This window comes from Bacillus sp. MSP13 (assembly GCF_000815295.1).
GTDB classification, from domain to species: domain Bacteria; phylum Bacillota; class Bacilli; order Bacillales; family Bacillaceae; genus Bacillus; species Bacillus vallismortis.
In genome coordinates, this window is sequence record NZ_JXAQ01000006.1 from 1 (window position 1) to 57,671 (window position 57,671).

Annotated in this window: 57 protein-coding genes and 3 pseudogenes (1 of these 60 running past the window's edge); 21 read left to right on the forward strand and 39 right to left on the reverse strand. The window is 42.7% G+C overall.

Going from position 1 to position 57,671, the window contains the following annotated elements; translation table 11 throughout:
• Nucleotides 1-17 precede the first annotated feature (17 nt).
• Nucleotides 18-911 carry a phosphogluconate dehydrogenase (NAD(+)-dependent, decarboxylating) gene (gene gnd / locus SC79_RS07680; protein ID WP_039074562.1) on the reverse strand — a complete coding sequence of 298 codons (894 nt, stop codon included), beginning with the start codon at nucleotides 909-911 and terminating at the stop codon, nucleotides 18-20.
• Nucleotides 912-1,246: 335 nt separating this feature from the next.
• Here gnd and SC79_RS07685 point away from each other — a divergent pair, with 335 nt between their 5' ends.
• Entirely contained in the window at nucleotides 1,247-1,969 is a 723-nt protein-coding gene (locus SC79_RS07685) for a YqeB family protein (protein ID WP_039074563.1), read from the forward strand.
• Nucleotides 1,970-2,004: 35 nt separating this feature from the next.
• Here SC79_RS07685 and nucB read toward each other — a convergent pair whose 3' ends face one another.
• On the reverse strand, nucleotides 2,005-2,415 hold the full coding sequence (gene nucB / locus SC79_RS07690) for a sporulation-specific Dnase NucB (protein WP_039074564.1): 411 nt from the start codon (nucleotides 2,413-2,415) through the stop codon (nucleotides 2,005-2,007).
• Between the two features lie 201 nt (nucleotides 2,416-2,616).
• Between nucB and sigK the strand changes: the two are divergent.
• Nucleotides 2,617-3,344, forward strand: a pseudogene (gene sigK / locus SC79_RS21505) (RNA polymerase sporulation sigma factor SigK).
• Nucleotides 3,345-3,479: 135 nt separating this feature from the next.
• Here sigK and SC79_RS07700 read toward each other — a convergent pair.
• The 8 genes from SC79_RS07700 to SC79_RS07735 form a co-directional block, all read right to left on the reverse strand.
• Nucleotides 3,480-4,688: a serine-tRNA(Ala) deacylase AlaX gene (locus SC79_RS07700; protein ID WP_039074565.1), complete on the reverse strand. Its 1,209-nt coding sequence runs from the start codon at nucleotides 4,686-4,688 to the stop codon at nucleotides 3,480-3,482.
• Between the two features lie 80 nt (nucleotides 4,689-4,768).
• Nucleotides 4,769-5,875 (reverse strand): D-TA family PLP-dependent enzyme, encoded by a 1,107-nt coding sequence (locus SC79_RS07705; RefSeq protein WP_039074566.1) that lies wholly within the window; start codon nucleotides 5,873-5,875, stop codon nucleotides 4,769-4,771.
• Nucleotides 5,872-6,261, reverse strand: coding sequence for a RidA family protein (locus SC79_RS07710; protein ID WP_019715056.1), 390 nt, complete (start codon nucleotides 6,259-6,261; stop codon nucleotides 5,872-5,874). The genes SC79_RS07705 and SC79_RS07710 overlap by 4 nt, the downstream gene beginning before the upstream one ends.
• Nucleotides 6,262-6,282: 21 nt before the next feature.
• Entirely contained in the window at nucleotides 6,283-7,257 is a 975-nt protein-coding gene (locus SC79_RS07715) for an asparaginase (protein WP_039074567.1), read from the reverse strand.
• Nucleotides 7,258-7,300: 43 nt separating this feature from the next.
• Nucleotides 7,301-8,407: a threonine synthase gene (locus SC79_RS07720; protein ID WP_039074568.1), complete on the reverse strand. Its 1,107-nt coding sequence runs from the start codon at nucleotides 8,405-8,407 to the stop codon at nucleotides 7,301-7,303.
• Between the two features lie 76 nt (nucleotides 8,408-8,483).
• Nucleotides 8,484-8,858 (reverse strand): RidA family protein, encoded by a 375-nt coding sequence (locus SC79_RS07725; protein ID WP_039074569.1) that lies wholly within the window; start codon nucleotides 8,856-8,858, stop codon nucleotides 8,484-8,486.
• A gap of 11 nt (nucleotides 8,859-8,869) precedes the next feature.
• Nucleotides 8,870-9,529: a helix-turn-helix transcriptional regulator gene (locus tag SC79_RS07730; protein ID WP_039074570.1), complete on the reverse strand. Its 660-nt coding sequence runs from the start codon at nucleotides 9,527-9,529 to the stop codon at nucleotides 8,870-8,872.
• 229 nt (nucleotides 9,530-9,758) lie between these two features.
• Complete coding sequence (locus SC79_RS07735) at nucleotides 9,759-10,670, reverse strand: AraC family transcriptional regulator (RefSeq protein WP_039074571.1); 912 nt, start codon at nucleotides 10,668-10,670, stop codon at nucleotides 9,759-9,761.
• A gap of 183 nt (nucleotides 10,671-10,853) precedes the next feature.
• Here SC79_RS07735 and SC79_RS20485 point away from each other — a divergent pair, with 183 nt between their 5' ends.
• The 8 genes from SC79_RS20485 to SC79_RS21510 all read left to right on the forward strand — a co-directional run bounded on the left by SC79_RS20485 (nucleotide 10,854) and on the right by SC79_RS21510 (nucleotide 18,122).
• Nucleotides 10,854-11,048 carry an Atu4866 domain-containing protein gene (locus tag SC79_RS20485; RefSeq protein ID WP_231559184.1) on the forward strand — a complete coding sequence of 65 codons (195 nt, stop codon included), beginning with the start codon at nucleotides 10,854-10,856 and terminating at the stop codon, nucleotides 11,046-11,048.
• 43 nt (nucleotides 11,049-11,091) lie between these two features.
• A complete protein-coding gene (locus SC79_RS07745; protein ID WP_039074626.1) occupies nucleotides 11,092-11,823 on the forward strand; it encodes an SDR family oxidoreductase in 732 nt (243 codons plus the stop codon).
• A 949-nt stretch (nucleotides 11,824-12,772) separates the two neighbouring features.
• Entirely contained in the window at nucleotides 12,773-14,392 is a 1,620-nt protein-coding gene (gene nikA / locus SC79_RS07750) for a nickel ABC transporter substrate-binding protein (protein ID WP_039074573.1), read from the forward strand.
• Nucleotides 14,393-14,401: 9 nt separating this feature from the next.
• Entirely contained in the window at nucleotides 14,402-15,346 is a 945-nt protein-coding gene (gene nikB, locus SC79_RS07755) for a nickel ABC transporter permease subunit NikB (protein WP_039074574.1), read from the forward strand.
• Nucleotides 15,343-16,173, forward strand: coding sequence for a nickel ABC transporter permease subunit NikC (nikC, locus tag SC79_RS07760; RefSeq protein ID WP_039074575.1), 831 nt, complete (start codon nucleotides 15,343-15,345; stop codon nucleotides 16,171-16,173). Before nikB ends, nikC begins: the two co-directional genes overlap by 4 nt.
• Before the next feature lie 17 nt (nucleotides 16,174-16,190).
• Entirely contained in the window at nucleotides 16,191-17,018 is an 828-nt protein-coding gene (gene nikD, locus SC79_RS07765) for a nickel import ATP-binding protein NikD (protein ID WP_039074627.1), read from the forward strand.
• 30 nt (nucleotides 17,019-17,048) lie between these two features.
• Complete coding sequence (nikE, locus tag SC79_RS07770; RefSeq protein ID WP_039074576.1) at nucleotides 17,049-17,867, forward strand: nickel import ATP-binding protein NikE; 819 nt, start codon at nucleotides 17,049-17,051, stop codon at nucleotides 17,865-17,867.
• A 132-nt stretch (nucleotides 17,868-17,999) separates the two neighbouring features.
• On the forward strand, nucleotides 18,000-18,122 hold the full coding sequence (locus tag SC79_RS21510) for a hypothetical protein (RefSeq protein WP_257392362.1): 123 nt from the start codon (nucleotides 18,000-18,002) through the stop codon (nucleotides 18,120-18,122).
• Here the strand turns inward: SC79_RS21510 and SC79_RS07775 are convergent.
• Together SC79_RS07775 and SC79_RS07780 are read right to left on the reverse strand one after the other, a co-directional pair.
• A complete protein-coding gene (locus tag SC79_RS07775) occupies nucleotides 18,105-19,880 on the reverse strand; it encodes a phosphatase PAP2 family protein (protein ID WP_039074577.1) in 1,776 nt (591 codons plus the stop codon). The genes SC79_RS21510 and SC79_RS07775 overlap by 18 nt on opposite strands.
• 387 nt (nucleotides 19,881-20,267) lie before the next feature.
• A complete protein-coding gene (locus tag SC79_RS07780) occupies nucleotides 20,268-21,023 on the reverse strand; it encodes a ZinT family metal-binding protein (protein ID WP_039074578.1) in 756 nt (251 codons plus the stop codon).
• Nucleotides 21,024-21,347: 324 nt separating this feature from the next.
• Here SC79_RS07780 and SC79_RS07785 point away from each other — a divergent pair, with 324 nt between their 5' ends.
• From SC79_RS07785 to SC79_RS07805, 5 genes are read left to right on the forward strand one after another with little or no spacing between them, the layout of a single operon-like run.
• Complete coding sequence (locus SC79_RS07785; protein WP_010327827.1) at nucleotides 21,348-21,593, forward strand: hypothetical protein; 246 nt, start codon at nucleotides 21,348-21,350, stop codon at nucleotides 21,591-21,593.
• Nucleotides 21,594-21,610: 17 nt separating this feature from the next.
• The gene (locus SC79_RS07790) at nucleotides 21,611-21,979 is read left to right on the forward strand and encodes a spore coat protein (RefSeq protein WP_010327828.1); all 369 of its coding nucleotides are present in this window, start codon (nucleotides 21,611-21,613) and stop codon (nucleotides 21,977-21,979) included.
• A gap of 18 nt (nucleotides 21,980-21,997) precedes the next feature.
• A complete protein-coding gene (locus SC79_RS07795) occupies nucleotides 21,998-23,134 on the forward strand; it encodes a zinc-dependent alcohol dehydrogenase (protein ID WP_010327829.1) in 1,137 nt (378 codons plus the stop codon).
• 18 nt (nucleotides 23,135-23,152) lie between these two features.
• Nucleotides 23,153-23,350 carry a hypothetical protein gene (locus tag SC79_RS07800; RefSeq protein WP_039074579.1) on the forward strand — a complete coding sequence of 66 codons (198 nt, stop codon included), beginning with the start codon at nucleotides 23,153-23,155 and terminating at the stop codon, nucleotides 23,348-23,350.
• Nucleotides 23,351-23,365: 15 nt separating this feature from the next.
• Nucleotides 23,366-23,665, forward strand: a complete 300-nt coding sequence (locus SC79_RS07805) for a spore coat protein (protein WP_010327831.1) — start codon at nucleotides 23,366-23,368, stop codon at nucleotides 23,663-23,665.
• 103 nt (nucleotides 23,666-23,768) lie between these two features.
• Here SC79_RS07805 and SC79_RS07810 read toward each other — a convergent pair whose 3' ends face one another.
• The 6 genes from SC79_RS07810 to SC79_RS07835 all read right to left on the reverse strand — a co-directional run bounded on the left by SC79_RS07810 (nucleotide 23,769) and on the right by SC79_RS07835 (nucleotide 31,560).
• The gene (locus tag SC79_RS07810; RefSeq protein WP_039074580.1) at nucleotides 23,769-25,802 is read right to left on the reverse strand and encodes a GH32 C-terminal domain-containing protein; all 2,034 of its coding nucleotides are present in this window, start codon (nucleotides 25,800-25,802) and stop codon (nucleotides 23,769-23,771) included.
• A gap of 159 nt (nucleotides 25,803-25,961) precedes the next feature.
• Nucleotides 25,962-26,789 (reverse strand): PTS fructose transporter subunit IID, encoded by an 828-nt coding sequence (levG, locus tag SC79_RS07815; protein ID WP_039074581.1) that lies wholly within the window; start codon nucleotides 26,787-26,789, stop codon nucleotides 25,962-25,964.
• A 21-nt stretch (nucleotides 26,790-26,810) separates the two neighbouring features.
• Nucleotides 26,811-27,617, reverse strand: coding sequence for a PTS fructose transporter subunit IIC (gene levF / locus SC79_RS07820; protein ID WP_010327834.1), 807 nt, complete (start codon nucleotides 27,615-27,617; stop codon nucleotides 26,811-26,813).
• A 16-nt stretch (nucleotides 27,618-27,633) separates the two neighbouring features.
• Complete coding sequence (gene levE, locus SC79_RS07825; protein WP_039074582.1) at nucleotides 27,634-28,122, reverse strand: PTS fructose transporter subunit IIB; 489 nt, start codon at nucleotides 28,120-28,122, stop codon at nucleotides 27,634-27,636.
• Nucleotides 28,122-28,562, reverse strand: a complete 441-nt coding sequence (gene levD, locus SC79_RS07830; protein ID WP_039074583.1) for a PTS fructose transporter subunit IIA — start codon at nucleotides 28,560-28,562, stop codon at nucleotides 28,122-28,124. The genes levE and levD overlap by 1 nt, the downstream gene beginning before the upstream one ends.
• 190 nt (nucleotides 28,563-28,752) lie before the next feature.
• Nucleotides 28,753-31,560: a sigma 54-interacting transcriptional regulator gene (locus SC79_RS07835; protein ID WP_039074584.1), complete on the reverse strand. Its 2,808-nt coding sequence runs from the start codon at nucleotides 31,558-31,560 to the stop codon at nucleotides 28,753-28,755.
• A 1,089-nt stretch (nucleotides 31,561-32,649) separates the two neighbouring features.
• Between SC79_RS07835 and SC79_RS07845 the strand changes: the two genes are divergently transcribed.
• Nucleotides 32,650-34,038 carry an amino acid permease gene (locus SC79_RS07845; RefSeq protein ID WP_039074585.1) on the forward strand — a complete coding sequence of 463 codons (1,389 nt, stop codon included), beginning with the start codon at nucleotides 32,650-32,652 and terminating at the stop codon, nucleotides 34,036-34,038.
• Nucleotides 34,039-34,169: 131 nt separating this feature from the next.
• On the opposite strand, the gene SC79_RS07850 is transcribed toward SC79_RS07845, so the two are convergent.
• Nucleotides 34,170-34,802, reverse strand: a complete 633-nt coding sequence (locus SC79_RS07850) for a LysE family transporter (protein WP_039074586.1) — start codon at nucleotides 34,800-34,802, stop codon at nucleotides 34,170-34,172.
• A gap of 150 nt (nucleotides 34,803-34,952) precedes the next feature.
• Between SC79_RS07850 and SC79_RS07855 the strand changes: the two genes are divergently transcribed.
• Both SC79_RS07855 and SC79_RS07860 read left to right on the forward strand, forming a co-directional pair.
• The gene (locus SC79_RS07855) at nucleotides 34,953-35,780 is read left to right on the forward strand and encodes a TrmB family transcriptional regulator (protein ID WP_039074587.1); all 828 of its coding nucleotides are present in this window, start codon (nucleotides 34,953-34,955) and stop codon (nucleotides 35,778-35,780) included.
• 345 nt (nucleotides 35,781-36,125) lie between these two features.
• Entirely contained in the window at nucleotides 36,126-36,422 is a 297-nt protein-coding gene (locus SC79_RS07860) for a YrhK family protein (protein ID WP_039074588.1), read from the forward strand.
• Between the two features lie 233 nt (nucleotides 36,423-36,655).
• Here SC79_RS07860 and cypB read toward each other — a convergent pair whose 3' ends face one another.
• The 7 genes from cypB to SC79_RS07890 form a co-directional block, all read right to left on the reverse strand.
• Nucleotides 36,656-39,820 (reverse strand): bifunctional cytochrome P450/NADPH--P450 reductase CypB, encoded by a 3,165-nt coding sequence (gene cypB, locus SC79_RS07865; protein WP_039074589.1) that lies wholly within the window; start codon nucleotides 39,818-39,820, stop codon nucleotides 36,656-36,658.
• 20 nt (nucleotides 39,821-39,840) lie between these two features.
• The gene (locus SC79_RS07870; protein ID WP_039074590.1) at nucleotides 39,841-40,425 is read right to left on the reverse strand and encodes a TetR/AcrR family transcriptional regulator; all 585 of its coding nucleotides are present in this window, start codon (nucleotides 40,423-40,425) and stop codon (nucleotides 39,841-39,843) included.
• Between the two features lie 219 nt (nucleotides 40,426-40,644).
• On the reverse strand, nucleotides 40,645-41,187 hold the full coding sequence (locus SC79_RS07875) for a class I SAM-dependent methyltransferase (RefSeq protein ID WP_039074591.1): 543 nt from the start codon (nucleotides 41,185-41,187) through the stop codon (nucleotides 40,645-40,647).
• Nucleotides 41,188-41,375: 188 nt separating this feature from the next.
• Nucleotides 41,376-41,534: a hypothetical protein gene (locus SC79_RS20935; RefSeq protein WP_156122663.1), complete on the reverse strand. Its 159-nt coding sequence runs from the start codon at nucleotides 41,532-41,534 to the stop codon at nucleotides 41,376-41,378.
• A gap of 156 nt (nucleotides 41,535-41,690) precedes the next feature.
• Nucleotides 41,691-41,840 (reverse strand): YrzI family small protein, encoded by a 150-nt coding sequence (locus SC79_RS19955; RefSeq protein WP_010327846.1) that lies wholly within the window; start codon nucleotides 41,838-41,840, stop codon nucleotides 41,691-41,693.
• Between the two features lie 387 nt (nucleotides 41,841-42,227).
• Entirely contained in the window at nucleotides 42,228-43,028 is an 801-nt protein-coding gene (locus tag SC79_RS07880; protein ID WP_039074592.1) for a formate/nitrite transporter family protein, read from the reverse strand.
• A gap of 256 nt (nucleotides 43,029-43,284) precedes the next feature.
• A complete protein-coding gene (locus tag SC79_RS07890) occupies nucleotides 43,285-43,653 on the reverse strand; it encodes a DUF2294 domain-containing protein (protein WP_010327850.1) in 369 nt (122 codons plus the stop codon).
• A 314-nt stretch (nucleotides 43,654-43,967) separates the two neighbouring features.
• Here SC79_RS07890 and fdhF point away from each other — a divergent pair, with 314 nt between their 5' ends.
• Together fdhF and SC79_RS07900 are read left to right on the forward strand one after the other, a co-directional pair.
• Nucleotides 43,968-46,910 carry a formate dehydrogenase subunit alpha gene (gene fdhF, locus SC79_RS07895; RefSeq protein WP_082022612.1) on the forward strand — a complete coding sequence of 981 codons (2,943 nt, stop codon included), beginning with the start codon at nucleotides 43,968-43,970 and terminating at the stop codon, nucleotides 46,908-46,910.
• An 18-nt stretch (nucleotides 46,911-46,928) separates the two neighbouring features.
• Nucleotides 46,929-47,410 (forward strand): annotated as a pseudogene (locus SC79_RS07900) (DUF1641 domain-containing protein).
• Nucleotides 47,411-47,620: 210 nt separating this feature from the next.
• Here SC79_RS07900 and SC79_RS07905 read toward each other — a convergent pair.
• The 8 genes and pseudogenes from SC79_RS07905 to SC79_RS07935 form a co-directional block, all read right to left on the reverse strand.
• Complete coding sequence (locus tag SC79_RS07905; protein WP_039074594.1) at nucleotides 47,621-48,244, reverse strand: FMN-binding negative transcriptional regulator; 624 nt, start codon at nucleotides 48,242-48,244, stop codon at nucleotides 47,621-47,623.
• 24 nt (nucleotides 48,245-48,268) lie between these two features.
• Nucleotides 48,269-48,787 carry a GNAT family N-acetyltransferase gene (locus tag SC79_RS07910; protein WP_039074595.1) on the reverse strand — a complete coding sequence of 173 codons (519 nt, stop codon included), beginning with the start codon at nucleotides 48,785-48,787 and terminating at the stop codon, nucleotides 48,269-48,271.
• A 156-nt stretch (nucleotides 48,788-48,943) separates the two neighbouring features.
• Nucleotides 48,944-49,073, reverse strand: a pseudogene (locus SC79_RS20490) (MarR family transcriptional regulator); the annotation flags it as partial.
• Between the two features lie 361 nt (nucleotides 49,074-49,434).
• The gene (locus SC79_RS07915; RefSeq protein ID WP_010327855.1) at nucleotides 49,435-49,665 is read right to left on the reverse strand and encodes a YrhC family protein; all 231 of its coding nucleotides are present in this window, start codon (nucleotides 49,663-49,665) and stop codon (nucleotides 49,435-49,437) included.
• An 82-nt stretch (nucleotides 49,666-49,747) separates the two neighbouring features.
• A complete protein-coding gene (locus tag SC79_RS07920; protein WP_039074596.1) occupies nucleotides 49,748-50,887 on the reverse strand; it encodes a bifunctional cystathionine gamma-lyase/homocysteine desulfhydrase in 1,140 nt (379 codons plus the stop codon).
• Nucleotide 50,888: 1 nt separating this feature from the next.
• Nucleotides 50,889-51,812, reverse strand: coding sequence for an O-acetylserine dependent cystathionine beta-synthase (locus tag SC79_RS07925; protein WP_039074597.1), 924 nt, complete (start codon nucleotides 51,810-51,812; stop codon nucleotides 50,889-50,891).
• Nucleotides 51,813-51,875: 63 nt separating this feature from the next.
• The gene (gene mtnN / locus SC79_RS07930) at nucleotides 51,876-52,571 is read right to left on the reverse strand and encodes a 5'-methylthioadenosine/S-adenosylhomocysteine nucleosidase (protein ID WP_039074598.1); all 696 of its coding nucleotides are present in this window, start codon (nucleotides 52,569-52,571) and stop codon (nucleotides 51,876-51,878) included.
• A 20-nt stretch (nucleotides 52,572-52,591) separates the two neighbouring features.
• Nucleotides 52,592-53,233 (reverse strand): class I SAM-dependent methyltransferase, encoded by a 642-nt coding sequence (locus tag SC79_RS07935; protein WP_039074599.1) that lies wholly within the window; start codon nucleotides 53,231-53,233, stop codon nucleotides 52,592-52,594.
• 191 nt (nucleotides 53,234-53,424) lie between these two features.
• Here SC79_RS07935 and SC79_RS07940 point away from each other — a divergent pair, with 191 nt between their 5' ends.
• On the forward strand, nucleotides 53,425-53,628 hold the full coding sequence (locus SC79_RS07940; RefSeq protein ID WP_003225924.1) for a YrzA family protein: 204 nt from the start codon (nucleotides 53,425-53,427) through the stop codon (nucleotides 53,626-53,628).
• A gap of 34 nt (nucleotides 53,629-53,662) precedes the next feature.
• On the opposite strand, the gene SC79_RS07945 is transcribed toward SC79_RS07940, so the two are convergent.
• From SC79_RS07945 to SC79_RS07965, 5 genes are all read right to left on the reverse strand, one after another.
• Nucleotides 53,663-54,358, reverse strand: a complete 696-nt coding sequence (locus SC79_RS07945) for a YrrS family protein (RefSeq protein WP_039074600.1) — start codon at nucleotides 54,356-54,358, stop codon at nucleotides 53,663-53,665.
• 64 nt (nucleotides 54,359-54,422) lie between these two features.
• Nucleotides 54,423-56,177 carry a peptidoglycan D,D-transpeptidase FtsI family protein gene (locus SC79_RS07950; RefSeq protein WP_039074601.1) on the reverse strand — a complete coding sequence of 585 codons (1,755 nt, stop codon included), beginning with the start codon at nucleotides 56,175-56,177 and terminating at the stop codon, nucleotides 54,423-54,425.
• Nucleotides 56,178-56,230: 53 nt separating this feature from the next.
• Entirely contained in the window at nucleotides 56,231-56,704 is a 474-nt protein-coding gene (gene greA / locus SC79_RS07955) for a transcription elongation factor GreA (RefSeq protein WP_010327863.1), read from the reverse strand.
• Between the two features lie 250 nt (nucleotides 56,705-56,954).
• A complete protein-coding gene (gene udk, locus SC79_RS07960) occupies nucleotides 56,955-57,590 on the reverse strand; it encodes a uridine kinase (RefSeq protein WP_039074602.1) in 636 nt (211 codons plus the stop codon).
• Between the two features lie 6 nt (nucleotides 57,591-57,596).
• Nucleotides 57,597-57,671, reverse strand: the end of a protein-coding gene (locus tag SC79_RS07965) for a peptidase U32 family protein (protein ID WP_039074603.1). The gene runs 1,194 nt beyond the window's last position; only the last 75 of its 1,269 coding nucleotides appear in the window; the start codon falls outside the window, past its right edge; its stop codon occupies nucleotides 57,597-57,599.

The window sequence follows — 57,671 nt, forward strand, 5'->3', positions numbered from 1 at the left end:
GGAGGCGTGTGCGCCCCCTACTTTTTTTCTGTCGCATGGCCTCCGAATTCATTTCGAAGCGCCGCGACAACCTTTCCTGTAAACGTATCGTCTGTTAAAGAACGGTATCTCATCAATAGCGACATGGCGATTACCGGCGTTGCTGTTTGCAGATCAAGCGCTGTTTCCACCGTCCATTTTCCTTCACCTGAGGAATGCATGATACCTTTGATCTGATCCAGCTTCGCATCTTTAGAGAAAGCCCGCTCAGTCAGCCCCATAAGCCAAGATCGAATGACAGAGCCATGATTCCACACCCTGGCGACCTTTTCATAGTCAAAATCAAATTGGCTGTTTTCAAGCACTTCGAATCCTTCACCGATCGCAGCCATCATTCCGTACTCAATGCCATTATGAATCATTTTCAGAAAATGTCCGCTGCCCGCTTCACCAGCGTAAAGATAGCCATTTTCGACGGCAGCATCCCGAAACAGCGGCTCAGCAGCCTCCCATGCTTCTGGGTCGCCTCCCACCATAAAACAGGCTCCGTGGCGTGCGCCTTCCATTCCGCCTGACGTTCCGGCGTCGAGATAATGGATACCCGCTTCTTTCAGTTGATTGTAACGGCGAATCGATTCTTTATAATGAGAATTTCCGGCTTCAATGATGATATCGCCTTGGCTTAATAAAGGTGCCACATCACGCAAAACAGCATCGACAACGCCATGCGGCACCATAACCCATAGTATACGCGGCGTATCTAATGAAGAAATCAACTCGTTTAGATTCGTTGACCCTTCAGCCCCATAGGCTTTCAATTCATCAACAGCCGATTGATTCACATCATACCCAACCGCTTGATGTTTGCGGTCAATCAATTGCTTTCCTATGTTGATGCCCATTTTTCCCAGCCCTATTAATCCGATTTTCATGTCAATTCCTCCTGGTTGTCTAAAAAGCCTTTACTTTTTATGTTCCCAGTGAACTGAATTGTGATACGCATAAACACAAATGAAGTCAAAAAGGATTTGACTGTTGCCCCTGGTTTATATGTTCTTAAGCATTAGCTTTTCTTTTTCAAAAACAGCTTAAGCGGTTTGATTTTCAGCTGCGCCATCCGAGCCGAGACGACTGCCAACTCAGGTCCATGTTTTCCCTGAACGCTATTGTTTCCGGCTGTTGCAGGAAGTTTTTTCCTTGATTTACCAAGTTTTTAAGATAAAATATAGAAAGGAGATTTTGATTTCCCTCAGAAAAAGAAGGTGACATGTTGTATAATCGGCCATACACTCTTATAGGAGTTACGAAAACCGCTGTTTACTTGTTATACGTTGCACTTGCAATCATTGGCTTTGCGATCGGGTATTTTATCCCACAGTTTGGAAAATGGGCATTGTCACTCCCATGGATTCCTTTCGAGGGACCGCTTCGTCTGGTGACCTCTTTTCAGGGATCACCAGCTGCATTCATCATTGCGCTCCTTGGGGCGTCTGCAGGGATTTGGTTCGCTTATTCTGTTATTGCCATGCTGCTGTCTGTCAAGATTACAGATGACACAGTGGAATTAACCAAGGGAAAGAAAGTGCAAACGATTGATTCCAACGACATCGCTCTTGTGTTTATCGATCAAAAACAGCTTGTCCTCTTAGGAAAAGCCGGGTATGAATTGGTGCGGGAAGAAATTGATGAAAAACCACAAAACGTCGAGAAGGCCTTTAGACAGCATCATTACGAATGGTCAGCTGATGGTGATCCGTTTAAAGGTCAATTTCGCCGGTGGATACCTGATGCACCAGACCTTTCGTCAGGCGCCCATGCATTATTAAAAGCTCGCCACCATGCACTGAAAGACGAGGATACAGACGATGTTGAAGAATTCCGTTTCGAACTGGCAGAGCTAGGCATCGTTGTTCGAGACGAAGGAACACGCCAGTATTGGCGAAAAGCACAAATCTATCCTCCGAACATTCAGCATCGCGAAGGATCATAACAACAGAGGCTCAGGAAAGAGCCTCTATTCCTCTATTACTGAACAATAAACAGCACTCTGGTGCCGTCAGGATAACCGCTCATTTGATTCCCTACCCACGAGCCGGCCCCGCGATTATCAGAAGGCGTGACATATCGGACATCTGCCCCCGCGCCACCCTCCTCACAAACCGCCATCGGCCACTCATCCCGGTCATAGCCCGGCTTCGTCGGAATTCCTTTTAATGATTCCTGCCGTCTTTTGTCCGCTCCGCCCCTGTCGATGGTGCAAATATCAGAATGTCCCTCTGCAATCGCATCTCTAATATGACCCCCTGTTTCCGGATAACGAGACAGCGGAAAACTCAACACTTTGTCGTACATAGAAGCGCCTTGGATCTGCTGCGGAACCATAAAACAAAGAAGCACTGCTGCAGCAAGAAACAGGCCTGCCATCCACTTTTTCATTCCCATCCCCCCCATACACATTTTTTGTACATTTCAATGTATGGGAGTCTGATAAAAATTATTTTAAAAATTTGAAATTCGTATGTTGCTCACAAAAGCCAAGCCCCCCTGCGAGAAATTTCCCTGTACAGACACAGACAGCCTTACGCCCACATACATTTACATATAGGCTTTTGCCTACATACTTTTGTGGAGGTGACGATGGTGACAGGTGTTTTCGCAGCGCTCGGCTTTGTTGTTAAAGAGCTTGTCTTTTTAGTATCTTACGTGAAAAACAATGCCTTTCCACAACCGCTCTCAAGCAGCGAGGAAAAAAAATACTTAGAACTTATGGCTAAAGGGGATGAACATGCCAGGAATATGCTGATAGAGCATAATCTTCGCTTGGTCGCCCATATTGTGAAAAAATTCGAAAATACAGGTGAGGATGCAGAGGACTTAATCTCCATCGGAACAATCGGGCTGATCAAAGGAATTGAAAGCTATTCCGCCGGAAAAGGGACAAAGCTGGCGACGTATGCCGCACGGTGTATTGAGAACGAAATCCTCATGCATTTGCGCGCATTGAAAAAAACAAAAAAGACGTCTCCCTTCATGATCCAATCGGGCAGGATAAAGAAGGGAATGAAATAAGCCTAATCGACGTTTTAAAATCAGAAAATGAAGACGTGATTGATACGATCCAGCTCAACATGGAGCTTGAAAAAGTGAAGCAATACATTGACATCTTAGATGATCGTGAGAAGGAAGTGATTGTCGGGCGGTTTGGGCTTGATTTGAAGAAGGAAAAAACGCAACGGGAGATTGCTAAAGAGCTTGGTATTTCGCGCAGCTATGTGTCGCGGATCGAAAAGCGGGCGCTGATGAAGATGTTTCATGAGTTTTACCGGGCGGAGAAGGAGAAGCGGAAGAAAGCAAAGGGAAAATAATGGAGAAGAAGCCGGATCTCATATTCCGGCTTTCTTTATGCAGGCCTCGATATGGCTGTCGATGCTCGATTCCTGGATCTCATTTAATAAATGAACATAAGGAGTTACCACTTAATTGACTGTCGTATTTTCTTCTCACTTTAATAGTTTAGCTATAATGCTAATGACGCGCCTTAGAAATTCCTCTACTTTTAATGACGCAATCCCTCCACCTTGAGCGAACGTTTGATTTCCTCCACCTTTTCCATCAATAAGACAAAGGCTTTCTTGCATAAGGACTCTCATGTCCATTTTATTTGTTGATCCTCGTCCACAAACCAGTTGGAAGCGATTATTGTTTTCTGATAAGAGAAAAATAAGGGCTCTTTTTTCTCGGTCGGCAATCATTTTTGCTAGCTTTTGAAGTTCTTGGATCGATCGATCTGAAAAGGTTTCTATAATGACTACAGCATCATTTTGAATGGTGCTTTTGGCTAATAAATCATTGGCTTCATACTGAAGGTTTTTTTCATTAGATTCTAGAAGCTCTTTCTCTAGCCTCTTTACATTTTCAAGCAAGCGTTTGACAGCTTCACTTAATTCCCCTTCAGGACGATTAAGCAATCCCGTCAATTCAACCATTACCTTTTGTTTTTGATCGAATTGGGTTATGACCCGATTACCACAAACAAAAGACAAACGAATTTTTTTCCTTTGTCTTTCCCAATTCAATACTTTAATTGCTCCGACTTCCCCTGTAGCGCTCGGGTGTGTTCCACCGCATCCGTTATAATCAAAATCATCAATCATGACAAGACGAATATTTTCTTTTACAGATGGGGTTTTGCGAATTGGATAATTGACTAAGTCATCATATTCCACCCACTTTGTGACGATGGCTCTGTTTTCCATTATTATGTCGTTTGCAAGCTTCTCTGCTTTGCCTACCATTTCCTCTGTTAATTCTGATATGTCAAGGTCAATGGTAACCGTATCATTTCCAAGATGGAATCCAACTGTATGAAGATCGTACAACTGCGCGAATGCCGCCGACAAAATATGCTGCCCGGTGTGCTGTTGCATGTGATCAAAACGCCGTTCCCAGTCAATAACCCCAACGACCTTATCATCTGAGTGAGGTAAAGCCCTTTCTATATAATGACGAATTTCTCCATCTACTTCTTCAACGTTTAAAACTTTGACTCCATTCACAGTCCCTATATCATGTGGCTGGCCCCCGCCGGTTGGATAAAAGGCTGTTTTCTCTAAAATAATATACGTATCACCTTTTTTGTCCTGAAATTGTTTCAAGAGTTTCGTTTCAAACGCTTTTAGATAGGGATCTTTGTAAAATAGCTTTGTCATGATTCATGGCATCCTCCTATATATATTTACATTTAACACATCAGGTAAGGATATTATTAATTAGACATGATTTTCCTCGATTATTGAAGTCTCCCTCTAGCTTCAATATCTAATTCCTCTATCACCTCTCCATCAGAGACTAAGTAGGCTTTTTCATGTAAATTAACAACCGGGCAAATATGATTAGGAATAATTTGAACCTTGTCTCCTATACTCACTTGGTTGCGAAAGTCTTCATTATAAATGATAGCATGTTCATCGAATACGCCATGAATATAAACGCCCTCGTATTCTTTGATACGGCCAAGCCCTTTGGTTGCAGTGAGCCCTTCACTTCGTGTTTGGGCAGTAATACCCTTTGCCCCTACATCTGTAATGACTCGTTCTTTTGTTGGTTTACTAATCACGGTTGTGAGGACAGAAGCTGCACAGCGATCATACGTGCCAATCACATTTGCTTGTGAGGCATCCATAAAAATGTAAGTGCCAGGTCTAATTTCTGTCACCCCTTCTGGAATATCAAACTTAAACATGAAGGGAGGTGTAGAGCCAATACTAATTACTTTCGGCTTAAGATTCATTTCTTCCGCTATTCGGGCGAAATCTAATGTTCGTTCTACACTTTCATTATAGAGTTCTTTACAATGTGCTATACTTTTCGCTTTATAAGAATGCCCGTCATGTGAGAAGATTCCTTTAAACTCGACATTTTTACACGTTTTGATGAATTCTAATAAAGTACGAAAATCATGTTCCTCAATAATCCCAGAGCGTTGTTCTCCTACTTCAATTTCCACTAACACCTGGGCTTTCTTTGTGGCTCCTTCAAATACTTCTTCAATCTCATGCACTTGATGCGCACTATCAATACCAAAGGAGATATCAATTGTTTCAGATAGTTTTTTAATACGTTCAAGCTTTGATTTCCCAACAATCTCATTTGCAATAAAAATATCCTTCAAACCATTTCTCGCCATCACTTCAGCTTCTCCTACTTTCGCTACAGCGATTCCTTTAGCCCCCACTTCTTCTTGTCGTTTCGCTAATGTAGGCATTTTATGTGTTTTTGTATGAGGTCGTAAGTTTACTTTCTGCTCATTAGCGTAATTTTGCATATCCTTCATATTGCTTAGCATCACGTCTTTATCGATTAAAAGAGCTGGTGTATCTAATTCTAAATACTTCATTGCACCTCTTCCTTTATCGCTGCAATGGCTTCAACTTCAACAAGACATCCGGCATATAAATGATTTGATGGAACAACTACTCTTGCCGGTTTATGATTGCCGAAAAAATGAGCATACACTTCATTGATATCCGGCCAATACTTTACATCTGGGGTATAAAGTCGGCATAATATCACATCTTCCTTCGCTAATCCCCGTTCCTTGAGGACAAGCTCCATATTTGCCAATGCCTGTTTTGCTTCTTCTTTTATGCCCCCAGCCGGGATTTTCCCCGTTTCCGGATTCATCGACAACTGCCCTGAAATATAGAGAACATCATTGTGTTCCATAGCTGGCACGTAATGGCCCCCATCCCGTGTTGAATACTTCGTGTGTACAGGCTTCAATATAATCTCCCCCTACTATTCTTAATATTTAAAGCTAGCCTCATCAATTTTCTGTCCAGCAGCCAGCAAAACAGCCAGTTTGATCCTTGCTTTCTTACTGTCATAGCTGCCGCCAAGTATGATTCCGGCATCTGCATATGTTGAAGCACTTCCTTTGAATCCATATACTCCCTTGACTTCACCTTCGTCAGCACTTGTTGTCAAAACGACAGTAATCCCTTTCTGTACAGCTTTCTTTGCACTTTCTAATATGGCTGGAGCGGTATGGCCTCTTCCCGGCGCCTCAATAATGATGCCGGCACTTCCGCACTCAACTGCATAATCTATAAACTTTCCATCTGATCCAAGTGCACACTTAATAAGTTCTACATTTGGCAAAGGTTGAATCAGCTGATACGTCTCACGCTTGATTAATCTTTGATGAATCGCGATCTCATCTTGATCAGCCGTTCCCAAATAACCGAATCCCGGCGAGAAAAAACCATCAACATTTGACGCATGCTGTTTTTTCACATATCGAGCAGCAAAGACCCTCTCATTAAACAACACTGTTACCCCTAAGCCTGGCGCATCAGGATGTGCTGCTAATAAAAAAGCTTGTCTTAAGTTCACAAATGCATCTGTACCTTCAAGTGTCGGTCCTCTTTGTGACCCCGTTAACACGACCGGCCTTTCATCAGAAATAACCAGATCAAGGAAATATGAGGTCTCTTCAAGGGTATCTGTCCCATGCGATATCACAATTCCAGCAACATCCTTACTCCGGAAGAAACTTTCTATATTTTCTTTTAGAACGTCAAGGTGATGAAAAGTCATATGACTGCTTGACATTTGAAAGACTGACTTGATTTCGACCTCTATATGAGAAGGCAGCTGACACATTTCAGAAAGCTCTTCGCCTGTCATAGCACCTGCTTCTAATAGACCTGTTTCAGGATCAGGCTTACTTGCAATTGTACCGCCGGTGCTCAGCAAAATGATTTTCTTGTTTTCCATGTTAACTCCCCCATTTTCATATGAAAGGTTTCTCTCTGAGTTCCTAATTAGACTTAATCCCGGCACCGCATAATGGAATCACGATTTTTTCATCTGAAGAATGTTCGTATTTTAAATAACCTGCATAGTTTGCTGCTGTTGTGGGTTCAACATAGAAGCCTTTACCAGCTAATGCTGTACGGGCTTTTAAAATCTCTTCCTCATTGGTTGTAATGATTTGGCCGTTTGAGGCACGGATGGCTTCTAAGATTTGGGCAGATCTTGCCGGTTTGGCAATCGCGATGCCCTCTGCAAGTGTGCCGCTGTTTTCGATAGGTTCAGCTGATTGTTGATTGCTGACAAATGCTTTCGCTAACGGTGCACAATTCTCGGCCTGTATCGCAACGAGTTTTGGCATTTTTTCGATACATTTGTTCTCTAATAATTCTTTAAATCCATAGTAGGCCCCGAGCAATAACGTGCCATTTCCAACTGGAATCATAAGCGTATCAGGCGCTCCGTTCATTTGTTCCCAAATTTCATAGGCATATGTTTTTGTTCCTTCATAGAAAAATGGATGATACACATGGCTGGCATAGAATTTTTTCTCTTCATTCACAGCCTTTTGCGCTGCTTCAGCTACATCTTCTCTTGTGCCTTCAATTTCGCGAACGTTGGCCCCATGGGCTTTGACCTGCGCGATTTTCTTAGGCGATGTACCCTTCCGAAGAAAGATGTCACATGCGATGTCAGCCCGCTTGGCGTAAGCTGCAATAGATGTCCCTGCATTTCCGCTGCTGTCGGCTATCACATGCTTCACTCCCAGCTCCTTTGCCTTAGCTATTAATACAGCAGCACCGCGATCTTTAAAAGACAAAGTAGGCATCATATAATCCACTTTCACAAAAGTATTCGGCTCTTCGCTGTCTAACATGATGAGAGGTGTGTTTCCTTCACCCATAGTAATCGCACTCCAACTTCCAGAGTCGCGCCCAAATGGCATGGCTTCAATATATCTCCACATTGAAGGGGTGTTTTTATTTACTTTTAGATCATCAAATTCTATCTTTTCTTTCAGAAGATCTAATACGCCGCCACACTGGCATTTCCATATCTGTTCAGACACATTGTATTTCGCACCGCAAGAATGACATTGATATTGCTCCTTCATGTTTAGATCCTCCCTCTATTTGTATATTTTTTTATCTTTTATAGATTTTTTTATATGACATAGACAAAAAAATATATTACAGACTGGCAATTGCTTCAATCTCAATTTGAAAACCGTAATGCAGTTCGTTCGTCGGAACAATTGAACATGCTGGACGAAAATCGGCAAAGAAACCCTGACAGACATTATCAACACGGTCTAATAAATTGATATCGTGAAGATATAAGGTCAGCTTTAATATTCGGCCTTTATGACTGCCGGCTTCTTCTAAAATACGTTCTATATTTGACAATGCCTGTAAAGTCTCTTCTTCAATTGTGCCAAATTTCTTTTCCTGCGTGATTGGATCAATGGCAAATTGCCCTGATACATAGACCGTGTTTTGATGAATCACAGCTAAGGCATAATGACCGTTCGATTTTAAATTCCCTGCCTCAAAAATACTCTCCACTCTACTCACTCCTATTGTCTTTTTTTCACTTCATCCAAATAACTATAGACAGTTACCTTTGAAATACCTAATTGTTCTGCCACTTTATCAACGGCACCTTTCATGAGGAATATTCCCTTTTCATCCATAAATCTGATCAGCTCAATTTTTTCCCGGCGCTTCATAAGAGAGTGTTTGTGATTCGCCACGATTTGTTCGATTAACTGATTTGTGATCTCTTCTACATTCTGAATGGAAGTTTCCTGTTCCGTCGTATTCGGGGTTTGTAAGTGATGTTTCTTTTCAGTGGCAGGCATAAATGCATCTACTATTTTTTTCATTTGAATCATGACATTCATGTCATAGTTGATGCAAAACGCTCCAATTACCTGCTGGCAATCATCTCTAATAAGGGTAGTCGATGATTTTATTGTTCGCTGATCTTCTGTTTCGATTTCATACCCTGCTAAATAATCTTCTTTAAATTCGTCTGATAAAAGTACCTTTTTCACCAAGTGATCAAAGGATTGACCAACCTCTCTTCCTGTCACATGATTGTTCATTGTAAAAAAGACGGAAGACTGAGGCGTTGTCAAATCGTGAATGACAACCTCACAATTCGGCCCAAACATTTCTCCTATCGTTTTTGCAAATGGGATATAACTTTCTAAAATCTGTTTTGCTCCAGCCAAAGCCTAAACACCTAACTTTCATTCAACTCTAGAAATTCAATTCTTGAATTAATTATATAATTTTTTATACGAAAATGGAACAAAAATATATTTTTTTATACAACACCCAGATCCTTAATTTTGCTTTTTATCAAATCCCATCTTAAATTCCAAAAGGGGAAATAAGGTCAACAGTTAGCTCATTCGTTAAATGGATAGAAGTCGCATCGTATGCGACTTCTTGATTTGATTACACATTATATAAATTCAGATTCTCTTTACGATCTTTCCCTGGAGGCTTGCCGAACATCTTTCTATACTCTCTATTAAAATAAGAAGGACTTTCATAGCCAACTAGAAAGGCAGCGTCAGCAACCCTCATATTTTTCCCGATAATCAACCGCCTTGCTTCATGAAGACGTAAAGCTCTCTGGTATTGGACCGGAGTCATGGTTGTAACTTGTTTAAAATGGTGATATAAAGCCGATGGGCTAAGGTTTACTTTTTTAGCTAGTCCATCTATCTTGATTTCATGAGAAAAATGATTTCTTAAATAATCCAGAGCAGCAGCCACTTCAGATAATTTACTCCCCTTGGCAACAAGGCTTTTTACTGTATGACCATGCTTTCCCTGCATAATGCGGTATAGAATTTCCTTGATGATTAAAGGTGCAAGTATTTCTGTATCATCAGGGGAATGAAGTAGTTTCACAAGTCGGATAAATGCATCCAGAATGACCTCATCTGTCTGATCAACAAATATTCCTCGCCCTGTAGCATGATGATTAGTGCTATGTTGCTTATACTCTTTTGAGACCTCTGCAATTTGCATCAAGTTAAAATTCAATCGAAGACATAAATAAGGTTCCATCTCACTTGCTTGTAAAATTTCTCCGATAACAGGAAGATCGACTGCCACGACTAAGTATTCCCCTTTACCGTAAAAGAAGTCTTCTCCAATTATAGAAACCACTTTTCTTCCTTGCAGAACAATACACAAAGCAGGTTCATGCATAATATGTACAGGCACGAGCGGCTTGGCAGATCGAATAAATTCCAACCCAGAGATTGACGTTACGTTCGTACCCTCCTTGGCAGCAAAGGATGACACTAGATTTGTAAGCTCCTCTTCTTTCAATTGCAATTGCTCTTCTAGAGACATGAAATCCCTCCTTTTACAAACCTTATCGACTTTGGAGGATAGGGCAAGAATGAAAGAGAAACCGGCTACCACTCCATGTTATCTTTCCCTGATACTAATAGTAGAACAGAAAAGGAGCTGGATGATATGGATGGAAAAAACAATCATTCTTACGGTGGACTTTAGGTTACCAAAGATCGGTATATCAGGCATGAACTGCTGTCCGATGGTCGCTATATTGAAGCTCGCGGCAATGTCGAATGCGCCTATACAGGTCATTACCAAATAACAGGTGACCACATTGAATATCAAGATGATACAGGATTCACAGCTGATGGAGATTTTAAAAACGGAATCTTATATCACGCAGGGATGGTCCTGCATCGTGAAAGAAGCTAAAGATTTCTTAAAGAAAAATGACTTAAAAGAGGATGATACAAAGATGAGTATAAAGAATAAAGTTGTTCTTGTCACCGGTGGAAGCAGCGGCATTGGAGCAGCAACTGTTGATTTATTAGCTGAGAATGGAGCTACAGTAATAGCAGCAGCGCGGAGAACAGATAAGTTAGAAACACTCGTATCCACTCTTCTCCAAAAAGGATATCATGCAGATTACAAGCAACTGGATGTCACAGACTTTGAACAAATGCAGCATACCGTCCAAGAAATTATAAAAGCATACGGCAAAATCGATGTCATCGTAAATAATGCGGGTGTAATGCCATTATCTAAATTGGAATCTCTGAAAATCGCAGAATGGAATCGTATGATCGATGTAAATATTCGTGGAGTCCTGCATGGTATTGGCGCTGTTTTGCCTATAATGAAAGAGCAGAATAGCGGACATATCGTCAATATAGCTTCCATAGGCGCATATGAGATTACCCCCACTGCAGCTGTTTATTGCGCAACCAAGTATGCTGTCCGTGCCATCACAGAAGGCTTGCGACAGGAAGCAACGAATAATATTCGAACAACTGTAATTGCACCGGGCGTAACGGAATCAGAACTAGCCGATCATATTACGGATAAACAGGCGAGTGAAGCGATGATCGAATACCGCAGACAAGCGCTTCCTGCTTCTGCTATTGCACAGGCTATTCTATATGCAATCTCGCAGCCAGTAGAGATCGATGTAAGTGAATTAATTGTCAGACCTACTCTATCACTATAAAAAGTGTATCAGAAGTAGAATCATAAGAAGATTTAAGATAAGAATTAATTTTGATACTAATGAGAAACTGAGTTAGACGGGGCCGAGAAATTGAACTCGGCCTTTCAGGTTATAGCATTATGGTAGTGGAACTACACTGATGGTCGATTAACTAAGAGATCGGTGATGATGACTCCAGCAAGGTATGGCGAAGAAGAGGAGCACCATTTATTACCTCCATTGGATTTTGATCGATTATGGCATATGTATGTGGACATTATGTGTAGATACCAATACTATATGGAAAAGCTCGCCAGCGCCAACAGCCCTACTATCTCTGATTCACTTTGAAGAATTGGTATGCCGTGTTTTGGGTTTTATTAACAGCAGCGAACTATTACATCTATAGGCACAGCTTCAAATGGACCTTTTGTTTAGGCGCTTGCATTCATGGGCTCCCAGTACATACGGGGGGTTTCCTCCTTTCTATTGCGGCAGGAGGAACCGAAGCGTCTTATCTTCTTTATTTGTCATCTTATACGTCCTTCCTTTCAAATATTCATATGGTTGCAGGTTCGAATTAAAAACCTTACTTGAGAACCTCTTCCTCATTCGTTGTAAGGGTTTTGCCGTTTGTAGCACGGATGGTTTTCATATTTGGACAAAGCTTGCCGGTTTGGCAATCGCGACACCTGCCTTAAGTGTACCGCTGTTTTCAACGGTTGAGCTGCTTGTTGTTTGCTCATAATTGCCTGTGTCAACGGCGCATCATTCTCTGCCTGGGGTGCACTGAGCTTTGGCATTTTATCGTTTCATTTATTCTCCAATACTTGTTTTATTGTGATTTCTACAAACAGCCGTTGGCACATCACTGGATTCAACATCAATATCTATATTCTTACATTGACAAGGGGTTTTGCTCTCCTTAAAATGAAAATGATTATCAACATCATTTAGGAGGAAACCACAGATGCTTAGCGGGCCAATTCGTTTGAAAATTAACATTACTTTCTTATTCATGCTCATCTTTTCTATTTTTTTAGCAGGATGTACAAACGCAGGACATTCATCAGAGAAGAAAGATCATAACAATATGGTCACAATGGCTTGGCCTAGAGATATAGGAGAAATGAATCCACATGTCTATAACCCTTCCCAATTGATTACGCAGTCCATGGTATATGAGCCTTTGGTCTCTTATGAAGCGGGCGGAAAGCTTAAACCGCATTTAGCTGAGTCTTGGGATCTATCTAATGACGGCAAAGTGTATACGTTTCATTTGCGTAAGAATGTAACATTTTCAGACGGGACAACCTTTAATGCGAAAATCGTGAAAAAGAATTTTGATTCCATTTTAAAACATCCTGAGTTGCATAGCTGGTTAGGCTTTATGACAAAAATAGCTCAAACAAAAATAATCGATGATCATACATTTCAATTGACACTAACTGAACCCTATTATCCAACCATTCAGGAGCTGGCAGTTGTACGGCCTGTTCGGTTTTTAGGCGAGAATGGATTCCCGAAGGACGGCGATACATTAAAAGGCGTCACTAAACCTGTCGGGACGGGCCCATGGGTATTGGAAGAACATAAAACCGATGAATATGCGATTTTTAAACGAAATGAAAATTATTGGGGTGAAAAGCCTCAGGTCGAGAAAATCAAGGTGAAAGTCATCCCGGACGCAGAAACAAGAGTGCTCGCGTTTGAAAAAGGCGAACTGGATTTCATTTACGGTGAAGGCGTCATCAGTTTGGATGCATATAAGCAGCTGCAATCGACAGGCCAATATGAAACAAGCCTTTCTGAACCGGTAGCGGCGAGACAGCTTGTTATGAATACGAAAAAAGAACAGCTGTCTGATGAACGTGTTCGCCAAGCCCTTCATTATGGCTTTAATAAAGACGCCATGGTGGAAGGCATTACCTCCGGGTTAGAAGAAAAAGCAGATTATATTTTGCCGACAACTTTCCCATATACATCTGATATTCATATAAAGCCCGTGAAATATGATGCGGATAAAGCGGCAGCGTTATTAGATGCGGCAGGCTGGAAGCTCCCGAATGGAAAGACGGTGCGTGAGAAAGACGGAAAGCTGCTTGAATTTAATATGATGTATGATTCCGCGGAATCCATTCAAAAAGCAATGGCAGAAACGCTGCAAGCAGAATGGGCGGCCATTGGAGTGAAGCTGAATCTTGAGGGAGTAGAATTGGCGACTCAGGTGAAACGGTTCAAAGCGAACGAATTTGATATGAACTTCTTTAGCAACTACGGCGCGCCTTATGACCCGCATACATTTGTAAACATTGTCGCGTCAAAAGGGTTTGGATTTAATGAAGCGATTTCTGCCTATCCAAACAAAGAAGAGTTATTAAAGCAGATGGAAAAGGTTCCTCAAACAACGGATGAAAAAGAGCGCCAAAAGCTTTACTCATCTATTTTAACATCCCTTCAAGATCAGGGAGCCATCGTTCCAATCTCTTATATGAAAAAGATAGCGATCTACAAAAAGAATATAACAAACTTCACTTTCCCTGCTAATCGTGACGAACATCCATTTACAGGTATCCGCATAAAGCAGTAGGAGGCTTTTATGGGCATCTATATATTGAAACGAATCATGTCTATCATTCCAGTATTTCTTATAGCTGCACTTCTGACAACTGGAATGATACAACTCTCACCGGTTGACCCGGCTGAAGCGTATGTAGCCGCAGCGCATATCCAGCCAACCGATGACATTTTAGAACAAAAAAGACATGAGTTTGGCTTAGATCAACCATTCTTTATCCAATATGCCAATTCGATTTTGAAGATAAGCCAATTTGATTTTGGCTTATCCTATGTTTCGAATCAGCCGGTTTGGGACGAGGTTGCACTCCGAATGCCAGCAACGTTCGAGCTTGCGCTTGGGAGCTTATTGATCGCGGTGCTTGTCAGTGTGCCTCTCGGCTTCTTTGCGGGGATCAAAAGAAATCGCGCAGTTGATCATATCAGTCGCTTTATATCCTTTTTCGGGGCATCCATTCCGACTTTTTGGTTAGGGTATATGATGGTTTTTTTCTTTTCTGTTCAATTAGATCTTTTTCCAGTAGAAGGAATTGGAACATGGCAGCACCTCGTACTGCCGTCATTGACACTGGCGATTCCTTTAATCGCGATGTATACAAGGCTTTTGCGCGCCAGTGTTATAGAAAATCTGCAAGAACCGTATGTACAATACGCAAAGATCAGAGGGCTGAAGAAGAAAAGCATTATGGCTAAGCATGTATTGAAAATGGCCATTTCTCCGATGATTACAGGCCTGGGAATGAATCTTGGCAAGCTGCTCACCGGAACCATTATTGTTGAAGTGGTTTTTTCTTGGCCTGGCTTTGGCCGTTATTTTATTGAGGCCATATTCAATCGTGACATCCCAGTCATTCAATGCTATGTGTTCATCGCCGCCACCTTTTTTATAGTGAGCAGCTTAATCGTTGATCTTATTCAAATGTATATTGATCCGCGCATTTCCAGGAAAGAAGGGCAGTATCGATGATCAGAGGCATACGCAGGATATACAAAAGTCAAAAAGTGATCACAGTATGTATTATCATATTGTCCATTCTGTTTCTAATCGCTGCATGTGCCCCTTGGATTGCGCCGAACAACCCTGCTGCTGTTCATTTGGCATATAAGCTGCATCCTCCATCCTGGGAATTCCCTTTAGGAACTGATCATTTAGGAAGATGCAACTTATCCCGCCTTTTGTACGGCGCACGGATTTCTCTAGGATTTGCGGTGCTCATTTTTATTTCCTCACTCATGATCGGCCTCATTATCGGTACGATTTCGGGATATAAAGGCGGATGGATTGATCAGCTGTTAATGAGATTTTGTGATGGTGTGATGGCCTTTCCGAACTTAGTTTTAGTTCTAGGTCTAGTGGGCATATTCGGCCCTGGACTTCCTCAAGTCATTCTGGCCCTCATGCTTGTGCAATGGGTCTATTATGCAAGAATCTTCAGAGGAATGGTGCTTAGCCTGAAAGAGGAAAACTTTATTAAAGCCGCAAAAATCAATGGATCATCACAATGGAAGATTATGAAAAAACATATCATACCTAATGTCCTCCCTCCCCTCGTGGTGATGGGTACATTGGAAATGGGCTGGGCCATTATGGATATATCCGCTATGTCGTTTCTTGGGTTAGGCGTTCAGCCACCGGCTGCGGAATGGGGAGCGATGATTCATGAAGGAAAATCGTACATTCGGACGAACCCTGAGTTGATGATTTACCCAGGGATGATGATCATGCTTGTGGTTGTAACGTTCAATATATTGGGCGAGAGTCTATCAGACAAATACGGAGTCAAACGTCGATGATAAAAAGGAATGAGAAGTTGGAAACAGAACAATCACCGGTGCTGCAAGTGAAAGATCTACATGTACAGGCCAAAACGCAAAGAGGCATGTCAACCCTTGTGCAAGACATCAATTTAGAACTGAAGCGCGGTCAAATCCTTGGCCTGATTGGTGAGAGCGGATGCGGAAAAACGGTAACGGGCATGTCCATTCTTCAGATGCTCAATCAAAAAACAACCAAGGTGGACGGAAGCATTTCATTACAAGGCCGAGAATTAAACGGATTGGCAGATCAAGAAATGCGCAAGATCCGCGGCAAAGAGATCGCCTATATTATGCAAAATCCGATGAACGCTTTTACACCCGTTTTTACGATTGGTCATCAAATGATCGAAACCATTCGCTCACATACGTCTGTTAACAAAAAGCAGGCGAAGGAGCTTGCAATCGAAGCATTGCATCATGTGAACTTATCCAATCCTGTTACACTTTTAAAATCTTATCCTTTTAAATTAAGCGGCGGAATGCTTCAACGGGTGATGATTGCGGCCGCTGTATGCTTACATCCAGCCATTCTCATTGCGGATGAACCCACCACTGCACTAGACGTCAATAATCAGAAGACCGTGCTGAAACATTTAGACGACCTGCGCTCTACGTGTGGAACGGCGATTTTGCTCATCTCACATGATCTGGGCGTCATTGCTGAAATGGCGGATGAAGTTGCTGTGATGCAGAAAGGGAGAATCGCAGAAAAAGCAGACGTGTTTCAGCTGTTTGATGCACCACATCATGACTATACAAAGAAGCTATTGGATGCACGTTTGACATTGCCAATTGATGACCGTGCCATTGGGCCAGTTTGACAAAGAGCGGCATTTTAATGGGGTGAACAAATGAGTTTATTACAAGTGAAAGAAGTCTCTCATCGTTATGCGGAGCGTTCATTGTTCAAATGGAAATTCCAATCTAAACAAGTCCTATCCAGTATCAGCTTTTCGATTGAGAAGGGTACATGCTTAGGTTTGCTTGGGCCGAGCGGAGCCGGTAAAAGCACATTAGGAAAGGTGCTGCTCGGTTTGGAACGGCCGCAATCGGGCCAAATACTTTTTCAAGGACATGACATATATCAAGCAGAGCAATCAATCCGCCGGAAAATACGCCGCGATCTTCAAGCGGTTTTTCAAGATTCACACTCCGCCGTCAACCCAAGGATGACGGCGGAACAGATTATAGCAGAACCATTAGAAAACTACGAAAGGCTCACAATCGACGAGCAAAGGCGAACCATCATCGAGCTGTTGGAAAGAGTAGGCTTACGCGAAGACGATTTAACAAAATACCCACACCAATTCAGCGGCGGTCAATTGCAGCGAATCAATATCGCAAGAGCAATCTCCCTCAAACCGAAGCTGATCGTATTAGATGAATCAGTCAGCAGTCTGGACATGGTAACCCAAACACGAATATTAGATTTGTTAAAAGAGCTAAAAGACGATTTTGGGTTATCGTATTTTTTTATTACGCATGATTTAAAAGCCGCTTATCAATTGAGTGACACACTAGGTGTACTGGATAACGGAACATTAGTTGAGCTTTACGAATCCAAACATCAATTCTTTGCATCAGACCATCCAGCAGTAAAAGAAATGAAAAGCTCCATCCTTGCAGAACACCCGCGCTTTCGTTCGATAGGGAGAAAGCCGATGCTATAATAAGAAAATCGCGTCGCGGAAAAAGCATGTTAGGGTCTCCATCACGCTGAAAAAATGACAATATCCTAAAACGATAGCTGTTTTAAGATATTGTCAACAATCTAAGCACCTGTCATTGACAGGTGCTTTGTTATGGAAAAAAATCCAGACGTTAATATCATTTCTCAAGCGACGGATACACATCAAACAGTCGCTCCGCATTCCATCCGCTTTTTAATGCTGGAAGATGCTTTGGATCTATTTTGCAACTTTTAATTGAATCCGGTTGGATTTATAGATGGCCTTCACTTTGTACTTGCTTGGCAAGCCCGTGGTTTCGATTGAAGAAAAGGATCCATTACGCTTATGATAGGTGATGATCGTGGAGCCGTCTTCCGGGATATAGTTATCCGAAAAATGGAGGCGTAATGTCCCCTTTATTTTTGCCTTGCCCTTGATTTGGAACTGATCATGTTTACCGCTAAGGTTGAGTTCAAGGATACCCTTGGCTGATTGCTTGTAATCTCCGCCTATGATCAGTTTACCTGACACATCTTCCTTCAGGATGCCTCTGTTGTTTGAAACATCGCCTCTCCCAAAAGCTGTCTCTGAACCGCCCTCAAGCGTTCCCTGATCAATCCTCGTGCCGCCGGAATATGTATTGTTCCCCTCCAGCTTTAACGTGCCTGTCCCCTTTTTGGTCAGCTTTCCCTTGCCGGAGATATCGTTACGCCAACGATCAAGTGCATAAAAGCCGCCTTTGGAAGCATCCATGGCCACGGTAACGTTTTTGTCAAAAGCGCCATACCCATCGGCAGCGGAAAAGAGATCAAGCCTTCCCCACCCTTCCGCATCATCGAGAACAGGATAGCCGGAAGGAAGGCCTGTTGTAGCTAAAACCGAGCGGCGCTGCTTTTTGTCAAGGTAAGGAAAACGGGTTTCAAGCAGGACTTCAGCTCCCTTAGGAACCACCATAGGTTTAGCAATTGAATTCATTCGCCCAAATCCGTATGTCAATCGCTGGGTGTACTGATTTTTATTCATGTTATAATCACTGAATCGATCTTCAGCCGTGCCGGTTTGCGTTAACAACTTCTGATGAGCTTCATCATAAGCAGCCTTTTTCAAGCTTTGATTGGCTGGATCAGATAGAATAGCGGCCGCCAAGCCAGTTGCCATGACACGTCCTCCCATGACATCAAGCGGGGAATGCATACCGGCAACAATACGGTTATGGCCGAGCTCTGAAGCCCGGGTAAGGAGTTCCTGATAGCGCTCCGGCACGGCATAAGCCATGGCAAAAGCGCTGAGATATGCGGCATTTGTATGTCCGCTGGGAAACCCTCCATCTTTGGCCGGATCAGGATTAATTGCCGGGATAAGGGTTGGGACAAGAATAGAATTGCTTTCCCAGCGAAACGGGCGTGGATATTGAAAATATCCCTTAGCCGGGTTCGTTGAAGAATAGGGGCCTCGTAACGTATTGACTAAACTGACGATGCTGCCGAGACTGGAACTCGTGCTGCCGGAATTGGTTCCTTCATCATGATATTTTTTTATCGTGGCATCTGCAGGGATACTGTTAATTGTTGTCGTCGCGCCCGCATTTATTCGATAAATATCAGTAAGCGAACCAAGGCCGTCAATCACACTGTAGCTCTGATTCCTGCGATCATCAAAGTATGCAGCATTTTCCTCGAGCGGGGTGCGGTGTTTAGCAATGTCAGCCACTTTTTGAATATTAGCATCCAACACGCTGCTGTTTCGTTTCACTCCGCTATCCCAAGTACTTCCGGGAGACCAAAGCTTTTGAAATTCTGAAAGCACTCCGATCGCGGGATTGGAATTCACTGTCATATTAGCAGAACTGTTATTTTTGTAATGATCCACAAAGTATCCTGAAGCAGGTGGCGGCGGCGTTACTGTTTTTGCTTTAGCTGTTGCGCTCGCATCACATACACTCACAGAGCTTTGAAATAATACCAAAGCAAATAAAGCCACTATTACATGTTTCTTCATCCTTCGTAATGTCATACTTTCATACTCTCCTTTACTTTACATTCTCTCTACAACACTTTTTTGCCAACCATAAAGTTATATTGATCGTATCTTACCTTTGTTAATGAAATAGCATCGTTTTATTAATGTTTTGTTTATTTTTTCTAGACTTCAGTAAAGTTTTTATAAGTGATCGAAAAACGAGGATGTCAGGCGCAGTGCGATATATGGTCTACGATACGACGAATATAACGCGAAGCAACTCACGATCCCCTAGTATGAGAAATCAGCAGCTTAAAAACGTTTCATGAGTTGATCGGACGGAGAGGAAGAAACGAAAGAAGGAAAAAAGCTGCTGACGAGGAGTCAGCAGCTGGTGTCTAAGCACTACCTTATTCACAGGTAAAATCATATTTCATAGGATTAGTGCGCCATCATCTCATGGGCAATGTCGTGGCCGTCCATTTCTGACGGATAGTAGGTAGGCCAGTTTTTCACTTCATCAAGTAAAGCTTTACGGTCATCACCCCAATACAGATGGTAGTGACTAGCTTTAGTCGGATAGATACTATGATCACTAAATTGAATATACTGAGGAAGGCCTTCCGTTTTTTCAGCTCGTTTGAATATGTATCTTACCCCTCTATTGCCCGCATCATATGTTAAAATCTCATATCCGTCATACGTATACTTACCAGAAGATTCTTTTCCATTTTTGAAGAACGTTACTGTATCTTGCTGGATTACGATACGATCAACATCTGTTTTATACCCTTTTTTATAATATTCTTTATATTCTTCAGCTGTCTTGTCACCTTCATGCTCGGATTTATGTGAAAATACTTCGTCAAGAGTGCCATCTTGAAGAAATGGGTACACAGATTGCCAGTCTCCTTCCCAATCAGAAAGCTGGCGATCCTTTACTTGGCTGTTTTTAAAATAGCCTTCATAAATTTTTTCTGTCTCTTCATCATGTGCATGACTATGGTCGTGGCCGTGCTCGTGCTCATGATCATGAGCTTCTGATGTTTGCTCTTGCGTTTTAGATGCGTTTTCTTCAATTGCTGAGGATGATGGATTAGACTCACCTTTTGACGAACCTGATGTCTGACACCCTGCCAATACCAGTAATGAACCAATCGTTAATATGCCTAACCTCTTTACAGATAACATTCCCATTACAACACTCCTTCTCCGTAAAACGAAATAATTACGATTTGTATTATACACTACTTTGTGCAAAATACAAAGGTAAAAAGACCCAAGCCCCCAAGGTTTTAGAGGCTTTCTATTAGCCAGGTTTGTTATGTAATCTTAATGGCGTTTTGTTATATCCTTATTTGATGATGAAAGACCGGATTCTTTTGAATGAAGCGTATAGACCTCTCCAAAAAACAACTTCAATTATATGGAATGCGCCCTTTTTTACAGTGAACAGTTCTATCCGTATGCTACACCCTCATTTCGGGAAATGTAACGTTGATTAAAGGAGGTTACATCACTATGGATCATCAAACATTAGCTGCTCACGAAGCGGTAGACTTACATGAAATCGTTAATTTTAAAACACTTTGTGTAGCGAAATCAAAATTAATGCAGGGACTTGTATTTGACCAAGATCTTAAGGACTTGATGCAGAAAGATGTGCAGCAAGCCATGCAAGACCTTACTGATTTACAAGCGGTTTATGAGCGTGCGCCATTTCAGGCTCCTGTCCCTCAAAGCCGCCCAACGCCCATCATTGATTGAAAGGAAGGTGAGCACCATTGAACCAAGATCATTTAGACCCAATTAATTCGCTGAATGTGCCTGAACTTGCAGATACCACATTCGCGTTAGATTTTCTGATACGAGCAAAAGAAGGCGTGAGAAATACTGCTGTAGCTTTGACTGAAACCGCATCGCCTGATGTAAGAGCCTTGTTACGGAAACAGCTGATGCAAGGAATCGCAATGCATCAAGAAATAACGGAACTCATGATAAGCAAAAAATGGTTCCACCCGTATGAGCTGAGCGAACAATATAAACTGGACCAGCTCTCTGCAAAAAATACGATCATGGTCGGCAACATGAATCTCTTTCCTGTTGAAACAAATCGAAAAGGGATGTTTGACCGGACACCTGATGAACATTAACATTGGAGGTTTTTTAGCATGAAGGCCGTAACGTATCAAGGCATTAAAAATGTTGTTGTCAAAGATGTGCCAGATCCAAAGATTGAAAAGTCCGATGACATGATTATAAAAGTCACCAGTACAGCCATTTGCGGATCCGATTTACATTTAATCCATGGATTCATTCCTAATCTGCAAGAAGACTATGTCATCGGCCATGAACCGATGGGCATCGTTGAAGAAGTTGGGCCGGGCGTGACAAAGGTGCAAAAAGGCGATCGCGTCATTATCCCTTTTACAATCGCCTGCGGTGAATGCTTTTTTTGTAAACATCAGCTGGAAAGCCAGTGTGATCAATCTAATGACAATGGAGAAATGGGCGCCTATTTCGGTTATTCGGGACAAACAGGCGGTTATCCGGGCGGACAGGCTGAATATTTAAGAGTGCCATTTGCGAATTTTACCCATTTTAAAATTCCTGAAACCTGTGAGGAGCCCGATGAGAAGTTAAGCGTGATCTCCGATGCCATGACAACCGGTTTCTGGAGTGTTGACAATGCCGGCGTAAAAGAAGGCGATACAGTGATCGTTCTAGGCTGCGGGCCAGTCGGCCTTTTTGCTCAAAAGTTTTGTTGGCTAAAGGGCGCAAAGCGCGTTATAGCGGTTGACTATGTAAACTACCGCTTACAGCATGCCAAACGAACAAATCAAGTAGAAATCGTTAATTTTGAAGACCATGAGAATACCGGGAGTTACTTGAAGGAAATCACCAAAGGCGGAGCTGATGTTGTCATTGACGCTGTTGGGATGGATGGGAAAATGAGCGACCTCGAATTCCTTGCAAGCGGATTAAAGCTTCATGGCGGAACGATGAGTGCGTTGGTCATTGCTTCCCAAGCCGTCCGCAAAGGAGGAACCATCCAAATTACAGGCGTGTACGGCGGCAGATATAACGGTTTCCCGTTAGGAGATATCATGCAGCGAAACATCAATATACGTTCTGGACAAGCTCCGGTGATCCATTATATGCCATACATGTTTGAATTAGTGTCAACGGGCAAAATTGACCCCGGTGACGTTGTAAGCCATGTCCTGCCTCTTAGTGAAGCCAAGCATGGCTATGACATCTTTGATGCAAAAATGGATGATTGTATAAAAGTTGTGTTAAAACCTTAAAAAACGGAGGTTACAGAAATGAACTATGCCTTACATGAAGTGCTTGAGGTTCAGGAAATGACTGCATTTAAGACACTTTGTTTAACGAAATCCAAAACAATGAAGGCGCTGGTATCAGATCCGAAGCTGAAGGAAATCATGCAGCAAGACGTTGACACCACCACACGGCAGCTACAGGAATTTGTCTCGATTTTATCTAAAGCAAAGCATGAATGAGGAGATGAGTGAATAATGAATCCTATCATTGAATATCTGACCGGCATGAATGTACTGACAGACCAAATCATCGCCATGGATTTATTGATTGCCGCAAAAAACGGAGTCAGAAATTATGCGATGGCCGCAACGGAAGCTGGAACGCCTGAAGTAAAAGAGGTCCTAATCCGCCATTTAGAGGAAGCCCTCGATATGCACGAACAAATCTCAAGCTATATGATGGAAAAGGGCTGGTACCACCCTTGGAACACAGATGAACAAGTTAAGATGAATTTACAAAATATCGAAACCGCGATAAAGTTGCCAACCCTTTAACAAACATGGATTTGCTGAGGAACAGTATTGATTGACCACAACTGTCCCTCAGCTTCTGTTTGATGAAGGGCTTTATTGAGTGTCTGCTACATGAAATTCCATTTTAAGGCCCCTTGTTTACATTTTGAAAGACAGCAGTCGCATCCCACACATTCAAGCCAAATTGACCTTCTGAGAATGTGGAATCATTCGCATCAATCACAAGACGATCGTCTAAATAAATTTTAAAGTGATCGCCCTCGGCCTCAGTTTTCAAATGATACTGTTTGTTCACGTCTATCGGCGTTTTGTATTCGGCAATGACAGAAGCGGCGCCGTTCTCAAATTTAAAGAATTTCACTAGGTCATGCTTCGCATCCACGTTGGCAAGATAAGCATTTTTGGCGTCTTTGTCAGAGCGGAACATAAGCGCTCCCGCCCCTCTTCCGTTTCCATCCTTAATGGTGATATCAGATTCATAGGTGAAGTTTGATCCGGAAGCTGAAGACAACGTAAAGGAGTCACCGTCCGATCTTCCTTGTTTTCCTTCAATTGTGTCAGCCCATGTGCCATTGACCGTCGTCCAGCCAGACAAATTCGAGATAAAAGGTGACGTTCCCCACACCTTTTGTAAAGGGTATGCCGCTAATGATTTCACCTTTACACCGCCATTCGCCGCATATAACTCTAGACCATTGCTCGATCGATCCGGGAGAATGATATCGGTTATGACCTGCTGTCCGTCATTCCCAAACACTTCAACTGAAGAGCGGTCGACAAAAATGCGCATCTTTACCCTTCCATTGACCGGCTTCAGCGGAGCTGTTTGTTTTCCTGTGTTAAAGGTTGGATGAAAGGTGACATTCCCCGACTTGCTCCGGCCAACGAACAATTTGGCGTTCTTTCGATCATAGCCGACTTTTGTGAATTGATTTTTGCCTGTTCGAACTTTAAAACCAAATTCAGCTGCCGAACCTGGAGTTACTTGAAATTCTGCATGCAATTCATACGCATCACCAGATAGGCCCGCTAACACATTTTGACTTGCAGGCGATATGGTTTGATTCTTCCACTTCCTAGCGTTGCCGCGAATGGTTTGCAGCTCTTTCACCGGTGTTTGGACGACTCTGGTTCCTCCAGTAAGCGTTTTCAATTTTAACTCTCGTGGAATGGATGCCGCACTTCTCCATGGGGATGTAGGGACATCATTCGCATATTGCCAATTGCTCATCCAGCCTAACCAAAGCCGCCGGCCATCTGAGGATGGAATGTCGGACCAGGATACAGCCGCATAAAAGTCTTTGCCGTAATCCGTCCAGAGAACTTGGTTTGACGGATTTTCATTTTTAAAATGAGTTCCATCAAAGTCCCCTACAAAATATTGCATGCCCGATCCTCCCGAAACCGCACCGTTTCCGACACTGACCTGCATGACCCATTTTTTCCGATTCGGATTGCCGTCTACCGGAAGCTCAAACAAATCCGGGCATTCCCATACTCCGCCATGGCTTCCCTGCCCCTCTCCAAATTCACTTGCATATGTCCACTGCTTCAGATTTTTGGACGTATACATAAGAATTCGGTCACCGGCCGCAAGCACCATCACCCACTTGTTTTCTTTTTCATACCAAAAGACTTTTGGATCGCGAAAATCTTTTTTCCCCGGGTTTGGAATGACCGGGTTGCCTGCATATTTCGTCCACGTTCTTCCTTTGTCATTGCTATAGGCGATGCTCTGCACTTGATGGCCTTCCCGATCCTGTGTATAAACAGCCACAAGCGGCTTCTCTTTGCCTGTTTGAAAACCGCTTGTGTTATTCTTGTCTACAACTGCGCTTCCAGAAAAGATCGTGCCTTTGTCATCCGGAGCCAGTGCAACAGGAAGGTGCTTCCACGTTGTCAAATCTTTGCTCACGGCATGCCCCCAATGCATGGGGCCCCACTGAAGCCCATATGGATGGTATTGATAAAACAAGTGATATTCTCCGGCATAATATACCATCCCGTTTGGATCATTCATCCAGTTTGCCTCCGGCGTAAAATGATATTGAGGTCGATAATCCTCATCATAGTAGCTTGAATCGGCTGCCTCAGCAGGAAATGCCATCGTGAACAGCAGGGTCAACATGATGATGCCTTGAGAAAGTCTCTTTTTCATTTGTTTCTTCGCTCCTCTCTTCTTGTTTGAACACTTTCAAGAGAGACTGCTTTACAAGTTGGTGAGTTTGTAGCCATTCTCCCCTGGTTTCCGCTTTTATCCGAGTGAATGTTATATGATAGATTGCGGCAGTCTCCCTCTTCTTACATTCCACAGAGCTTATGCTAAGAATCCAGCCCAATACCCAACAATCCCGATGATAAAAATCCCGCATATAATGAGAAGAGGATTCACCCCTTTGCGCAGCATCCATGCCACTAATAACGTTAACCCTAGAGGCAGCGCGCCCGGCATAATGCTGTCTAATACATTTTGTACGGTTTGAACATCCACTTTGCCGCTTTCATCCTTAATTCTTGACACAACGATGGGAATGTTGATCGTGGTCCATTTGGAAACGAGAGCCCCCATGACAAATAACCCGAGAATCGACGCGCCCTCTGTCAGCTTTTGAATGCGATTCCCCGCTAAATCCTGCAGAATCTCCATTCCTTTTACATAGCCATACTTTAACCCGTAATATTTAGTGCTTAATCTTATGGCATTCAGCAAGAAAAAGAATAACAAGGGCCCGGCAATGTTTCCGCCTAAAGCTAGTGACGCCCCTAACGCAGCTAAGACCGGGCGAATCGTTCCCCAGAAAATCGGATCGCCTACACCCGCTATTGGGCCCATCAAACCGATTTTCATTCCGCTGATCGCTTTTCCATCAATTCCTTTATTGTTCGCCATTTCTTCTTCCATGGCTGCCGTCACGCCAAATATAGGCGCTGTCAGCCACGGATGTGTATTAAACCATTCCAAATGCCGCTGCAAGGCTTCGTTTCTTTTTGCTCCGGGACCGTACAGTTTTTTGATCGCCGGTATCATCACATAGCAATATCCCATGGCCTGCACACGTTCGAAGTTAAAGGAACCGAGCAAAAAATTTGAACGAATAAACATGCTGAAAATCTCTTTTTTCGTTAATCGTTTTTCTTTCTCCATCTTTTCGTCACCCCTCATGGTTTAGGCGTCAAGGTCGTCATCGTCATCATAAACAGCAACACGGCCGCCGTCTGAAGCAGCTGCGACCGCTCCGTGGGCGTTTTGTCTTTGCATGACCTGCTGATACAAAAGCGCCAGACAGAGACCAAGGGCCCCAAATCCCACTAAGTTGAAATCGGTAAACGCCGCTAATAAAAATCCAATATAGAAAAATGGCTTCAAATAAGGAATATTCATCATATTGATCACCATGGCATATCCGACAACCACGATAATGCCGCCGCCTATTTGCAGCCCTTTTGTAATCACGTCCGGAATATTGCCCAGAAACGCCTGAACCGCACTGACACTGATCAATGCGACAATTAATGTCGGTATCATGACGCGCAGTGCTTGAAACACCATCGCGGTAATATGCATGATTTCAATTCCTTTTATATTCCCTTCTTTTGCGTAGCGATCAGCGCGGTGAATGAAAAAGACAGTGATCGTCCGCACAAAAATGGTCAGCGCCTGACCCGCAGCTGCCAACGCAACAGCAACGGCGATGCCTTCGCCAATTCCCTGATCAGCGGTAATGACTAATATGGTTGAGATGACAGAGGCGATCGCTGTATCAGGTGCCATGGCAAGGCCGACGTTCATCCAGCCCAGCGCCATCAGCTCCAGTGTGCCGCCTAGAATAATTCCTGTTTTTAAGTCACCGAGCACCAGGCCAACCAGCGTGCAGGCCACAAGCGGCCGGTGTGTCTGACCTTCATCCAATACACTTGCGATGCCGGTGATGGCTGCAATGATTAACAACAAAATAATTTGTAATGAAGACATATTCTCATCCCCTTGATTATTTTGTTACGTTCCGTAGAATCTGTGCAAAATCCTCGCTGGCATCTGAAGGCAGCTGCCTCAATTCCAGTTTCACGCCCAGGTCACTTAATGTGTCAAATGCCTTTATGTCTTGTTCTGTAACACTGACTGATTTTGTGATTTGCCGGCGCTGATTTTCAAACCGCATTCCCCCGACGTTTACGGTTTTGATCGGCACGCCTGCTTCTATAAGGGATACAATATCGGACGGATTTTCAAACAAGAGCATCGCCGTTACTCCTTCATAGCGCGGACTATGAAACGCTTTTGCCATTTTTGAAACCGAAACGGCACTCGCTTTTACATTTGAAGGCGCAACAGACAGGATCAGCGTTTTTCTCATGTCATCCTGTGCGACATCATCGGAGACAACGATAATTCGGTCTGCCGCATGGACTTTAATCCACCTTGTCAAGATTTGGCCGTGAATAAAGCGGTCATCAATTCTGGCTAACACAATGTTCATCACAATTCATCCTCTCTTGTTTCTTGATTGGCTGTTTTCACTTTTTCTAAATGTTCACTGCACACTTGAAAGCTTTGCTGGCTCATTGTTTTTAAGTTGTTCAGCAAATCTTTGAGCGTCAGGTGTTCTCTCAAGCTTAATACCTCCAGCAGAATCGGCAGGTTTACGCCGGCTGCCATATCCATTCTTTGATCTTCAGCAATGAAAGACACTGCTGCGTTATATGGCGTTCCTCCAAAAATATCGACTAGAAAAAGCACTTCATGTTCTTCCGGAATGCCCTTGAGCGCCTGATGATATTTTCCTTGCAGCGTTTGAATGCCTTCCCCTTTCAAAAACGGCACTGCAATCAGGTTATGTTCTTCACCGAATATCATCCCCGAAGACTCTTTTAATGCGATGGGAAAATCTCCATGGCCGCTGATAATAACTGAAATCATATCCATTGCTCCTTTCCTTGTTTCGTACATCCTTTTATAATGCAAGGATCGTGCCAACAAAGTTGTGTTAAGCGTTTTCATTTAATTTTCAGCCAATGACAGCCTGTTGTTGAAACACTTAAAATGAAAAAAATAAACCTGTATTAAAATGGCGTTCCATTTAATACAGGTTTGAAGAAAAAAATCACTATTAAAACAGCTGGACAGGCACTTCTTCAGCGAATAGCGCGGCTATAAATAATTTTTCATCATCACTTATGCGAAGTCCAAGCTTTTGTTCATATGGGGCTAATGTCCGTTCTGTCACGGTTAACATTCTTTTTAGCTTTTCATTTATTTCATCTTCCTCTGAGAATGCGATCGGATTCTGCTTTAACACCCTTTCAAAAGCGAAAGCCGTATGCATGATGACTTTGATCAAAACAGCATTATTGAAAATGACTCCCAATTCACCTTGAACAGTTTGCAGCCACTCTAATAACATCTCGATCATATGGTGGGGGTTCAAGAAGACAAGATACTTTTTCAAGCTATCCTCGCAAAGCTCCCTGACAATGATATTCGCTTCGTTTAACCCATTGCTCAACGGAATGCTGCCCTTTGTAATCACCTGTTGAATCAGCCTTTCCCCCTCCCCTTCAATTAACACTTCTAATGAGACATGCGGCGCATTGATTTTAGGGTCTTTCGTTCCGACTGTCGCAAGGATGTCATACTTTTTTTCGATTTCTTTTATGCTGTTTGCCAGTTTAATGGATGAGACGGTCAATATGTGAATCGGGGTATCAGAGGCCTTGTTCACGATCGTAGTCAGGATGTCTTCCAGCTTTTTGGCCGTCCCGCTGCCTGTCGTGCAGATGGAAACCAATGCTTTCTTTTTGCCGGATACCGCTGGCTGCCGCTCCCATAACTCAATAAAATCTTTCGTGACCGATTGATAGATCGCATGCAAATTCAAATCCAAATAATTCACCTTTCTGACAGCATCCAGCACCATTGAGGTCGTCACATTGCTGATGGTTTTGATGGCAATGCCTGTCCTTTCCTCCAGCTTGCTTTCCATCATCGCAAGTGACCCCATATCCACGAGCATTAAAACACCTTCACCTTCGTCAACCTGTTTCATTTTTTCCGCTACACATTCCATAATGTCCGAAGGCGAAACCGAAAGCGGCATGTCAACTGCTGCAATGGGGGTGCTCCCTAACAGCTCTGTCGCGACTTCAACCATTGAGCTCGCGGTGCTATTTCCATGTGCAGCCACGATAATCCCGACCCTTTTGTTCTCTTTTAATGATTTGATGGAATGAATCAGCATTGTTAAGTAGATGACTTCTATTTCGGGGATGGCCACTTTAAAATATTCCTGAATTTGATCTTTAAATATCATCGCCACCCGATACTCTTGCATATGAGTGTCACGGATTTCATCCGTCTCCTGTGTATTGAAAACATCTATGTGTTTTCCGCGCTTTAAAAATGCGTCAATATGCATACTCAAGAAATAAATAAATTTACGGTCAAATGTGCAATCCAGCTCATGTTCAGCTATTTCTTTTAACTGTTTTGTCAATTGAATCACGTCATCTTCAACGAATGTCATCAGGTTGTCCTTTTGAAACGCCCGGTGATGAAAAAAACTTTTCACATGCAAATGGACATCAGTCAAGATGTACTGATTAATATCCTTTTTGGATAATCCTTCTTTTTGGAGGGTTTTTACTTTTTCCTCGATTAAATGATACAAGTTAAATGAGAGGTCTTCGTCAATTTTTGTCGTTTCATCCTCTATAATCGGAGATATGATCGTTGTAATATTGACATATTCAGAAATGGCTTTGCTTCTTTGCATGTTTTTGCTGCTGGACATCCATTCTTGCTTGATTTCATCCGGCAGATCCCGAACAGTCAGCTCAATCACCTCATGTCTGTCAAGATTGTGCAAAAACCCGTGTGCACAAACTAACTGGACATTTGATTTCAGCTGTCCCACATTGCCAAATTTAGCAGAATGAATCAGCGCATTATAGACATCAATGTGCACACTTAGATTTTTCTTGATTCGCTCTGCTTCTTTCCCTAATAAAAACGTCGTCAAATCCACTCTTTCTTTAAGCGATCGTTCTTCAAGCGAAGGGATATGAATGGTCATAGGGATTCTTCGCAAAAATGTTTTCAATAATGCAGAACTCGGATTTTCTGTAGTGGCGCAAACAAACAATACGTTTGATGTTCGTTTATGTTCAGATTCTCCAAGCCGGTTATAAGAACCGCTGTCAATAAAATAAAACAGCATTTCCTGGCCCTCAGGAGGGAGACGGTGGATTTCATCCATAAAAAGAATGCCTCCATTAGCCTGTTCGACTAAACCAGCCTTATCTTCACCGGCACCTGTAAATGAACCTTTTTTGTGTCCAAATAATTGAGATAGCAATAGTTGAGGATTGTTGTAATAATCTGCACAGTTAAATGTAATAAATGGGGCACCGGCCTTCAGAATGTCTGAGTATATGGCAAATTGGTAAATCCGGTTGGCAAAAAGTGATTTACCAGAACCAGTCGGGCCTAAGAGGAGCATATGCAGGCCATTCGGCGGATAAAAGACAGCTGCTTGTGCCTGGGAGATTGCTTTCTTCAAACTGCCTTTTGCCCCAATCATAAGCTCTAAAGGATTTGTGGCGATAGGTTGATGATTCTGTTTTGGATTCTCAGCAAACGGCTCAAGGCCTTTCACTTCCATCATCTCTGTATCCCATTTTTTGTTGCATAACCTTTCCGCTATTTCGACTGGGAGGTATCGCACTGGAAACGTTTTAATTTTTATGACCTTTTTAGATCGGACGAGATTGTTCAATTCAAAACTGACATTGGACCGCTCCATTTTCAGTTGCTCAGCAATTTCCTTTGCTGAACTCCCCTGTACCTTTAAAAGATGATCTAAACTGACATCATGAAAATGATGCATGAGCTGGTGGTATATTTTATCTATTCTTTTCACGTCTATCATCCTTTTTCCTTATTAGATAAGCCATTAACAAGAATATTCCGAATCTTTCACAACAGACAGCCTGATACTTCCAGTAAGGTCTTCAAGCAGATTGACAAACTGGCCTTCTATGTTAGGTATTGATCATTTCCATCTCATACTAGTATTTTAGAATCTCCGTTCTTCAGGACTGTGCTCCTCCCAAAGTAATAATCAGTAAACAGTTTATCATTCTTAAGGAATGTCATGATGGCAAAATTATGAATGACAAAAAATGAATCTAATAGATCAGGCCAAATGTCCTAAACTGTAAAAAAGCGGACACTCTTTGTGTCCGCCATAGTGATTTCACGATCAGAATGAGGTTTCAACAGCTCTGCTCCATCTTCTTTTCATGATCCAAAACGTCTTCATCTTTACAATGCATCTGTAAACATAAAAACTTTATCTCTATCTGCAAAAAATAAATAATAGTGATCATTTCGTGCAGCCATCTTACCCAGGCTTTCAAAATCGTCTGTATGGTCGATGCGATATCCCCTGCTGTTTTCCGCAAAAGAGAGCGAATGATCATAGAGATCGTTACGCATTAAAAAAGCCTTGCACGCTTGGTAAGCATCAGTAAACTCATCATCCTGCAAATCGCCATGGTGACATTCCCCCTCCCAATCATGATTGAAAAATGGTGTAACAACCGTTTGACTGAAAGTGGAAAGATCAGGAGATATCCAATCTTTTATTTCAAGCTTATTTTCCGAAAGGCCAATTACGATGCGATGTTTATTCTTCTCTTGGTGTTCCCAATCAAAAAACTGATACAGATAAGATTTTCAATAGCTGTACAGTTGGTACATAAAACCGTCCCAATCATGTATCACAATAATGGATTTTGCACCGGAAATTCCGTCTAAACCGACTCCCGGCGTATCCTTATACACCAGATAGATGGTGAACCAAGACCTTGATAGAGCTAGAGGCCTTCAGTAGTTTTCACTTGCAAATCAATTATTTTAAAAATTTAAAAATAAACCTTTTTATCTTTTAGATGTTATAATATCCGATAAAACTTTATTCATCTTTTATTATTGGAGGAACATAAAATTGATAGGCAATTCAAACAGAGACAATTTGGGACAACAACAAAAATTGTCTAGAGGCCTTAAAAACAGGCATATACAATTAATGGCGATTGGAGGTGCAATCGGAACAGGCTTATTCTTAGGCTCAGGAAAATCAATCCACTTTGCGGGACCATCCATTTTATTTGCTTACTTGGTCACCGGAGTCTTTTGCTTTTTTATTATGCGTTCGCTCGGAGAACTGCTATTGTCAAATACGGGGTATCACTCTTTCGTTGATTTCGTAAGAGACTATTTAGGCGACATGGCGGCATTTATCACTGGCTGGACCTACTGGTTCTGCTGGATTTCTCTCGCGATGGCTGATTTAACGGCGGTCGGGATTTATACGCAATATTGGCTTCCTGCGGTGCCTCAATGGATGCCTGGTCTATTTGCCCTGATGATCTTGCTAATCATGAACCTTGCCACCGTTAAACTGTTCGGAGAATTAGAATTCTGGTTTGCATTGATCAAAGTTATTGCCATACTGGCTCTTATCGTAACTGGTATTATTTTAATTGCCAAAGGTTTTTCCACAGCTTCCGGCTCAGCCAGCATCACGAATCTTTGGAGCCATGGCGGCATGTTTCCAAATGGATGGCATGGGTTTATCCTTTCATTCCAAATGGTTGTCTTCGCTTTTGTGGGAATTGAACTTGTTGGACTGACCGCAGGTGAGACAGATAACCCCCAAAAAGTGATCCCTAAAGCCATCAACCAAATCCCTGCCCGGATTTTACTTTTTTATGTCGGCGCACTTTTTGTCATTATGTGCATCTACCCTTGGAATGTTTTGAACCCAAGTGAAAGCCCATTTGTTCAAGTCTTTTCTGTCGTAGGCATCGTTGCCGCCGCCAGTATAATCAATTTTGTTGTCATCACATCAGCGGCATCAGCGGCCAACAGCGCTTTATTCAGCACAAGCCGCATGGTCTATTCACTTGCTAAGGATCATCACGCACCTGGATTACTGCAGAAATTGACTTCATCTAAAGTTCCAAGCAATGCGCTGTTCTTTTCAACCATCGCCATTCTGATTGGCGTTAGCCTGAATTATATCATGCCGGAACAAGTCTTTACGCTGATTACTAGTGTTTCTACTATATGCTTCATTTTCATTTGGGGCATTACGGTGATTTGCCATTTGAAATATCGAAAAACAAGGCAGGATGAAGCGAAAGCAAACACATTTAAAATGCCTTTTTACCCGTTATCCAACTACTTCACGCTCGCATTTCTCGCGTTCATTCTTGTCGTATTGGCACTGGCGAATGATACGCGCGTTGCTTTGTTTGTCACTCCGGTCTGGTTTATTTTATTGATTATCATGTATAAGGTGCAGACGAGCAGAGGACATGTGAGGAAATAACAAAAAGACAAGGGATTTACACGCCCTTGTCTTTTTTGTATAGAAAATGATACTGCCGGAACAAAAAGAAGAGCCAAACAGGCAAAACAACTGCTTTACATCTGCCATATTGATTCTTTCCTATTAGGAATTTAATTCATACCGGTTTTGATGCCAAAACCTACCAATATCATGCCCGTTCCTTTTTGAAAGGCTTTCTGGAACTTCGAATTTCTCAGCCATTTTTTCGCATAATCAATTACATAAACAAGAAAGAGAAACCATAACACCGCTAGTAAGGTAAGGATTGAAGCTAAAATAATAAGCTGTTGGTTTATATTTCCCTCTAGATTGATAAATTGGGGCATAATTGTCACATAAACCAAGACAGTTTTAGGGTTGAGAATATTACTGAGTGATCCTTGCATAAAGGAAGTTTTATAATAACGTTTCGGAGAATGTTCCTCGCTTTTTGCTTGGGATTGCATGTCATCTAAAGAAAACGTGCTTTTGGCAAAAAAACTTCTGATTCCTAAATAAATTAAGTATGCTGCGCCCAAATATTTAATTGTCGTGAAAAGAAATACTGACTTTGCGATAACGACCGATAAACCTAAAATGGCGATAACCGTCCAAAAGGAAAGTCCTGTTGCCAATCCTAGAATGTTATAACGGCCAGCTTTTGCGCCATATCTAAGCGTATTTTTCATCACAAGCATCGTATCAGCTCCCGGTATGATCACCATCATGGCCGCAATCGGTATGTATGTAAGTACGCTGTGCATTTCTTCTCCCCCTTTGATATATCCCCGCACCATATAGTGACTACGAAAGTAACTACTCATAAAATTGTATCAATGCGTTTGGAATAAATCAATATCGTTTGTTAAAATAGCGATGACAAAGGCAGCGACTGCTTTTATATTGGAGGATCTATGAAGGAAAATATGTTAGACATTTTAAAAAACCTTAATTTTACAGAGTATGAATCAAAAGCATATCTTGCTTTATTGCAAGAATCGCCTTTAACAGGCTATGCCGTCGCCAAAAATTCCGGAGTGCCCCGTTCTAAAATTTATGAAGTCTTAGAAAGCCTTGTCTTAAGAGGAGATGTTTTTGTAAGCCATGGCAATACGCCTCAGTATGTGCCTGTGCCCGCCAAGGAACTGATTAAAAACCGCCGGCTCAAAGCGGAAGAGCATTTTGATCAAGCTGAGAAATACTTTGAAAAATTCGAGCAGACCGCAAACGACCGGGAAAATATCTGGAATATCACCGGACGCAATGAAATTCTTGAAAAGGTGAAAGCTTGTATCTTATCCGCTAAAAAAAGGATTCTATTAGAAATATGGAAAGAGGATTTTGAAGAGATAGAATCAGAGCTAAGACAGGCGGCAAATCAAGGCGTCATTGTCACCATTATTGCGTACGGAGACATCACATCTGATTTTGCTTCTGTTTACCTTCATGATATGAGCAGTGAAATCACAGAAGAGTATGACGGAAGGTGGCTTGTCTATAGCGGAGATGATTCAGAAGTAGTAGCAGGCATCGTCTCCCTTGGCAACGACAGCCGTGCTGCATGGACGATGCATGTAGGTTTGGTTATGCCCATTACTGAGGTGATCATTCATGATCTGTACCTCATGGAAATCCTGAAAAAGCATAGAGGGCTTTTAGAAGAAAGCTTTGGGGAAAACCTCATCCAGCTGCGCCGCAAATTTTCTATCCATTCCGATTTCAAAAAACATTATCTGGAATAGAGCAACATAAAGCTTGTCGATTTTGGGCAAGCTTTTTTTCACGCATTATTTTCTTTATCAGTTGGTCAGTCTGGACACGGCTGCAAGATCATTTAAAGCCTGCCTCCTTTTATAAAACCCGCTTTTGTCAGTCTTTTCTTTGTGCAAAATTCTTCTTTTATATGTTCAAGCAGAGTCATGTTGAACACCTCACAGAATTCATTGTATAAAACCAGCATCCTTTTGGGCCAGCTGTTAAAATATGAAGGAATTGGCTGGAGACTTAAATATCTTCTTTTCCTTTTTCACTGTATGTTTATCTAGAATTTCTATTAGGGTAATGAATGATTGAATGGAGGGAGAATGATGGCACCTGAAGAAGAAAATGATATCAAACAAGAACTGAAACGATACGAACAATTTTTCAAAAAACGATATAAGATCCTTTATACAGTAAATGACTTTATCATTGGTGCCCTGTTTCTTGTCGGGAGCTTTTTCTTTTTTTATGAGCAGTTCAAGTCAGCAGGGACATGGCTGTTTGTAATTGGGAGCTTGCTGTTGTTAATCAGGCCGACGATTCGGCTGATTCATGACGTTCATTACCATAAACATGTGGAAAGCCAATTTAAACATCGATCTTCAACAGATGGCTCATCTTGAGGCATAAGCGAGAACAAAATGCCATAAAACGAATGAAAAAATCAAAAAACAAGACTTTTAGACTATTTAATTTTAAAAACAAGCCAAAAACCTAAACTTTTGTCCTGGTTTGACGATATGAACAATAAGGCCGGCGCGATACTCCCTATAACATCCTTTTCAGTAGATTTCATTATCGTGCCGGTTTTCTCACATGCAAAGCAATCCCGCCAATCTGATTGGCGGGATTTTTTTTACATTCCTGTCCAAACGTCTTTCACATATCGTTTTTGGTTTTGCAGTTTCTGCAGCCATTCAGCTGATTCTTCCCGGCTCGCTCCTTTTTCAGCTTCATACACCAGACGCAGCGTATTTTCTACATCAGGAGCCATTTGCGATCCATCACCGCATACGTATATGTGCGCCCCTTTTTCAATGAGTGCTATCAATTTCTGCGTATCTTGTTTGAGCAGATGCTGGACATATCCTTTTGGTTCGTTTTCGACGCGTGAGTAGCATCGGCGGATGGTGACAATACCATCCTGTTCCGCTTGATCCAGCTCTTCTCTGTATAGATCGTCATGATCAGGGCGCCGGCAGCCGAAGTATAAAAGAGCTTCACCAAGCGTGTTTCCTTCCTTCTTCAAGACAGATCTTGCCTGAATAAAGCCCCTGAATGGCGCAATTCCTGTACCCGGTCCAACCATAATCATAGGTGTTTCAGGGTCGTCCGGCATCTGAAATCCGGATTGCGGCGTACGGATGAAACAGGCTGCTGCATCACCTGTATTCAGCTCTGCTAAATAATTAGAGGCGACGCCTTTGTATTCGCCTCGCCCGCTCCATGCTGAGGCCTTAACAACACCTACTGTCACGCTTACAATATTGGAATGGGCTTTCGGTGAGCTTGAGACGGAATAATATCTTGGTTTTAATGATGGCAAAAGTTCTAAAAACCGTTCAAACGGCATGTCACAGGCAGGATAATCCTCTAAAAGATCCAGCATGGTGAGTCGTTTTGCCAACACCTGCTCTTTGTAAATGCCATCATCTGAAATGAGCTGTTCCAGCTCTTTTTTATGCGGCGGACAGACTGTATAAGAAGCAAGTTCCCTAATCTGATGCCTTGAAGCAGGGTCTTGCAGCTCCACATAGGATGCCAATACATCCGCCACTTTGATCGGCCGTTCCATCGGAAGATGAGCCATATGGGGGCTTCCGCTCATTTTTATGACATGATTGGCTTCCAAACCGAATCGGCTGAGAACCCGCTGAACAAGCTCCCGGCTGTTTTTAGGCAATATTCCGATATGATCGCCTTCTTGATAGGTTTTGGCATCAGGAATTTGCAATTCAATATGGCGGGTCGAACGCGGGCTTTCTGCTGTCTGGAGGTCCCGGTTCTCTAAGACAATCCCTTCAAACGCGCCATATGCTTTGGCAAGCGGCGTGTCTGTCGCTTCACTGAGAAAAGTAATCGATAATGAAGGCCCGTCTTCTTTCTGAGATATTTCGTTGATATCAAATGCGTCCATCGTTTCCTTCCAGAAGCGGTTTTCCCAAGACTCGCGATGGCTTTCAAAATCATCAGCGGCATCGCCTTCCCCGATCGCTGTTAAACGCGTTGCCCCCTTTGCTTTCATCATGTCATCTATCAGTCGGGGAATCCGCTGATACGTGCTGGCCCAGCTCCGGTTTCCGCAGCCGAATACCGCATAGGAAACACCTTTCAACCGCCCTTCCTCAAGCTCCTCCAGCCACTCTACAAAGCCGGCTGCATTATCTGGCGGCGTCCCATTATAAGAAGCCGTAACGATGACGACTGCGCCTTGTTCTGGCAGCTTGCCAATATAATCGTCAAGCGGAGCGGTTGCAGCTGTAAAGCCCATCTGGCGGCCGTAAGCAGCCAGTTCACCGGCTATTCCTTCCGCTGTCCCCAGATTTGAACCGTAAAGAACAAGCAAAGGTGTGCCGTGTTTAGGTTTTGCTTCTTTTGGCTTCGTTTCTGTTTTGATGTCAGCCTGTTCTTTTCTCTGTACATGGATTGCTGCTCGTTTCCTCGGTTTCACCGTGATTTTAAATTCATCCGGCTTAATCGTTAATGCCTCTTTGATCCTCAGCTCGTATCCAGCATGGTTTATCAATTCAAAATGCTTCAATACAAGACCAAGAACCATCGTCGCTTCTTGGAGAGCAAACTGCATGCCGATACAAGCGCGCTGTCCGTTTCCAAACGGCTTATACGCATGGTGAGGAATACGTGAAGAGTCTTCAAAGCGTTCCGGACGAAACTCTTCCGCATCCTCGCCCCAAGCGTTTTGATCCCTGTGCAATTTCGGAATCAAAACAGTGACGGGCTGCCCTTTGCTGATTGGATATTCTCCGCCTAGTACAGTATCGTCCTTCGCGTAGAGTGAAAAGGCCGGAGCTGTCGGATACAGTCTTAGCGTTTCATTTAAAACCATCCGAATGTATGTCAGTTGCTGGATTTGTCTATATTCCGGCGTGTCATCCGTTAACACGCGATCCGCTTCCTCTTGGGCTTTTTTCAGTTTTTCCGGATGTGTGAGCAGACAGTAGATCGCAAAGGATAGCAAACCGCTTGTTGTTTCATGGCCTGCAATCAAAAATGTGATGATCTGGTATCTAATGTTTTCATCATCCAGCGTTTCACCTGTTACTGGATCTTTGGCATAAAGCATAAGTGATAAAAGATCCTTAATGTTTTCATCCGGGTTCTCTTTTCGCTCCGCTATCATTCGATCGACAAGTGCGTTCATGACTTCTATATCCTTTTGGAACTGCAGCTTCGTTTTCACCATCATCTTATCTTGCAAACCCAGTCTTTTCGATTGGTTCATCGCCTCTTTTAAGGCACGGAGCATACTGGTGATAAACGGATGCTGAGAATCACGGTAAAAGCTGTTGAAACGATAGTTAAACCCGCATAATCCGATCGTATCAAGCGTCAGACGGGTCATGTCATCCGCTACATCTATTTCTTCATTGGGATTAAGCCGGCTCCATTTTTGAATCAGTTGGGTTGCGATATCCAGCATCATAGAATGATAGCCTTTCATCGCTTTTTGACTGAAACTCGGCAGCAAAATGCGGTGGGCTTTTTGCCAGTTCGGCTCATGCGTCCAGCTTGTAAATAAACCGTCTCCGCCAAACTCTCGCACCTTTAGCAAGCCTTTGCCAAGGTTTTTGTCAAAGCGGCTTTCATCACACACTTCAGCCACAAGACTGTGACCGGATACAAAAACACTGGAAACACCAGGGAATTCAAATCGGAAAATCGGCCCTAATTCATCAGCTAATCGCCATAAAGACTGAGATAGCTGCTCTTTTTCCAGATGCGGAAGATTTTTTAAAGGTCCGTATGTTTTGGGCTGAGGTATTGCGCTTGCCTGTTTCATCAACATCTTCCTTTCCTTTTTTATGAAGAACATGAATGAAGCTTAATGGCGTCCCAGCAGGATTGTTCCAACTCAATCATTAAATCAGTGTCCATTTTTATATCACCCGTTTGGACAAGCTGATATATCTTGAGAAACGCCCCTAACACAATCGCAATTAACACGTTTGAGGGCAGGCTGCGAATGACACCTTCCGCTTTTCCCTTATTAAAATAGTCATCAAGCATTTGAGTCAGATGTTCTATCATGGTTCTGCTTGTCGCATTTAAGTAGTGAGCGTCTTTCTTCGTATCAAGAAAAAACAGCGCATAATCACTCTCTTTCGTAAATTGAACGAGACAGCAAAATACGTGGTGAAAGCCTTCTCTGACAGGCAATTCCGAAAAATCTTGCTTCAGCTTTTCCATAAAGCGCTGGATGCTTTCTTGAAACAATACGTTAACGAGCGTTTCTTTACTGTCAAAATAGCGGTAGATCGTTCCTGTCCCCACATGAGCCCGTTCAGCTATCATAGGGATAGTGGTAGCGTTAAATCCTCTTTCCGTAAATAATGAAACCGATGCTTTCATAATCATGTCGTACTTACTGCTGGATGCGGATAACATGTAACCTTACAACCCCCGTTTTGGCGGAATGAATATTCATTCCGCATGTTCATCATAATGTCCGATCTGGCTGATATCACCTCTTTACTCTTTCTTATGTTATCAGTTTATAAGAAAAAAACTTTTTTTAATATAAAGTATATGCAAAAAATAAAAAATTAAGAAAATATACCCAAATCCCAAAATGAATGATCTGGATATATTTCCCGAGAAATGATTTTATTTAACAGCCACAATGCAAAGGCAGGAATTACGCCTAATGACAGAAAGATCCCTAAAATGCTGGTCTTTCAGCAATTGAATATACTTTTTCTCTTTTTCACCGGTAGTTGTATCAATATTGATGAACAATCGGCCGTCAATCTGAAGCACACGGTAAATTTCCCTTAATGCAAGCCTCATATCAGTGCAGCTCTGAACCGTATGTAACGAAAACACTTTATTAAAGGTACGGTCATCAAAGGGAATGTTCTCAGGATAGCCATGAATAATTTCCCCTGTCCCCATGTTCTTTCGATTCGCGCGTGATATGTTCCTTACCTTTCGCTTAGAAGCGTCAATGCTTTTTAGGCTTCCCTTTTCTAGTTTCTCGGATATGTTCTTAAAGAGAGTGCCATTTCCGGTTCCTATTTCTAAAATTCTGTCATTTTCTTGTATGTCTATAAAGTCAATCATCATATGCTCAATTGTTTTGGCCTGCTTATATTTCCGAGAAAATAATGTGAAAAGATTCGTTCGTTTATAGAGTCTATTTTCTAGCATTTTAAACACCTGCTTTTGGTTTCCTATGTTTATTTATTATATTTTAAAAATAAACATCCCCTTCATTTCCAAATGGGAATGAAGGTATCAACTAGACGGCAATGTGTTTAAAAATGTTTCAACTGAACTGAACTTTTTCATTTTTCCCCGCAAAAAAAGCAGAAAACAACATGTTTTCTGCCCTCTTTCTAGCGCCAATAATAAGGGAATACATACAACCTTTGCTGCTGCATGGCCATCAGCCTCTGCTGGCGGAATGGATTTCCATAACCATGTTTGAAGGAATGCGGCATGGACGCATAACCATGGCCTATCGACGGCAGCCTTTTTTGATAATCGCCCATCATGCCATCACCTGCCTTACCGTAACGTTGATTTATCATATGCAGGCCGGCATTTTCTTGACAGCTGTTTCGCTAAACTTGGTCCTTCTCCATTGTATAATGCATCAATAATTCCATTCTAAGCATTTGTCATCTCCCCCTTCAGTTTTTTCATTGCTTTTAGCGCCAGTTTGTTAAATAAAGATGCTTTAACTGAGACTCTTTCATTTCACCGTAAATCTGCTCAATCTGCTGTTCTCGTTCGAATTCTTCCGGGCTTTTAAACCGTTTGTTAATCGTTAACGTTAAAAAGAATAGGTTAATCGTCATATCGCTCACCCCCTTTCAAATCCGCTTCAAGCGAAATAACCCGCGGCATCATTCCTTCTGCCGCGGGCAAGTAAAAACCGCAGACAAAAGAAGACACCAATGCCTCTACTGCCTGCGGGGAGTTGCGTATGTCCGTCTATTCCGAATTTAATGCGTGCGATAAGCATCGGTTAAGGAAGGACACGAACTCTTCCACAGGCTGAATGAACCATGAACTTTTCCTTGTGTATCACGTACAGGTTGACGTCGCTGTCTCATTGTCATTTTGTTCAGCCTCCTTTGCTTTTTTCTTCCTTTGTAAGTATATCCACCAAATTCCATTTTGTAAACATCTTTTTCTAAAAATGGACGGAAATTGTGCGATTCATCAAGTGGATTTGCCCTTGTTTATGATACCTGCTTCATTTCTTTTCTGGAGCGGTCTTTCTTGTGATATCCAATAAAATAAATGAGGCCGACAAACACGGCTCCGCCGATGACATTGCCGATAAAAGCCGGAATGATGTTTCCGATAAACTGCCCCCACGTGAACGAGCCTGCAAAAATGGCTGCTGGAATCACAAACATATTGGCGACAACGTGCTGAAATCCGATTGCCACAAAAGCCATAATCGGGAACCAAATGCCAAGGATTTTTCCTGCTCCATCTTGTGCCCCGAAAGAAAGCCACACTGCGAGACATACAAGCCAGTTACAGCCGATGCCGGATATGAGAACCTTTCCGAAGCTCATATCGAGCTTTCCTTGCGCAATAGCGATTGTTTTTTCTAAATAAGGGCCTGTTTCAGTCAGCCCAACCAAATGCCCGAAAAAGTAAGCAACAAACAAGGCGCCGATCAAGTTCATAATCGTGACGATTCCCCAGTTTACCGCCAATTCTTTTAGTGATATTTTTCTCGAAAATAAAGCCATCGCAACAGACATCATATTCCCTGTGATCAATTCAGCGCCAGCGAGCACCACAAGGATCAGGCCGACAGGAAATACCGCAGCTCCGATAAGGCTGGACAGGCTTCCCCATTCTTTCGGCAAATCACCGATTACCCTGATATCAAGCAAGTACCCGAGCGCGATAAATGCGCCGCCTAAAAACCCCAATACAAGCAGAGACGGCAGCGGGAGCTTTACTTTTTTCGCCCCTGCTTCAATTGCTGCATCCGCTATTTCGTCCGGTTTCCGAAAACCCATACTAAAACCCTCCATTATTTCTTCTTTTCTCAGTTATGGCAGAAAGGCAATAAAAAAAGGCAGCACTCAAATAACCTGTCAACCAGGCGTTCGAATGCTGCCTAACTTGTATGCATACCCATACAACAATATCAAGCAGAATTGAGATATTGAAAGAGAATATATACAGTTCGTGCATACATTCCATTGTTTTTGCCTTCTATAACTGTAGCCACATCATATCAAATGTGACAAAATTGTGTCAACGACAAATGTGCTAGCTTTGCACCGCTTCTTTTTGATCATCTATTTTTTGATCAAAGACAAACACAGATACAGCGATATTTTCCTCAATTTTTATATCAGAAAACAAATGGACTAGCTTAGCCCCGATCAGCTCCTCCATTCCTTCCGGCGTTTGTTTGGAATACAGATCTTGAATCAGGCTTGTCCGGGCCGCATGCACCATTTCTCTGCCTTCGGGCGTGCGGGCGATAAACTGCTCGCTTGCACTCAAATTTCCGTACAGTGTTGAGACCGCCATGTTTTCCACAAATACAGTATGAATCCGTTCAGGCCCTTTGCCGAACAATTCTTTGCGAAGTTTTCGAATGATATCATTGAACTCATGAATTTTTTTAGACACGCTGATTACCCCTTCCGATATTGCCTCGTAAGGCTTTTCCCGGTTCCCCTCAGGACATTTCACTTGGTTAAAATTTTCCTGCTATATTGTATTATAATAAATATCACTTTATAATAAAAGCAGTGTTGATGGATTTGTAATAGGATCTTGTTATGAGTCTATCGGTTTATAAAAATCAAGGATTGGTCTGTTAGTAAGACTTGCTAGTGAACTATTCCGCCATGTGTGTTTACACCTTCTTAGCATTAAGGGCAGGTGTATCTATACATGGCTTTTTTTGACTTCTTGAAAGAAAGATGGAGGGGAATATGAATATGATGGACGTTAAGTCGATCAGTGTCCGTGTAGACGGAACAGAAATTCAAGCACGAGCAGGGGCCACAATTTTAGATATTTTAAATGAAAACAAGATTGAGTACCCGCAGATTTGCCACGTTCCAGAGGTTGACCCGATTCAAACTTGTGATACTTGCATTGTAGAGGCCAACGGCAAGCTGGTTCGTTCATGCTCTACTATCGCAGAAAACGGAATGTCAATTGATCTTTCGGGAAATCGGGTGAAAGAAGCGCAAACCGAAGCGATGGATCGCCTTCTTGAAAATCATTTGCTGTATTGTACAGTTTGTGATAACAACAATGGGAACTGTACACTGCACAACACAGCGGAAATGATGGGGATCGAGCATCAAAAATACCCATACACGCCAAAAGAAGATCCGTCTTGCGCTGTTGATATGTCTCATCCGTTTTACCGCTATGATCCAAACCAATGTATCGCCTGCGGCCAGTGTGTTGAAGTATGCCAAAACCTTCAGGTAAATGAAACACTCTCAATCGATTGGGAACGTGAACGTCCTCGTGTCATATGGGATGAGGGAGTTTCAATCAATGAATCTTCTTGTGTCAGCTGCGGCCAGTGTGTCACCGTATGCCCATGTAATGCGCTGATGGAAAAATCAATGCTCGGGCAGGCTGGCTTTATGACAGGAATCAAAGAGGATGTCATGGAACCGATGATTGATCTCGTAAAAAACGTTGAACCCGATTACGGCAGCATTTTTGCCATTTCTGAAGTCGAAGCATCTATGCGTGAAACGAGAACGAAAAAAACAAAAACAGTATGTACGTTCTGCGGTGTCGGATGTTCTTTTGAAGTATGGACAAAAGGACGGGATATTTTAAAGATCCAGCCTGTTTCTGACGCTCCGGTTAACGCGATTTCTACATGTGTCAAAGGAAAATTCGGCTGGGACTTCGTCAATTCTGAAGAGCGGATCACAAAGCCTTTAATCCGTAAAAACGGGGCTTTTGTTGAATCTTCTTGGGAAGAAGCCCTCGATCTTGTCGCAAGCAGATTAGGTTCAATTAAGGAGCAGTACGGCAAAGGTTCTGTCGGATTTATTTCTTCTTCTAAGATTACGAATGAAGAAAACTATGCCATTCAAAAGTTAGCGCGTCAGGTATTTGAAACAAACGACGTCGATAACTGCTCACGCTACTGCCAGTCTCCTGCTACAGACGGATTGTTCCGCACTGTCGGGATGGGCGGTGACGCCGGCACGATTAAAGATATTGCCAAAGCGGGTCTCGTCATCATTGTCGGCGCCAATCCGGCGGAAGGACACCCTGTGCTTGCAACACGTGTCAAACGGGCGCACAAGCTCCATGGCCAAAAACTGATTGTTGCCGACCTGCGTAAAAATGAAATGGCTGAGCGGTCTGACCTGTTCATCAGCCCAAAACAAGGCACAGACCAAGTTTGGCTGATGGCTGTTACAAAATATATGATCGACCAAGGCTGGCACGATCAAGCATTTATTGATGAGAACGTAAATTACTTTGAAGATTATAAAGAAACGCTTCACACCTATACACTTGAATATGCAGAACGCATCACAGGCCTTTCAAAAGAAAACATCATTCGAATTGCCGAAATGATTCGTGACGCTGACGGCACTTGTGTCCTTTGGGGAATGGGTGTCACACAAAATACAGGCGGTTCTGATACGTCAGCAGCAATATCAAACCTGCTACTCGCTACGGGCAACTATCGCCGTCCGGGTGCCGGCGCTTATCCTCTGCGCGGACATAATAACGTTCAAGGCGCTTGCGATATGGGAACACTTCCTGGCTGGCTGCCTGGATATCAGCATATTACAGATGACAATGCCCGCGCTAAATTTGAAGAGGCTTATGGTGTCGAAATTGACGGCAAGCCGGGTTTAGATAATATTCAAATGCTTCATTCCATTGAAGAAGGAAAAATGAAGGCGATGTATCTTGTCGGCGAGGATATGGCGCTTGTCGATTCAAACGCGAACCACGTGCATGAAATTTTATCAAGCCTTGATTTCTTCGTGGTTCAGGACATCTTCCTGTCAAGAACAGCTCAATATGCCGATGTCGTCTTGCCGGCTACTCCTTCACTTGAGAAAGACGGCACATTTACCAATACAGAACGCCGCGTGCAGCGATTATATCAGGCGCTTCCGACACTAGGTGATGCGAAACCGGATTGGTGGATTATTCAAGAGGTGGCAAATCGCTTAGGAGCGAACTGGAATTACAGCCATCCTAGTGACATTTTCTCAGAAATGGCGAGTCTTTCCCCTCTGTTTAGCAAAGCAAGCTATGAGGTGCTTGAAGGCTGGAACAGCTTCCTATGGGGCAGCTTCTCAGGTGAGAGCACACCGCTTCTGTATGAAGACGGATTTCAATTCCCTGACAAAAAAGCCCGCTTTGCCCTTTCTGATTGGACTGAGCCGGCGGCATTTCCAGAAGAATATGATCTTCATATCAATAACGGGCGGATGCTGGAGCATTTCCACGAAGGAAACATGACAAATAAATCAAAAGGCATTCAGGCAAAAGTGCCGAATGTATTTGTTGAAATCTCGCCTGAGCTCGCACAAGAGCGAGGTGTTTGTGACGGTTCGCTTGTCCGGCTCGTTTCTCCGTTCGGAGCAGTCAAATTAAACGCGCTGATCACAGACCGGGTACGGAAAAATGAACTTTATCTGCCGATGAACTCAACAGACAAGGAGTCAGCGATTAACTTCCTGACAGGGCCTGCAGCTGATAAACGGACGAACACGCCTGCTTATAAACAGACGAAGGTCCGCATGGAGGTGCTAGGGGGCTGCGAAACAGCGCCGCTTCCGAAAACAAATCCGCGCAACAAAAAACGGCACCCGCAAAACGGGGTTGAAGCAGAAAGAAAATGGAATCGTCCGGGTTATGTCCATCTGACTGATTAAACGAGAGGAGGAAAACGAATGGCCGCTCCAATTACGACGATCAAAAAAGAACAAAAACTGCAGAGCAAATCAAGCTTGAAAAAATAGAAGAGCTAAAAGAGCTGCTGGCGGAAAACGATGACGCCGTCTCTAAAACGATGACGTTAATGAATGAACTTAATGAACTTGGCATTTTTGACGCGGCAACAAGCATGTTAAGAGCGAAAGAAGACATCGCCAAGATTGCGCTTGGCCAAGTTTCGCGTGAGCCTGTCACCAATCTCATCAACACAATGATGGCCGCCGGAGGCGCATTGACAAAAGCTGATCCTGAGTTTACAGGAAAGCTTTTAGAAAGCGTAATGGCTGGAACCGAACAAGCGCAAAGCTTTTTAAAAGAAGACAAGAAGGTCGGGATTCTCGACCTTCTCAAAGCAATGAACGATCCTGATATCAACAGAGCCGTCGGTTTTGGCCTTCAGTTTTTAAAAGGTATGGGAAAAGAACTGCAAGAAAAATAAAATAGCCATCGTCGTTGGTTTCTTAGATGTTTTTTGCTTTTCATTTTCCCGATGAAAAAATCCTTCAAACGTTTCATACTGACCGTTTGAAGGATTTTTTATGGCTATTCTATCCGAAGCAATGATGTCAATTCACGTCCATGTGCCAAAATTTCACTGAAGAACTCTTTACACTTTGGTATTTTTTATCTTTAAAATGAAACCTAACACTTACCTGTCCTTTTTGAACTTTCTCTCCATTACTTGTGCCATTTGCTGAGAATCCATATCCTTTTCTTCATAGAGTTTACTCACGATGTTTTGATAGTCCTCATCTTTACGATTTTGACTTAATTTATCGGCAGCTTGAACTTCCTGCACTTTCATCTTAAATCCAACAATCCCTTTAAGTTCTTTTTCTATTAATTGAGGTGAAAGCGTATCCCAAAAAACTGGATTCTCACGATGTTTTTCGTATTTTTGCAGCAACATTGTCAGGTCTTGCTTTAACTCTTCTTCGTTTAAAATACTGGCTGTACCATAAACATGTACAGCTTGATAGTTCCATGTCGGCACGTTTTCTTGCTTATACCAAGAAGAGGAGATATAAGCGTGCGGCCCTTGGAACATCACCAGTACAGCTTCACACGTTTCTAATGCCCTCCATTGAGGGTTTCCATAAGCGATATGCCCCGTTATATAGTAAGTGTCTCCTTCCTTCGTTAATTGCAATGGCAAATGAGTGGCTATGGGTTTCCCTTGTTTTGTTGTGACGATCGTGCCAAAAGCATGTTCTCGAACAAATTCCCATATTTCATCAACATTTGTGACCTTAAAATATCGCGGAATATACATATCTGCCTCTCCTCTCCATAGTAGTTATACTAGGGTTTTAACCATTATAAAGTCTACTTGTTCCTCATCACCCATATAAAAAGCGTGGGCCCCTGTTTGAACAAATCCCATTTTCTTATAAAACGCAAGAGCATGTTCGTTTTTCTCCCATACACCCAGCCAGATTTTCTTTTTATGATGTTCCATGGCCATATCTATTGCATGATGTAACAGATATGTGCCAAGCCCAAGTTTTTGAAAGTTGTTTTTTATATAAATCCTTTCGATCTCTAGAGATTCATCCCCCATCTCCTCAGACTGCGCATCGTCGGTATTGACCTTCAAATAGCCTGCAACTTCGTTATCAACATAAACCAAAAAGAAGTGTGAAGACGTATTAGCTACTTCTTTTTCAATTTGTTCTAGGTGAAAAGCCTTTTTTAAATAAGCTTCCATATTTTCAGGTGAATTCTGATACTTAAATGTCTCATTAAATGTTTCATAACCAATTTGTTGAAGTTCACATAAATGTTCAAGTGTGCACTTTTTTACTTTTATCGCCATGTTACTCAGTCACCCCTTTAGATTCATAATGTTTCTTGTTTCTCTTTTTTCTTCACTTTCAGAAAATCCTGTTCATGCGATTTCATTTGATGATTCATCATGTTCTCTTTTTATAGATGGACATCCAGTTTGTTAGCTTTGTTTTCTTTTTAACATAATTGCACGAGTTGCTGTTGTTCGATCTACTTGTATCATTTCAGCGAACTTTTCTTGAATTTCTGGGTTTTCGCCTATTCCTACCAGATCCTTTAAATTGCTTGTAGAAGCCTAATGCCCTTGCAATCATTACGATTTCACAAAGAATAGTCTCCCCAAAACATGTTTTATTGCAAATGCAACAAAAATGCCATTGCATTAAATATATCGTATCTTTGTTGCATTTTCAACAAAAAACATGATAAGGAGCCGAGTTATGAAATTACCTAACTCAACTGCTGCATGACCTAATGAAGATGGAACCATTTGATCTAAATCAATCGAACGCACCGCAATTCTTTTAAAGAAAAAAAGAAGAGCAACCCCATGGTTACTCCCTAACTCGTTTCTATACCTTTTATTCTCTTAGCCTGGTGTTTTCTTTCATACACCGAGGCGATACGTTCGCCCTTAATTGGATACTGCCCATTTCTAAATGAAGGCTGCTTTTTTTATTCGTCGGCTTCTTCCAAACGCTTCTTATAAATCAATGAACGGTCCACACAAAAGAAGGCACCGGCTAAAAATACGCAATCCGCTAAAAACATCATCGATTTTTGACCTAACGTTAAACCCTGATCGGGAAGGACTGCGCCTATATATATAAAAGTGCTGACTGCAAGCAATGTAAAAGCAAAATGCTTGTAATCTTCTGTTAAAGATTTCATTCTATTTTTATTCAAAAGAATCACCTGCCAGATTCATAGTATACGACTATTATAATATAATCTGGCGGCTTACAGAGAAAGTAATTGTATCCATTTGTTATAAATTTTTAAGTGCTTGCTCGATATCTTCCAGCAAATCTTCTGCATCTTCAATCCCTACAGAAATTCTGATCAAGCCATCTGTAATGCCGAGTTCAAGCCGGCGTTCTCTCGGAATAGAAGCATGAGTCATTCTTGCCGGAACAGAAATTAAGCTTTCCACCGCGCCCAGGCTTTCAGCAATAGTAAACAGTGTTAGATTTCCCAAAAATGCATCAACACGCTCTTCACTGCCGATATCAAAGGAGATCATGCCGCCGAATCCAGACCCTTGAGCTTTTGCAAGCTCGTGTCCGGGATGGTTTGAAGAGCCGGGATAATATAACGTTTGGACACCAGGATGATTCTCAAGAAAACGTGCGATCTTCCGCGCATTTTGATCGATCGCTTCCATTCTGAGACCCAATGTTTTGATTCCCCTCATTAACAGCCAGGAATCTTGAGGACCAAGAACGCCGCCTGTGGAGTTTTGCACAAAATGCAGCTCTTCTCCAAGCTCTTTAGAAGATGTCACAACTAACCCGCCGACAACGTCACTGTGTCCGCCAAGATATTTTGTCGCACTGTGAAGCACGATATCAGCGCCTAAAGTAAGCGGCTGCTGAAAATAAGGAGTGTTAAAGGTATTGTCTACGATAAGCAACACACCGGATTTTTTTGCCAGATCAGCCATGAGCGCCAAGTCGGTGATTTTGAGCAGCGGGTTTGTCGGTGTCTCAATATAAATGGCTTTTGTGTTAGGACGAATGGCTTTTTCAACTTCTTCTCTGCTGCTTGTATCGACAAATGTTGATTCAATGCCAAGGCGATTGAGCACCTTTGTCATCACGCGATATGTTCCGCCGTACACATCATCAGTCAGAATAACATGATCTCCGCTGTTAAACAGCATCATAACCGCCGTAATGGCAGCCATTCCCGAACTGAACGCATAGCCTGCTTCCCCGCCTTCCAGCTCTGTCACTAGCGCTTCGAGAGCGGCTCTTGTCGGATTGGCCGTTCTTGAATATTCGTAGCCGGTATGCTGCCCTGCTTTCGGCTGCTTGTACGTACTCACTTGATAAATAGGTACGGACACAGCGCCTGTTTTTTCATCACCTGTGATTCCGCCGTGAATCATCAATGTTTTTTTCTTCATATCAGATGCCTCCTTCGTATATTTGTTTGCTGATATACCGGTCGCTGCTGTCAGGAAATACGGTGACGATGTTTGTTCCTGCGGACGCTTTTTTCGCCTCCTCCAATGCTGCATATAGCGCTGCACCTGAAGAGCTTCCGATCAGCAGGCCTTCTTTTTCTGCCGCTTCTTTCACAAGTCTAAACGCATCCCCATCTGTGACGGTGTAGATCTCATCAAAATGGCTTTCATTCATATAGCCGGGGATAAACTCCATGCCGATGCCTTCTGTTTTATGAGCATGGGGCTCTCCTCCGTTTAAAATGGAGCCCTCCGGTTCGACAATCACTGTTTTCACTGCCGGATTTCTTTCCTTTAAGAAGGAAGCAGTTCCTGCGAATGTGCCCCCTGATCCTGCCCCCGCGACAAACGTATGAATCTTGCCGTCAAGCGCTTCCCATATTTCAGGCCCAAGCGTCTTATAGTAAGTCGATGGATTTACTTGGTTTTTAAATTGCAAAACACAATAAGAATTTTTAATTTCTGTCTCCAGCTGAATGGCTTTTTGAATGGCTCCCTGCATTCCGTCTTGACGCGGAGTATGAATGATCGATGCGCCAAGCGCTTGCATAATTTGCTGTTTCTCTGTGCTGAAATGTTCAGGAACACAGAAAATCGCTTGTAATCCATATTTTCTGGCACTCAGTGCAAGGCCGATCCCTGTATTGCCTGCCGTAGCTTCTATAATGACTCCGCCGGGTTTCACCCTGCCTGACTCCAGCGCGTCACGGATCAGCATATCTCCCAGTCTGTCTTTGATGCTTCCGCCGGGATTCATCATTTCAAGCTTGGCATACACTGTGACTCCTTCAGAAACATCAAAGTTCTTCAGGCGGAGAAGCGGTGTGTTTCCAATCAGCTCGGTGATGTCCGTTATAACAGCCATATATGTCCTCCTCCTTGATAGAGGTTGTTTTTAGAAAAAACAGAGGAGAACGCTCCCCTGTTTTTAATGAATTCGCTTAATCACCTTTAACACAAGCTCTGTTGAATTGACAGCCGCCTGCTCTAAAAATTGGTCAAATGATACATGTGATTCTTTTCCTGCGATATCTGATAACGCTCTGATCACAACAAACGGCGTTTTAAATTGATGGCATACTTGAGCCACTGCCGCAGCCTCCATTTCAACCGCGTACAGATCAGAAAATCTCTTACGCACTTCTTCAACCCGCTTCGGATCGTTCATGAAAGAATCGCCTGTTGCGATCGTTCCTTTTGCAACTTGAACGCCGTCGAATTCAGAAATCGCTTCTTCCGTGATGCTGATCAGCTTTTCATCTGCCGCATAAGCAGCCGGAAGACCCGGCACCTGGCCGTATTCATAGTCAAAGGCTGTTACATCTACATCATGGTGGCGAACGTCAGTAGAAATAACGACATCTCCTACATTCAGTGTATGATGAAATCCACCCGCTGAGCCTGTGTTAATCACATAATCAGGCTTGTAACGGTCAAGCAAAAGCGTTGTGCTGATGGCAGCATTTACTTTTCCAATTCCTGATTTTAAAAGAATCACTTCAGTTCCTTTATATTCGCCTGTTGTAAATTCACAGTGTGCGATTGTTTCTGTTTTTGTATGTTCAAGTTTGCTTCTTAGGATGGTAACTTCCTCTTCCATTGCTCCGATGACTGCTAGTTTCATCTATTCACATTCCCTTCACTTTACCGTTTGATGGCCTCCATTATCCACACGAAGTCGTTTTGCTGAGTGAATTGGACTGCAAAACCTTCAGCTGTAAACATCTCTTTCAACGCATCCAATGTGGGATAATGCTCCGTCTCTAAATCATTTGCCAGCTGATAGAAGCCTTGAGAACGGGCTTTATCAATAGCCTGTTCATATGCTTGCACATCTTCAAAGACGGTATCGGCAAACACTATTCTATCATGCAACTGAAGGTATTTGCCATATTGCTTTATGGCAGCCCGCTTTTCTTCGTCAGTCAAATGATGAAACGCATATGAACTGACGATTGTGTCAGCCTGAAATGGCGGCTCGGGAAATGCCAGGAAGTCTCCATCAACGATTTCCGCCCTCCCTGAAAGCTTGTCAGAAGCCAATTTGCGCATTGCGGCAGAGGGTTCAATTCCAAATACAGATTTGCCCGCATCCAGCAGCTTGAATGTCAAATTCCCCGTCCCTGGGCCAAATTCTAACACATGCATTCCAGATTTGCTGACGATGGCATGAAGAATATCATCGTAGCCTCTGAACGCTTCTTTATACTGTATATCAAAACCTTGTACTGTTTGATCATAAGTTGCTGCCCAATCTTCAAAGAGAGGGATAAATTCACGTCCCATATTTCTCACACTCCATATTTAATTATTCCTATAAGTATACTATGAATTAATGATGGAACAGTTCCAATCATACCACATCTTCTGGAAAGCAGGTACTAAAACACTTTGTGTATTTTATGCCATCTATATTGCGCGTTACCCGCAAAAAAGCTTATACTTCATATGACTTGTGAAAGCTGGAGGGTCGAGAGATGAATTTTCAATTAGATTTGATAAAAGACAAAGTGGAATTTTTCGAGGCGGCTTCATTGCAGGAGCTTGAAAAGAAAATCAATACGCAAATCGAAAACAATAAAGCCATCATGCTACGGGTAAAATCTGTTTCACACCAAACCGCTGTGGCAGACGGAAGGATTTTGTACAGCGCGGTAGTTCATTTCGCAGCTGAAGCCTAAAACAAAAGCAGCCGGCTCTAAACCGGCTGCTTTGTTATTTTAGTTTTTCTACTTTTGTCGGCTTCCAGCCTTTGTCATTAACCCATGTAATCGTAACTTGATATTTATCTCCAGTCGTCTTGTCTAAAATCTTGCCTTTGGCATCCTGAGGGCTGCCGTTATTTCCGAGCCAGAGCACCGTCATGTTATCTGTTGAGACACCAGTCGCGTATGATATGGCTTTCAGCATCTCAGCCCAGTCTTGTGAGCTTGAATCATAAGTCGCGGCATGCTCGCCCGTTTGCTCAGTTCCAACTGCTTTCCAGTCAGGATTTTCATACGTTTTTTCCACATCGCTTGATGAGCCGCCTTCTGTTACTTTTGCGTCTTTAAGCGGATCATCTGAATCCGAGTCTGAATCAGAGTCATCATCTTTAGAAGAATCATCTTTTTTGGCATCCGAATCTGAATCTGAGGACTTCTCAGCATCCTTTTCGCTGTCAGATGTATCTTTCTTGCTGTCTTTTATATCTTCATCCGATTTCTTTTCCGTCTTTCCTGAAGCCGGAGATTCCTGTTTTTGCGCCGTTTCAGAATCCTTGCTGACATCTTTGCTAGAAGGACTGTTAATGAAGAGATTAGCTGCTACCACGACGATTAGTATGGATACAATTGCGATTAAAATGTTAAGCACTAAATTCGTTTTCCTGCGCTTATCACGGTTTTCATAACGAGATTGATTATTGCTCAATACTTCTGCACTCCTTTATCCCTCTTGGCTCAGCATACATTTTACCATGTGCTGAGAAGTTGTTCTATTTCTGATTGATTTCAATTTCGTGTACTTTTTTAACAATATCATAAAACAAGGAATTTGTCAGAGCCTTATCCTCGGGCGTATCCATGTGTAAAACGACAAGAGCGTATTTCGGCTTATCCGCGGGAAAATATCCGGCAAACCATTTTTCATAGAGCGGTTTTTTCTCTTTTGACAGCTTGCCTGTCTGGGCTGTGCCTGACTTCCCTGCTACAGTATACGGAAGATCCTGAAACCTTCTGCCCGTTCCTGAAGGAGATTCCACCACCCGCCGCAGCATTTTTTGAAGCTGCTGTGCCGTATATTTGTCTATCGTTTCTCCTTTTAGATTCTGGTCTTTGAATTTGACAAGTGTTGTGCCATTTTTATATTCAATTTGTTCAGCGATTTTCACCTGCCGCTTTTCGCCTCCGCGGGCGATTGTCGCCATCATATTCGCTACCTGAAGCGGCGTTACTTTTACATTTTTCTGCCCGATCGCTGTTTGTGCAATGGCTTTTTTGACTGATTTGTCTTTTTCATCCCCCCAAATCACGCCGTTTTTTTCGTTATACAACTGGCGGAAATGTGTTTCGTGATACAGTTTTCCTTCCCAGCCTGCCCGATCTGTGAGAGTCAGCTTTTCGGCCATATCTTCAATAACTGAATTGTCTTTACTTATTAATTGTTCTGCGAGGCTCGTAAATGTGTAATTGCAGCTCTGGGCAAAACTTTCATCAAAAGACAAGGTTCCTTTGTCTTCGCCCGGTTCCCCGTACAGGTTTACATTGCAATTAAAGGATTGGCTCGGCTTCACCGTATCATTTTCAATCGCAGCCGCGGCAATGACTGTTTTAAAAACAGACCCGGGATAGATTGGCGTCAGCATATAATTCTGAAGCGTGTTTTGCCGGGAGACATCGGCGTCCGGTTTGCTTACAATTCCCACAACACTGCTATTTTCGATGTCCAAAAGCACAGCTCCCCCTTTTTTCAGCCCCTGTTCATTCAATATCCCCTCCATCGCTTTTTGAAAGCTTTGATCGATCGTTGTTTTGATCTGGAGCGGATAAAACGTATTGGCTTCAGCAGTATATTTGACGTCCATGCCGAACAAAGGGTTTCCTCTTCCGTCCACATGATATAAAAGTTTTGTATCTTGTTCTGGAAGCAAAAACTCATCAAATGTCCGTTCTAACCCGGTTGTTCCGATTTTCGTTGTAATCGGAAGGTTATCCTGCTCGGGATATTTCCTCCGCAGAAGCGCCGGGTCTTGATTTGTGCTTCCTATCGTATGTGAAGCAAGGCTGGGCTTGTCTTCATTCTCCATATATACGCCGTAAATGCCGGGATATTTCAAAGAATTGATTTTTGTAATGGATTGTTTCGAAAGTGTTTTAATTTTCCTTTGACGCAATATGACCGGTTTTTTTGCCTTTGTGAGCGTCTGGTGCAATTCATCTTCAGACATGCCGAGGATATCCGCAACTTTTTTGACCGGCCAATCCTGCGTCAGCAGAAAAGGGAACAAAACAACCGCAGGCTCGCTTTTGCCGGTCAGCGCCTGTCCGTTTCGATCTAAAAAGGAACCTCTTCCGTCAGAAATGAGCACTTCCTCCGTTCGCTGTTTCACACTTTCTTTGATCAAATTGATTTTCCTGTTAGAAAAGGATTCAGTGAAGAACAGCTGGATTTCCGCCAGCCGCAGCAGCAGCAGAAAAAATACGATCAAAAAAGCGATGACTGCCAGCTTCATTCGTTTCGATATTTTCATAAAAAAACACCTCACCCACATTGTGGACGAGGTGTTTCTCTGCTAAACGGATATTATGAAATTTTCACAATTTTCACGAGCATTTCTCCGCCCGGTGTTTGCACTGTGACTTCATCATCTACTTTTTTGCCCAGCAGGCTTTTTGCGATCGGTGAATCGTTTGAGATTTTCCCTTCAAACGGATCAGCCTCAGCGCTTCCAACGATGGTATATGATTCTTCTTCACCATCAGGCAATTCGACGAAAGTGACGGTTTTCCCCAAACCGACAACGTTAGAGCCGCCGTCATCTTCAATGATTTTCGCGTTGCGGATCATATTTTCAAGAGTCGTTACACGGCCCTCTACGAATGCCTGCTCTTCTTTCGCTGAATCGTATTCAGAGTTCTCGGAAAGGTCTCCGAAACTTCTCGCAATTTTGATGCGCTCTACTACTTCTTTTCGTTTAACCGTTTTCAAATATTCCAATTCTTGTTCAAGTTTTTGTTTTCCTTCTTCAGTCATAGGAAAAACTTTCTCTTGTGCCATGTCCCTTCACTCCTTCTGGTTGTCCCTCAACATCTTCGATTATGTATGAGAGCATAAACTAAAAAATACAAGAATGAGAACACAGGGCAGTCCTCGTTCTTCTCTCCCATATAGGTACTGTTTATCTTAAACTGAATCTTGTCGATCTGCAAATATTTCGCGTTTATAAACAGGGAAAGAAGGGAATTTACACATCCCCTTCCTGCCTATACATAATATGGTCAGAGTTATTTATGTCTATGCTATGGTATTACAAAATCGCGTTTTGTTCAAGGATGGTCTGTATTTTCGTGACCATCAGATCAATTGCGACGTGATTCTGTCCGCCTTCCGGGATAATAATATCAGCGTATCGTTTCGTCGGTTCAACGAATTGGTTATGCATCGGGCGGACAACTGACACATACTGTTCAATGACAGAATCAATAGAGCGGCCGCGCTCATTAATATCTCTCATAATCCGTCTGATGATACGCAAGTCGGCGTCTGTATCCACGTAAAGCTTGATATCCATCAGGTCACGGAGCCTTTTGTCTTCAAGAACAAGAATGCCTTCAAGGATAATAACATCCTTTGGCTCTACGTGAACCGTTTCTTCTGAACGTGTGTGAAGCTTATAGTCGTAAATCGGCTTTTCAATCGCGCGGTAATTCAATAGATCCTGAATATGCTCGATTAAATAGTCATTATCAAACGCAAGCGGATGATCATAGTTTGTGTTCAGCCTTTCTTCAAATGGAAGATGGCTTTGGTCTTTATAATAAAGGTCTTGCTGGATCATTAAAATCGAGTGTCCTTTAAATTGTTCATAAATGGACCGTGTGACACTCGTTTTTCCTGAACCGGAACCTCCTGCGATTCCAATGACTACTGGATTCTTACCCATGGGTTGTTACTTCCCCTTTCTCATCATGTTGCTCGGATAAATCTTTTTGTCTAGTTTGAATTTGACAATTTGCAGGGGATG

Coding starts and splice junctions, on each gene's coding strand:
- SC79_RS07850 (WP_039074586.1), bottom strand. CDS start 34,802: ATGCACAGCGTACTTACATACATACCGATTGCGGCCATGATGGTGATC.
- SC79_RS07860 (WP_039074588.1), top strand. CDS start 36,126: ATGGCACCTGAAGAAGAAAATGATATCAAACAAGAACTGAAACGATAC.
- SC79_RS07780 (WP_039074578.1), bottom strand. CDS start 21,023: ATGGGAATGTTATCTGTAAAGAGGTTAGGCATATTAACGATTGGTTCA.
- SC79_RS07810 (WP_039074580.1), bottom strand. CDS start 25,802: ATGAAAAAGAGACTTTCTCAAGGCATCATCATGTTGACCCTGCTGTTC.
- SC79_RS07785 (WP_010327827.1), top strand. CDS start 21,348: ATGGATCATCAAACATTAGCTGCTCACGAAGCGGTAGACTTACATGAA.
- SC79_RS07705 (WP_039074566.1), bottom strand. CDS start 5,875: ATGAAGTATTTAGAATTAGATACACCAGCTCTTTTAATCGATAAAGAC.
- SC79_RS07775 (WP_039074577.1), bottom strand. CDS start 19,880: ATGACATTACGAAGGATGAAGAAACATGTAATAGTGGCTTTATTTGCT.
- nucB (WP_039074564.1), bottom strand. CDS start 2,415: ATGAAAAAGTGGATGGCAGGCCTGTTTCTTGCTGCAGCAGTGCTTCTT.
- SC79_RS07940 (WP_003225924.1), top strand. CDS start 53,425: ATGAATTTTCAATTAGATTTGATAAAAGACAAAGTGGAATTTTTCGAG.
- SC79_RS07910 (WP_039074595.1), bottom strand. CDS start 48,787: ATGGCGATAAAAGTAAAAAAGTGCACACTTGAACATTTATGTGAACTT.
- SC79_RS07950 (WP_039074601.1), bottom strand. CDS start 56,177: ATGAAAATATCGAAACGAATGAAGCTGGCAGTCATCGCTTTTTTGATC.
- nikC (WP_039074575.1), top strand. CDS start 15,343: ATGATCAGAGGCATACGCAGGATATACAAAAGTCAAAAAGTGATCACA.
- SC79_RS19955 (WP_010327846.1), bottom strand. CDS start 41,840: ATGACGATTAACCTATTCTTTTTAACGTTAACGATTAACAAACGGTTT.
- SC79_RS07715 (WP_039074567.1), bottom strand. CDS start 7,257: ATGGAAAACAAGAAAATCATTTTGCTGAGCACCGGCGGTACAATTGCA.
- SC79_RS07905 (WP_039074594.1), bottom strand. CDS start 48,244: ATGTATATTCCGCGATATTTTAAGGTCACAAATGTTGATGAAATATGG.
- gnd (WP_039074562.1), bottom strand. CDS start 911: ATGAAAATCGGATTAATAGGGCTGGGAAAAATGGGCATCAACATAGGA.
- SC79_RS07855 (WP_039074587.1), top strand. CDS start 34,953: ATGAAGGAAAATATGTTAGACATTTTAAAAAACCTTAATTTTACAGAG.
- udk (WP_039074602.1), bottom strand. CDS start 57,590: ATGGGTAAGAATCCAGTAGTCATTGGAATCGCAGGAGGTTCCGGTTCA.
- SC79_RS21510 (WP_257392362.1), top strand. CDS start 18,000: ATGGAAAAAAATCCAGACGTTAATATCATTTCTCAAGCGACGGATACA.
- SC79_RS07870 (WP_039074590.1), bottom strand. CDS start 40,425: ATGTTATCCGCATCCAGCAGTAAGTACGACATGATTATGAAAGCATCG.
- SC79_RS07800 (WP_039074579.1), top strand. CDS start 23,153: ATGAACTATGCCTTACATGAAGTGCTTGAGGTTCAGGAAATGACTGCA.
- SC79_RS07720 (WP_039074568.1), bottom strand. CDS start 8,407: ATGAAGGAGCAATATCAATGTCATTCTTGCGGTGCGAAATACAATGTG.
- SC79_RS07735 (WP_039074571.1), bottom strand. CDS start 10,670: ATGTCTCTAGAAGAGCAATTGCAATTGAAAGAAGAGGAGCTTACAAAT.
- levE (WP_039074582.1), bottom strand. CDS start 28,122: ATGAACATTGTGTTAGCCAGAATTGATGACCGCTTTATTCACGGCCAA.
- cypB (WP_039074589.1), bottom strand. CDS start 39,820: ATGAAACAGGCAAGCGCAATACCTCAGCCCAAAACATACGGACCTTTA.
- SC79_RS07685 (WP_039074563.1), top strand. CDS start 1,247: ATGTTGTATAATCGGCCATACACTCTTATAGGAGTTACGAAAACCGCT.
- levF (WP_010327834.1), bottom strand. CDS start 27,617: ATGTCTTCATTACAAATTATTTTGTTGTTAATCATTGCAGCCATCACC.
- mtnN (WP_039074598.1), bottom strand. CDS start 52,571: ATGAAACTAGCAGTCATCGGAGCAATGGAAGAGGAAGTTACCATCCTA.
- levD (WP_039074583.1), bottom strand. CDS start 28,562: ATGATTTCAGTTATTATCAGCGGCCATGGAGATTTTCCCATCGCATTA.
- nikB (WP_039074574.1), top strand. CDS start 14,402: ATGGGCATCTATATATTGAAACGAATCATGTCTATCATTCCAGTATTT.
- SC79_RS07925 (WP_039074597.1), bottom strand. CDS start 51,812: ATGGCTGTTATAACGGACATCACCGAGCTGATTGGAAACACACCGCTT.
- SC79_RS07935 (WP_039074599.1), bottom strand. CDS start 53,233: ATGGGACGTGAATTTATCCCTCTCTTTGAAGATTGGGCAGCAACTTAT.
- SC79_RS07745 (WP_039074626.1), top strand. CDS start 11,092: ATGAGTATAAAGAATAAAGTTGTTCTTGTCACCGGTGGAAGCAGCGGC.
- greA (WP_010327863.1), bottom strand. CDS start 56,704: ATGGCACAAGAGAAAGTTTTTCCTATGACTGAAGAAGGAAAACAAAAA.
- SC79_RS07875 (WP_039074591.1), bottom strand. CDS start 41,187: ATGCTAGAAAATAGACTCTATAAACGAACGAATCTTTTCACATTATTT.
- SC79_RS07880 (WP_039074592.1), bottom strand. CDS start 43,028: ATGGGTTTTCGGAAACCGGACGAAATAGCGGATGCAGCAATTGAAGCA.
- levG (WP_039074581.1), bottom strand. CDS start 26,789: ATGGAGAAAGAAAAACGATTAACGAAAAAAGAGATTTTCAGCATGTTT.
- SC79_RS07795 (WP_010327829.1), top strand. CDS start 21,998: ATGAAGGCCGTAACGTATCAAGGCATTAAAAATGTTGTTGTCAAAGAT.
- SC79_RS07805 (WP_010327831.1), top strand. CDS start 23,366: ATGAATCCTATCATTGAATATCTGACCGGCATGAATGTACTGACAGAC.
- SC79_RS07700 (WP_039074565.1), bottom strand. CDS start 4,688: ATGACAAAGCTATTTTACAAAGATCCCTATCTAAAAGCGTTTGAAACG.
- nikE (WP_039074576.1), top strand. CDS start 17,049: ATGAGTTTATTACAAGTGAAAGAAGTCTCTCATCGTTATGCGGAGCGT.
- fdhF (WP_082022612.1), top strand. CDS start 43,968: ATGATGGACGTTAAGTCGATCAGTGTCCGTGTAGACGGAACAGAAATT.
- nikA (WP_039074573.1), top strand. CDS start 12,773: ATGCTTAGCGGGCCAATTCGTTTGAAAATTAACATTACTTTCTTATTC.
- SC79_RS20935 (WP_156122663.1), bottom strand. CDS start 41,534: ATGATGGGCGATTATCAAAAAAGGCTGCCGTCGATAGGCCATGGTTAT.
- SC79_RS07920 (WP_039074596.1), bottom strand. CDS start 50,887: ATGAAGAAAAAAACATTGATGATTCACGGCGGAATCACAGGTGATGAA.